At 64.2% G+C, this 45881-nt stretch carries 46 protein-coding genes; 21 read left to right on the plus strand and 25 right to left on the minus strand.

Annotated features, from left to right (window positions below; translation table 11 throughout):
* Nucleotides 1-401: 401 nt before the first annotated feature.
* Genes IAE38_RS17810 through IAE38_RS17825 form a run of 4 tightly spaced genes read right to left on the minus strand, consistent with a single transcriptional unit; the run spans nucleotide 402 to nucleotide 5160 of the window.
* Nucleotides 402-1256 carry an efflux RND transporter periplasmic adaptor subunit gene (locus tag IAE38_RS17810; protein WP_201218479.1) on the minus strand — a complete coding sequence of 285 codons (855 nt, stop codon included), beginning with the start codon at nucleotides 1254-1256 and terminating at the stop codon, nucleotides 402-404.
* A gap of 10 nt (nucleotides 1257-1266) precedes the next feature.
* The gene (locus tag IAE38_RS17815) at nucleotides 1267-1467 is read right to left on the minus strand and encodes a DUF1656 domain-containing protein (protein ID WP_028633275.1); all 201 of its coding nucleotides are present in this window, start codon (nucleotides 1465-1467) and stop codon (nucleotides 1267-1269) included.
* Nucleotides 1457-3634, minus strand: a complete 2178-nt coding sequence (locus IAE38_RS17820; RefSeq protein WP_201218480.1) for an FUSC family protein — start codon at nucleotides 3632-3634, stop codon at nucleotides 1457-1459. The genes IAE38_RS17815 and IAE38_RS17820 overlap by 11 nt, the downstream gene beginning before the upstream one ends.
* Nucleotides 3631-5160 (minus strand): efflux transporter outer membrane subunit, encoded by a 1530-nt coding sequence (locus IAE38_RS17825; RefSeq protein ID WP_201218481.1) that lies wholly within the window; start codon nucleotides 5158-5160, stop codon nucleotides 3631-3633. The genes IAE38_RS17820 and IAE38_RS17825 overlap by 4 nt, the downstream gene beginning before the upstream one ends.
* Nucleotides 5161-5350: 190 nt before the next feature.
* Here IAE38_RS17825 and IAE38_RS17830 point away from each other — a divergent pair, with 190 nt between their 5' ends.
* Nucleotides 5351-6298 carry a LysR family transcriptional regulator gene (locus tag IAE38_RS17830; protein WP_060483060.1) on the plus strand — a complete coding sequence of 316 codons (948 nt, stop codon included), beginning with the start codon at nucleotides 5351-5353 and terminating at the stop codon, nucleotides 6296-6298.
* Nucleotides 6299-6410: 112 nt separating this feature from the next.
* A complete protein-coding gene (locus IAE38_RS17835) occupies nucleotides 6411-7385 on the plus strand; it encodes a 2-hydroxyacid dehydrogenase (RefSeq protein ID WP_201218483.1) in 975 nt (324 codons plus the stop codon).
* A 9-nt stretch (nucleotides 7386-7394) separates the two neighbouring features.
* Here IAE38_RS17835 and IAE38_RS17840 read toward each other — a convergent pair whose 3' ends face one another.
* Nucleotides 7395-8297, minus strand: coding sequence for a DMT family transporter (locus tag IAE38_RS17840; protein ID WP_201218484.1), 903 nt, complete (start codon nucleotides 8295-8297; stop codon nucleotides 7395-7397).
* Nucleotides 8298-8650: 353 nt separating this feature from the next.
* Between IAE38_RS17840 and IAE38_RS17845 the strand changes: the two genes are divergently transcribed.
* Complete coding sequence (locus IAE38_RS17845) at nucleotides 8651-9526, plus strand: helix-turn-helix domain-containing protein (protein WP_201218485.1); 876 nt, start codon at nucleotides 8651-8653, stop codon at nucleotides 9524-9526.
* A gap of 21 nt (nucleotides 9527-9547) precedes the next feature.
* Here the strand turns inward: IAE38_RS17845 and IAE38_RS17850 are convergent, their stop codons facing one another.
* The 6 genes from IAE38_RS17850 to IAE38_RS17875 form a co-directional block, all read right to left on the minus strand.
* Entirely contained in the window at nucleotides 9548-11938 is a 2391-nt protein-coding gene (locus IAE38_RS17850) for a TonB-dependent siderophore receptor (protein ID WP_201218486.1), read from the minus strand.
* Between the two features lie 113 nt (nucleotides 11939-12051).
* Nucleotides 12052-13038: a FecR family protein gene (locus tag IAE38_RS17855; RefSeq protein ID WP_201218488.1), complete on the minus strand. Its 987-nt coding sequence runs from the start codon at nucleotides 13036-13038 to the stop codon at nucleotides 12052-12054.
* Nucleotides 13035-13535 (minus strand): RNA polymerase sigma factor, encoded by a 501-nt coding sequence (locus IAE38_RS17860; protein WP_236404157.1) that lies wholly within the window; start codon nucleotides 13533-13535, stop codon nucleotides 13035-13037. Before IAE38_RS17860 ends, IAE38_RS17855 begins: the two co-directional genes overlap by 4 nt.
* A 79-nt stretch (nucleotides 13536-13614) precedes the next feature.
* Nucleotides 13615-13941 carry a DUF3325 domain-containing protein gene (locus IAE38_RS17865; RefSeq protein ID WP_028633285.1) on the minus strand — a complete coding sequence of 109 codons (327 nt, stop codon included), beginning with the start codon at nucleotides 13939-13941 and terminating at the stop codon, nucleotides 13615-13617.
* On the minus strand, nucleotides 13941-15518 hold the full coding sequence (locus tag IAE38_RS17870; RefSeq protein WP_201218489.1) for a PepSY-associated TM helix domain-containing protein: 1578 nt from the start codon (nucleotides 15516-15518) through the stop codon (nucleotides 13941-13943). The genes IAE38_RS17865 and IAE38_RS17870 overlap by 1 nt, the downstream gene beginning before the upstream one ends.
* Complete coding sequence (locus IAE38_RS17875; protein WP_201164607.1) at nucleotides 15515-15820, minus strand: DUF3649 domain-containing protein; 306 nt, start codon at nucleotides 15818-15820, stop codon at nucleotides 15515-15517. The genes IAE38_RS17870 and IAE38_RS17875 overlap by 4 nt, the downstream gene beginning before the upstream one ends.
* Before the next feature lie 174 nt (nucleotides 15821-15994).
* Between IAE38_RS17875 and IAE38_RS17880 the strand changes: the two genes are divergently transcribed.
* The 5 genes from IAE38_RS17880 to IAE38_RS17900 all read left to right on the plus strand — a co-directional run bounded on the left by IAE38_RS17880 (nucleotide 15995) and on the right by IAE38_RS17900 (nucleotide 20836).
* A complete protein-coding gene (locus IAE38_RS17880) occupies nucleotides 15995-16495 on the plus strand; it encodes a sigma-70 family RNA polymerase sigma factor (protein ID WP_028633288.1) in 501 nt (166 codons plus the stop codon).
* Nucleotides 16492-17418 carry a FecR domain-containing protein gene (locus tag IAE38_RS17885; protein WP_201164608.1) on the plus strand — a complete coding sequence of 309 codons (927 nt, stop codon included), beginning with the start codon at nucleotides 16492-16494 and terminating at the stop codon, nucleotides 17416-17418. The genes IAE38_RS17880 and IAE38_RS17885 overlap by 4 nt, the downstream gene beginning before the upstream one ends.
* Before the next feature lie 117 nt (nucleotides 17419-17535).
* The gene (fecA, locus tag IAE38_RS17890; RefSeq protein WP_201218490.1) at nucleotides 17536-19860 is read left to right on the plus strand and encodes a TonB-dependent Fe(3+) dicitrate receptor FecA; all 2325 of its coding nucleotides are present in this window, start codon (nucleotides 17536-17538) and stop codon (nucleotides 19858-19860) included.
* Between the two features lie 189 nt (nucleotides 19861-20049).
* A complete protein-coding gene (locus IAE38_RS17895) occupies nucleotides 20050-20397 on the plus strand; it encodes an HPF/RaiA family ribosome-associated protein (RefSeq protein WP_201164610.1) in 348 nt (115 codons plus the stop codon).
* 148 nt (nucleotides 20398-20545) lie between these two features.
* Nucleotides 20546-20836 (plus strand): DUF3509 domain-containing protein, encoded by a 291-nt coding sequence (locus IAE38_RS17900; protein WP_201218491.1) that lies wholly within the window; start codon nucleotides 20546-20548, stop codon nucleotides 20834-20836.
* Between the two features lie 3 nt (nucleotides 20837-20839).
* On the opposite strand, the gene IAE38_RS17905 is transcribed toward IAE38_RS17900, so the two are convergent.
* The gene (locus IAE38_RS17905; RefSeq protein ID WP_201218493.1) at nucleotides 20840-21310 is read right to left on the minus strand and encodes a phosphate-starvation-inducible protein PsiE; all 471 of its coding nucleotides are present in this window, start codon (nucleotides 21308-21310) and stop codon (nucleotides 20840-20842) included.
* Nucleotides 21311-21523: 213 nt separating this feature from the next.
* Between IAE38_RS17905 and IAE38_RS17910 the strand changes: the two genes are divergently transcribed.
* The gene (locus IAE38_RS17910; RefSeq protein WP_028633294.1) at nucleotides 21524-21787 is read left to right on the plus strand and encodes a YebG family protein; all 264 of its coding nucleotides are present in this window, start codon (nucleotides 21524-21526) and stop codon (nucleotides 21785-21787) included.
* A 42-nt stretch (nucleotides 21788-21829) separates the two neighbouring features.
* Here IAE38_RS17910 and IAE38_RS17915 read toward each other — a convergent pair whose 3' ends face one another.
* Complete coding sequence (locus IAE38_RS17915) at nucleotides 21830-22849, minus strand: Leu/Phe/Val dehydrogenase (protein WP_201218494.1); 1020 nt, start codon at nucleotides 22847-22849, stop codon at nucleotides 21830-21832.
* Between the two features lie 121 nt (nucleotides 22850-22970).
* Between IAE38_RS17915 and IAE38_RS17920 the strand changes: the two genes are divergently transcribed.
* A complete protein-coding gene (locus IAE38_RS17920) occupies nucleotides 22971-23777 on the plus strand; it encodes a transglutaminase family protein (protein ID WP_201218495.1) in 807 nt (268 codons plus the stop codon).
* On the opposite strand, the gene maiA is transcribed toward IAE38_RS17920, so the two are convergent.
* From maiA to hmgA, 3 genes are read right to left on the minus strand one after another with little or no spacing between them, the layout of a single operon-like run.
* Nucleotides 23774-24403: a maleylacetoacetate isomerase gene (maiA, locus tag IAE38_RS17925; RefSeq protein WP_201218496.1), complete on the minus strand. Its 630-nt coding sequence runs from the start codon at nucleotides 24401-24403 to the stop codon at nucleotides 23774-23776. The genes IAE38_RS17920 and maiA overlap by 4 nt on opposite strands.
* Nucleotides 24404-24414: 11 nt before the next feature.
* Complete coding sequence (gene fahA / locus IAE38_RS17930) at nucleotides 24415-25707, minus strand: fumarylacetoacetase (protein WP_201218498.1); 1293 nt, start codon at nucleotides 25705-25707, stop codon at nucleotides 24415-24417.
* A 2-nt stretch (nucleotides 25708-25709) separates the two neighbouring features.
* Nucleotides 25710-27011: a homogentisate 1,2-dioxygenase gene (hmgA, locus tag IAE38_RS17935; RefSeq protein WP_201218499.1), complete on the minus strand. Its 1302-nt coding sequence runs from the start codon at nucleotides 27009-27011 to the stop codon at nucleotides 25710-25712.
* 171 nt (nucleotides 27012-27182) lie between these two features.
* On the opposite strand from hmgA, the gene IAE38_RS17940 reads away from it, so the two are divergent.
* Complete coding sequence (locus tag IAE38_RS17940; protein WP_201218500.1) at nucleotides 27183-27965, plus strand: IclR family transcriptional regulator; 783 nt, start codon at nucleotides 27183-27185, stop codon at nucleotides 27963-27965.
* 235 nt (nucleotides 27966-28200) lie between these two features.
* Here the strand turns inward: IAE38_RS17940 and IAE38_RS17945 are convergent, their stop codons facing one another.
* From IAE38_RS17945 to IAE38_RS17955, 3 genes are all read right to left on the minus strand, one after another.
* Nucleotides 28201-29106: an alpha/beta fold hydrolase gene (locus IAE38_RS17945; RefSeq protein ID WP_201218501.1), complete on the minus strand. Its 906-nt coding sequence runs from the start codon at nucleotides 29104-29106 to the stop codon at nucleotides 28201-28203.
* 169 nt (nucleotides 29107-29275) lie between these two features.
* Nucleotides 29276-29962: an LrgB family protein gene (locus tag IAE38_RS17950; protein ID WP_201218502.1), complete on the minus strand. Its 687-nt coding sequence runs from the start codon at nucleotides 29960-29962 to the stop codon at nucleotides 29276-29278.
* Entirely contained in the window at nucleotides 29952-30338 is a 387-nt protein-coding gene (locus IAE38_RS17955) for a CidA/LrgA family protein (RefSeq protein WP_028633303.1), read from the minus strand. Before IAE38_RS17955 ends, IAE38_RS17950 begins: the two co-directional genes overlap by 11 nt.
* Before the next feature lie 99 nt (nucleotides 30339-30437).
* On the opposite strand from IAE38_RS17955, the gene IAE38_RS17960 reads away from it, so the two are divergent.
* A complete protein-coding gene (locus tag IAE38_RS17960; protein WP_201213902.1) occupies nucleotides 30438-31337 on the plus strand; it encodes a LysR family transcriptional regulator in 900 nt (299 codons plus the stop codon).
* Between the two features lie 15 nt (nucleotides 31338-31352).
* Here IAE38_RS17960 and IAE38_RS17965 read toward each other — a convergent pair whose 3' ends face one another.
* Nucleotides 31353-31808, minus strand: coding sequence for a flavodoxin (locus tag IAE38_RS17965; protein ID WP_201218503.1), 456 nt, complete (start codon nucleotides 31806-31808; stop codon nucleotides 31353-31355).
* Nucleotides 31809-32033: 225 nt separating this feature from the next.
* Here IAE38_RS17965 and IAE38_RS17970 point away from each other — a divergent pair, with 225 nt between their 5' ends.
* The 5 genes from IAE38_RS17970 (at nucleotide 32034) to IAE38_RS17990 (ending at nucleotide 34805) form a co-directional block, all read left to right on the plus strand.
* Nucleotides 32034-32651, plus strand: a complete 618-nt coding sequence (locus tag IAE38_RS17970) for a hypothetical protein (RefSeq protein ID WP_201164620.1) — start codon at nucleotides 32034-32036, stop codon at nucleotides 32649-32651.
* A gap of 169 nt (nucleotides 32652-32820) precedes the next feature.
* Nucleotides 32821-33393, plus strand: coding sequence for an antibiotic biosynthesis monooxygenase (locus IAE38_RS17975; protein WP_201218504.1), 573 nt, complete (start codon nucleotides 32821-32823; stop codon nucleotides 33391-33393).
* Nucleotides 33394-33426: 33 nt separating this feature from the next.
* Complete coding sequence (gene folM, locus IAE38_RS17980; protein ID WP_201218505.1) at nucleotides 33427-34164, plus strand: dihydromonapterin reductase; 738 nt, start codon at nucleotides 33427-33429, stop codon at nucleotides 34162-34164.
* A 10-nt stretch (nucleotides 34165-34174) separates the two neighbouring features.
* A complete protein-coding gene (locus IAE38_RS17985) occupies nucleotides 34175-34471 on the plus strand; it encodes a DUF1244 domain-containing protein (protein ID WP_201218506.1) in 297 nt (98 codons plus the stop codon).
* Entirely contained in the window at nucleotides 34464-34805 is a 342-nt protein-coding gene (locus IAE38_RS17990; RefSeq protein ID WP_201164623.1) for a HopJ type III effector protein, read from the plus strand. The genes IAE38_RS17985 and IAE38_RS17990 overlap by 8 nt, the downstream gene beginning before the upstream one ends.
* Before the next feature lie 72 nt (nucleotides 34806-34877).
* On the opposite strand, the gene fabV is transcribed toward IAE38_RS17990, so the two are convergent.
* Nucleotides 34878-36089, minus strand: a complete 1212-nt coding sequence (gene fabV / locus IAE38_RS17995) for an enoyl-ACP reductase FabV (RefSeq protein WP_201218507.1) — start codon at nucleotides 36087-36089, stop codon at nucleotides 34878-34880.
* Between the two features lie 285 nt (nucleotides 36090-36374).
* On the opposite strand from fabV, the gene IAE38_RS18000 reads away from it, so the two are divergent.
* Entirely contained in the window at nucleotides 36375-37556 is a 1182-nt protein-coding gene (locus IAE38_RS18000) for an acetyl-CoA C-acetyltransferase (protein WP_201218508.1), read from the plus strand.
* A gap of 3 nt (nucleotides 37557-37559) precedes the next feature.
* On the opposite strand, the gene IAE38_RS18005 is transcribed toward IAE38_RS18000, so the two are convergent.
* Nucleotides 37560-38393 (minus strand): 5-methyltetrahydropteroyltriglutamate--homocysteine methyltransferase, encoded by an 834-nt coding sequence (locus IAE38_RS18005; RefSeq protein ID WP_201218510.1) that lies wholly within the window; start codon nucleotides 38391-38393, stop codon nucleotides 37560-37562.
* A 247-nt stretch (nucleotides 38394-38640) separates the two neighbouring features.
* Here IAE38_RS18005 and IAE38_RS18010 point away from each other — a divergent pair, with 247 nt between their 5' ends.
* Nucleotides 38641-40125: a methylenetetrahydrofolate reductase C-terminal domain-containing protein gene (locus IAE38_RS18010; RefSeq protein ID WP_201218511.1), complete on the plus strand. Its 1485-nt coding sequence runs from the start codon at nucleotides 38641-38643 to the stop codon at nucleotides 40123-40125.
* On the opposite strand, the gene yjiA is transcribed toward IAE38_RS18010, so the two are convergent.
* The 3 genes from yjiA to IAE38_RS18025 form a co-directional block, all read right to left on the minus strand.
* Nucleotides 40085-41062 (minus strand): GTPase, encoded by a 978-nt coding sequence (yjiA, locus tag IAE38_RS18015; RefSeq protein ID WP_028633315.1) that lies wholly within the window; start codon nucleotides 41060-41062, stop codon nucleotides 40085-40087. The two genes, IAE38_RS18010 and yjiA, sit on opposite strands and share 41 nt — an antisense overlap.
* A gap of 84 nt (nucleotides 41063-41146) precedes the next feature.
* A complete protein-coding gene (locus IAE38_RS18020) occupies nucleotides 41147-41344 on the minus strand; it encodes a YbdD/YjiX family protein (RefSeq protein WP_003251633.1) in 198 nt (65 codons plus the stop codon).
* Nucleotides 41345-41357: 13 nt separating this feature from the next.
* On the minus strand, nucleotides 41358-43424 hold the full coding sequence (locus IAE38_RS18025) for a carbon starvation CstA family protein (protein ID WP_028633316.1): 2067 nt from the start codon (nucleotides 43422-43424) through the stop codon (nucleotides 41358-41360).
* Between the two features lie 164 nt (nucleotides 43425-43588).
* On the opposite strand from IAE38_RS18025, the gene IAE38_RS18030 reads away from it, so the two are divergent.
* Together IAE38_RS18030 and IAE38_RS18035 are read left to right on the plus strand one after the other, a co-directional pair.
* A complete protein-coding gene (locus IAE38_RS18030; protein ID WP_201164629.1) occupies nucleotides 43589-43951 on the plus strand; it encodes a PilZ domain-containing protein in 363 nt (120 codons plus the stop codon).
* A gap of 262 nt (nucleotides 43952-44213) precedes the next feature.
* Entirely contained in the window at nucleotides 44214-45731 is a 1518-nt protein-coding gene (locus IAE38_RS18035) for a nucleobase:cation symporter-2 family protein (RefSeq protein WP_060483037.1), read from the plus strand.
* Nucleotides 45732-45881: the final 150 nt, after the last annotated feature.

The raw sequence follows: 45881 nt of genomic DNA on the forward strand, positions 1-45881 counted from the left end.
AGCGCTGAGGCCCCAGGATGGGGCCTTCGGCGCGGTCCTCCCGGGAGCAAGTCCGTAGTGAGGGAACCCCGAAGCGCAGCGTAGGGGCCGGATGACGGGAGCGCAGCGTTTTTTGGTTACTTTTTGTCGCGTTTGACAAAAAGTGACTCGCCGTAAGGGCGAAAAGGTGAGTAAGCGTCACCATCGTATATGGACTATGCTTGCCATGAAAACCCACGAACAGCAAACAACTTCAAACTTCAAACTTCAAGAACGTGGCCGGATACACCGAGCAGACATTCTTTACGCAAGTGGCGCTTAATCACCTTCCCGCCGTAAGAGCAAAAAGGTGAATAAGCGTCCCCATCGCAAATGGACTATACGCACTATCAAAACCCACCCAGAGATGGCGATCAACAACACTACAGCGGCGTCACCACCACCGTACACGTAGTCCCCGCCGCCAACAAAAAACCCTCCGGCACACGATCAATATGAATCCGCACCGGCACCCGCTGCGCCAACCGCACCCAGTTGAACGTCGGGTTCACATCAGCCACCAACTCACGGCTCTGCGGGTTGTCCCGGTCATAGATACCCCGGGCAATACTCTCCACATGCCCCTCCAACCGCGCCCCGCTCATCATCTGCAACTCCGCCGGGTCCCCCACTTTCACATGCGGCAACTTGGTTTCCTCGAAAAACCCATACACCCAGAACGAGTGTTCATCCACCACCGCCATCACCGCCTCCCCCGTACGCGCATAATCCCCCCTGTGCACATTCAGGTTGGTCACATAACCATCCACCGTCGCCACGATCTGCGTACGCTTGAGGTTCAGCTCCGCTGCCGCCAACTGCGCCTGGGCATGCTGGTAATCGGCCAGCGCCGAACTGGCGATGTTGCTCGCATCGTCGCGGCTTTCCTTGGAGATGACCAGGTTGTCCATGTCCGCACGGCGCCTGGCGTTGACCTTGCGCATCTCCCACGTCGCTTTGCGCGAGGCCACCAGCGCCTTGGCCTGGTCGACCGCCACCTGGTAATGCGCCGGGTCGATCTGGATCAGCACATCGCCCTTCTTCACCCGCTGGTTATCCTTGACCGGCACGTCCACCACATACCCCGGCACATCGGCAGCGACGTTGATGATGTCGGCACGCACACGGCCATCCCGGGTCCAGGGCGTGGTCATGTAGTGCAGCCACAGCTGGCGACCGATCACCACCGCAGCAGTCAGCACCAACAGAGTGGCGACCAGGCTGAAGAACTTTTTCATTGAAGGTTTCTCACCAATAGAGCGACAGCGCCAAGGCGCCGAACAGGCAGACGAACAGGCTCAGGCGCAACAGCGCCGGGTGCCAGAAGAAACGGTAGCCATCGTGGCTGGCGATGAACCGGTCCAGGCCCCAGGCCAAGCCCAGCGCAAACAGGAACATCAGTGTCAGGGTGGGCATATAGACGCCATGGAAGGCAATTTCACGGGGCATGGTGCACACCTTTGTCCGGGGCCAGCGGTGACAGGGGGTCGAGCAGAGACGAGCGAATGAAGTGCAGGTAGCTTTGCGCACGGCGCAGCACCGAGGTGTCGAAGTGCCGGGCGAAGGGCTCATCGGTGGCCTGCACCCGCGAAATGGCATGGTCGACCGCCACCAGGGCCCGCTCATGGTTGCTGGCATTGGGCTGCAGGAACAGCCTTGCCAGCGCCCGCCCCATCACCCGGATCGCCTGGCGCCACGGCTGCGATTCGGCATAGGCCGGGTGCACCGGCGCGCGGTCCTGCTCCTTGCGCAGCTCGATGACCGCATGGCCGATTTCCAGCACGGTGAACATCCAGCCCATCAACTGGCTCTGCACCTGCGGCTTGCCGGCAGCAAGGCCGTAGGCCTGGTGCAACAGGTCGCGGGTGCGGCTTTCGAAGGCCGTGCCGATGCCGCGCAGCCGGCCGCTGATGGCGAACAGCACTTGCTCGCGCAGTGCCTGCTCCAGGCGGCTCCACAGCCAGAGGCTGTTGGGCGGCAGGATGATCGCCCCGGCGGCGGCGCACACGAACATGCCGATAACCATGGCGATGTAGTCGTTGATGAAGCTGTACGGGTCATACACCGTCAGGTTGTTGGGCACCGAACCGATGGCGAAGAACACCAGCAGGCCGATACCGTAGCCAGCGTAGGCCGGGCGCGACGACAGAAACGCCCCCAGCACGAACACCGGCGCCAATACCATGCACAGCAACGGGAAGCCGTCGATCCAGGGGAACACGAAAAAGGTTTCGAAGAAGCCCACCACCGCGCCGATGGCCGTGCCGCAGGCCATCTGGAAGGACAGCCGCTTGGGGTTGGGCGATGCCGCAGAAAGGCCCACCGTGACCGTGGCGATCAAGGTCATCATGGCCCCACTGGGCCAGTCGCTCAGCAACCAGTAGCTGCCCAGCAGCAACAGCACCGCCGATGCCCGCAGCCCGGCGGCCAGCGACACCAGCCAACTGGTCTGCGCCACGTAAGGCTCGTCCCACTGCTCGCGCTCGTGCTTGTGCACGGCCAGCGACGCATGGGTTTCGGCGTAGCTGTACATCTCGTCGACGAAGCGGTACAGCAGCTCGAACGCGGTGTGGAAATCCAGCAGGTCGGCTTCACCGGGGTCGGTGGCCAGGTACTCGGCGCGCAGGCTGCGTACCTGGGCCTGCAGGCCCTCTCGGTAGGCCCCCAGCTCCAGGGTCAGGCGCAGCGCATCGGCGTCGGTCAGGGCGCGGTTCACATAAGGCTGCAGCAACTCAACCAAGGTCTGCAGGCCGGGCTCGATGGCGCCGACAATTTGCGACGGCCCCCGGGCACGCAGGCGTTCGATCAGGCGATGCAGGGCGTTGAAGCGCGTGGTGATGGCCATGAACTCGCTGTTCATGCGCACCAGGCGGCCACTGCGCCGGCGCATGTGGGGGTCCTCGAAAGCGGTGACGTTACGCAGGCTCTCCAGGCCTACCGCCTCGGCAACGAAACGCACGTTGCTGCTTTCAAAACGGTCGCGCTGGCTGTCGCCCCGCAACGCCTCGACCACTACAGCGGCGAACACGCCAAAACGCTGGTAGAGGGCGTTGCGCATGGCGGCGCTGGCGGACTGTGGCAGCACCGCAGCACTCACGAATGTGGACACCAGGATGCCGAGGGCAATTTCCAGCACCCGCCACATGGCCGCCATGAAGGCTTGGTCCGGGTGCTGCAGCACTGGCAGGCCGATCATGGCGGCGGTGTAGCCGGCCAGCACGAACCCGTAAGCCTGGAAGGTGCGATAGCGCATGGCACCTGCTGAGCACAGGCCCACCCACAGCGCCAGGCTGGGCAGGAACAGCTCGGTGTTCTGCGGGAAGATGGCCATCAGCGTCACCATCATGGCAGAACCTGCCAGGGTGCCCAGCACCCGATAGAAGCTCTTGGCGAACACATGCCCGCTTTGCGGCTGCATGACGATGAACACGGTGATCATGGCCGTGCGCGGCTGCGGCAGTTCCAGGCGCATGGCCAGCCACAGGGTGATGAAGGCCGCCGCCAGCACCTTGAAGATGTACACCCAGGTGACGCCGTCCGTACGCACCCAGGCAAAAAAGCCTCGTCGCCACTCCAGGCGTTGCAGCCAGCGCAGGGGCAAGCTGGCAGCGCTCATTCTGCGCGGCCCCTTCTGGGGTTGAGGATCGCCAGGGTGGCGGGGGTTTTCGGCGCCGCCTGGCGCTGTTCGTCGGGCACATCCCTACCGGCCTGCAGGCCACCGCCCAGGGCGGTAACCAGGTCGGCATGGGCAACCAGGCGCGCGGCCTGCACCTGCTGCTGCACCTGCTGCTGGCGGAACAGCAACGTCTGCGCGTTGAGTACGTTCAGGTAGTCGGTGAGGCCGCGTTTGAACGCTACCGTGGCGATGTCGTAGGTTTTCTGCGCAGCCGCCACCGACTCGGCCGCGAAGTGCGCCTGCGCCTCCATCGACTCGCGGCGGATCAGCTGGTCGGAGACACCCTTGAGCGCATCGACCACGTTCTGGTTATAGCGCGCCACGGCCATGTCGTAGCCCGCCGAAGCGGCACCCAGTTGCGCGCGCAAGCGGCCACCGTCGAACACCGGCAAAGTGACGGCGGGGCCAACGGTGTAGTTGAACTTGCGCCCGGTGAGGAACGCCAGCGCGCCACCACCGGTGGCCATGAAGCCCAGGCTGCCCACCAGGTCGACGTTGGGGAAGAAGCCGGCGTGGGCCACATCGATGCCGCGCGCCTGCGCAGCCACCTGCCAGCGGCTGGCAACCACATCAGGCCGCTGGCCGACCAGTTCGGCGGGCAGCGTCGAGGGCAGCTTCAAGGGTGCAGCCAGTGCCAGGCTGGGGCGCTGCAACTGGGCGCCCTCCCCCGGCCCCTTGCCCGCCAGGGCAGCCAGCTGGTTGCGTGCCAGGGCAATGGCTTCGTCGAGGCTGTCGAGCTGGCGATGGGTTTCCGGCAACGGCGCTTCGGCCTGGCTGACCTCGAAGTGGGTGCCGATACCGGCATCCAGGCGGCGTTGGGCCAGGGCCAGAATCTGCTGTTGCTGGGCAAGCTCGGCCTTGACGATGTCACGCTGGGCAAAGTGCAGGCTCAACTGGATGTAGGCGCGCACCACATTGTGCTGCAATTCCAGCTGCGCCTGGCGGGCCTCGGCCACGCTCACGTGCACCTGGTCCACCGCCTGCTCGCTGGTGTTGCGCTCCCGCCCCCACAGGTCCAGGGCATAGCTCAGGCCAAGGGCCGCCTGGTTGTCCCAGGTGTTGGCACCCGACAATGCGCCAGGCCCGTAGAATTGATCTTCGGGCCAGTTGTGGCGCTTGAGTGCAGCCTGGCCATTGCCTTGCAGTTGCTCTGCCGACTCGGCGATGCCGGCCATGGCCCGGGCCTGGCGCACTCGCGCCGCCGCCATGGCCAGGCTTGGGCTGCCGGCCAGGGCCAGGGCGATCCAGTGGTCCAGTTGCGGGTCAGCATAGGCATGCCACCATTGCTGGTCGGGCCAGTGGGCGTCGCTGGCGGCTTGCTGTATGGCCTCATCCGTGCTGAGGGTGTTGGCTTGCAGCGTCTTGGTTTGCGGGGCGATGCCCCAGGTTCCGATACAGCCACTCAAACAGAGGGCAAGGGCACAGGCACTGAACGCATGGAGCGTTCTGTTGAGGCGACGCGGCACAGCTGCGGTATCCCGAGGAAAAGGTGGAGGGGCCGCGCAATTCTAGGGGGCCGCCGCACTGGCGATAAGCGCTGTTTCCTGCGAATCTTTGTTACCAAAACAGCGATAATCCGCCTTTGGTCGTAGGCAATTTTCATCTCTTGCGCATGACTTCGTGACACAATTTTGTCCTCTACATCGAGAGTGACCCATGGACACCCTGCAAAACATGCGTGCGTTCAGTTGCGTTGCCCAGCTTGGCAGTTTCACTGCCGCAGCGGGCCAGCTGGATACCACCACCGCGAACGTGTCGCGGGCGGTTTCCAACCTGGAGGCCCACCTGCAAACCCGGCTGCTCAACCGCACCACCCGCCGCATTGCGCTGACCGAAGCCGGCAAGCGCTACCTGATGCGCTGCGAACAGATTCTGGCCTACGTGGAAGAGGCCGAGGCCGAGGCCAGTGACGCCCACGCCCGCCCGGCCGGGCAACTGAAAGTGCATTCGATGACCGGGGTGGGCCAGCACTTCGTGGTAGACGCCATCGCGCGCTATCGCGAGTCGCACCCGGACGTCACCTTCGACCTGACCATGGCCAACCGGGTACCCGACCTGCTCGACGAGGGCTATGACGTGTCCATCGTGCTGGCCACGGAGCTGCCGGACTCTGGCTTCGTGTCGCAACGGCTGGGCATCACCTACAGCATCGTGTGCGCCTCACCCGGGTACATCGCCCGCCACGGCGTGCCGCAAAAGCCCGCGGACCTGCTCAGGCACGCCTGCCTGCGCATGGTCAGCCCGGTAATCCCGCTGGAGAAATGGCTGTTCGACGGCCCGGAGGGCCAGGAGATGGTCAACGTCACCAGTTCGCCGTTCATGGTCAACACCGCCGACGCCATGCGCACGGCCATCCGCAGCGGCATGGGCGTGGGGGTGCTGCCGATCTACTCGGCCATCGAAGGCCTGCGCAACGGCAGCCTGGTGCGCATCCTGCCGGAGTACCGCCTGCAGGAACTGAACCTGTACGCCATCTACCCCTCTCGCCAATACCTGGACGCCAAGATCAAGACCTGGGTGGAATACCTGCGCAACTCCCTACCCGAAATCCTCGCCGCCCACGAAGCCGACCTGAAAACCCACCAGGTCATGATCGCCAACTAAAGGCCGCCTGGCGGCCCTCTCCAACCCAATCACGCTTCACCTTGCCGCTTCCAACTTGCAGCTTGCAGCTTGCAGCTTGTAGCTTGTAGCTTTCCGTCCGAAGGGTGTTTCGATGAAAAAGACTGTCCTGGCCTTCAGCCGCATCACGCCAGCAATGGCCGAGCGCCTGCAGCATGACTTTAACGTGATCGTGCCCAACCCCAAGCTCGGCGACATCAGTGCCCAGTTCAACGAAGCGCTGCCTGAAGCCCATGGCCTGATCGGTGTGGGCCGCAAGCTGGGGCCGGCGCAGCTGGAGGGCGCAGGCAAGCTGGAGGTGGTGTCCAGTGTGTCGGTGGGCTACGACAACTACGACCTGGACTATTTCAACGAGCGCGGCATTGCCCTGACCAACACCCCGGATGTATTGACCGAGAGCACCGCCGACCTGGGGTTCTCGCTGGTCATGGGCTGTGCCCGGCGCACCGCTGAACTGGACGCCTGGACCAAGGCCGGCAACTGGCAGGCAACCGTGGGGCCAGCGCAGTTCGGCAGCGACGTGCACGGCAAGACCCTGGGCATCGTCGGCCTGGGCAACATCGGTGCCGCCATTGCCCGCCGCGGCCGGTTCGGTTTCAACATGCAGGTGATCTACGCAGGCAACAGCCGCAAGAGCGCGCTGGAACAAGAACTGGGCGCGCAGTTGCGCAGACTGGAACAGTTGCTGGCCGAAGCCGATTTTGTCTGCATCGTGGTGCCGTTGTCCGATGCCACCCGCAAGCTGATCGGCGCACGGGAACTGCAGCTGATGAAGCCCAGCGCGTTCCTGATCAACATCGCCCGTGGGCCGGTGGTGGACGAGGCGGCGCTGGTCGAGGCACTGCAAAACGGCACCATTCGCGGCGCCGGGCTGGATGTGTACGAGAAGGAGCCGCTGGCCGACTCGCCGCTGTTCAAACTGCCCAATGCCCTGACCTTGCCGCACATTGGCTCGGCCACGGCAGAAACCCGCGAAGCCATGGCCAACCGCGCCATCGACAACCTGCGGGCTGCCCTGCTGGGCGAGCGCCCCCAAGACCTGGTGAACCCGCAGGTGTGGAAAGGCTGACCGGCCGTTCTATACCGACCTCGGCACGCCCGGGGCCACCCTGGCCCTGGGCTTGCGAAACACCAGCACATTGCCTGCCATCACCGCCAACAGGCCCAGCAGCGCGGGCGGCGTCCACTGATACCCCTCCACCGCTGCCGACACATTCAGCGCCACCAAGGGGAACAGCACCGTGCAATAGGCCGCACGTTCCGGCCCCATGCGCCCGACCAGCGTGAGGTAGGCCGTAAAGGCGATCACCGAACCCGGCACCACCAGGTACAGCAACGAACCGATGTACCGCGTGCTCCAGTCCAGGGTGAACGGCACGCCGGCCAGCACGCAGAACACCGCCAGCATCCCGGCCCCGTACATCATGCCCCAGGCATTGGTGGTCATCGGCTTGAGCCCGGCCTTCTGCTGCATGCTCGACAACAGGTTGCCTGCCGAGAAGCACAGGGTGCCCAGCAGGGCCAGGCCCAGGCCGTACAGGGTTTCACGGCTGGCGGCATGGTGCGAGAGCTCCGGCCAGAACAACAGCCCCAGGCCGGCCAACCCCAACGCCCCACCGCCGAGCACATTGGCAGCGATCTTCTGCCCGAAGAACAAGCGGGCGTTGAGCGCGTTCCACAGCGTGGCAGTGGAAAACACCACCGCGATGAGGCCGCTGGCGATCCATTGGCTGGCGCTAAGAAAACAGATGAAGTTGACGCAGAACAGGCACACGCCCTGGGCCAGGCAAAGCCGGTGACCACGGCGGTTCATGGCTTGCAGCTTGCGGGTGAGCAACAGCACGGCGAACAGGATCAGCCCGGCGAGGGCAAAGCGGTAGACGATGGATACCGGGATGGCGACCACGCCCAATTGAAGTTTCAGCGCGATCCAGGTGGTGCCCCAGATCAGGACGGTGAGCAGGTAGAGTGACAGGTTCATCAGGGGCCTCAGGCGGTGGGGATCAATTCGGGGACCGCATTGCGCTGCCTTGCACGAGATCTCAAAGTGGCCGCAATCACTGTGGGGCAACTGTGTTCCACCCAATCTCAAAGTTGACGCAATCACTGTGGGAGCGGCTTCAGCCGCGAACACCGGCAAAGCCGGTGCCATACACTGCGCTGCCCGCTTCGCGGGTAAACCCGCTCCCACAGAAGGCGAGAGCAGGGTTATCTCCCAGATGCGAGTTTCATCCGGATAGCCCATTGCGGCTTGCATAAACTTGCGCATTTGTTGCGCAGGTAGCTGTAAGCCTGCCCCAGGCTCAGTAGGATGGCTGGCAAGAGGAATTGCCCATGACCCCACTCGACCAGCTGCACGTGTTCAATGCCATGCATGCCTCGCCCAATGCCCGGCTGGAACTCAGCGCGCACCTGGGTGACGGCTTGGCGGCTGCGCTGTGGCACAACCGCGACGACGCTCGCGACTACCAGGCGCCCAGCCATCACACCTTGTCGTGCTACATCGACGATGGCACCGGCACCTTCCGCCGCCAGCGCCCGGCAGACAAAGGCGCACCGGACAAGCTGTGCATACTCCCGGCCGGGCATGAGTCAAACTGGGTGATCAATGGCACCATTCGTGTCGCCCACCTGTATGTGAGCGAGGCGCAGTACGCCCTGGGCTGCGTGCGCCTGCTCGACCGTGAACCGCGTGAGCTGCAGTTGCAGGAGGCCACCTTCACGGACGACCCGCAGCAGGCCCGGCGGTTTCGCCAGCTCATACAGCTGGGTTGGGACGAACCTGCAGAACGCCTGCTGGCCAGCAGCCTTGCACACGGAGTGGTGGACCACGCCCTGCTCAGCCAGGTGGGGGTGCGTGATGGGTTGCGGCTTAAAGGGGGGCTGGCGCCGAACCTGCGGCGCCAGCTGATCGACTACATCGAGGCGCACCTGGCCCAGCCCCTCACCCTGGGCGAGCTGGCCGTGCGCTGCAACCTGTCCGAATACCATTTCGCGCGCATGTTCCGCACCAGTTTCGGGCTCCCCCCGCACCAGTACCTGCTGGCCCGCCGGCTGCAACGGGCTTGCCAGCTGCTGCGCCTGGGCGACACGCCACTGGGCGACGTGGCCATGGCCTGCGGCTTTGCCAGCGCCAGCCACTTCACCAACCGCTTTCGCCAGGCGCTGGGGGCGACACCTGGCGAATACCGGCGGGCGTTCAGCCGCTGAACCGAGGCGGGCAAGCGCGCCTTAGAACTCCAGCGTGCTGGACAGGCTGACCTGCCGGGCATCGCCGAGGGCGACGAAGTACTGGTTAACCGCCGAGCTGTAGTACACCTTGTCGAACAGGTTCTTCACGTTCAGTTGCAGGCGCACCTTGTGCTCGTCCAGTCTGGTTTCGTAGCTGGCAAAGGCATCGGCCACGGTGTAGGACGGCAGGTCAAAGGTGTTGGTGGCGTTGCCCGGGCGCTCGCCAACATACCGCGCCCCCGCGCCCACCCGCAGGTTGTCGCCACCGAACAGGTTGCCGAAGTCGTACACCGCCGACAGCGAAGCCCCATGCCGGGCCACGTTCTGCAAGCGGTTACCTTCCAGGGCCGGGTCTTTTGTCACCTTGGCGTCGGTGAAGGCGTAGCTGCCGATCAGGCTCCACCGCTCGCTCAACTGGCCGGTTAGGTCGAGCTCGACGCCACGCGAACTGACTTCGCCGGCATTGCTGTACACCGTCTCGCGGGTGGTGGAGTCGAAGTTGGACACCAGCACGTTGCGCTTGGTGATATCGAACAGCGCCAGGGTGCCGGTGATGCGGCCAGGCACATCGAGCTTGGCGCCCAGTTCCCAGGACTTGCCCTCTTCCGGCGCGATTGCTGAGTCCAGCACCACATTGCCGGCCAGCGGCGCGATGGTGGAATTGGGCTTGAACGACTCGCTGTAGCTGCCATAGAACGACAGCTGTTCGTCCACCTTGTAGACGATACCGGCGTGGGGCACCCAGGTCTGGCCGCTGATATCGGTGTTGGCCTTGAACGGGCGGCCGCGACCGGCGTACTGGTCGTACTGCTGGAAGCGCCCACCCGCCACCAGGATCCAGTGGTCGTCCAGGTGCAGCGCGTCCTGCAGGAATACCGCGTCGGTGCGCAGCTTGTCGGTCTGGTCGCTGTCGCTGGCGCGCACAGTGGTGCCCTCCACTTCACGCCCATACACCGGGTTCAGGTAGCTGAACGACGACTTGGGGGTCTGGCGGATCAGGTCGGCCCGGTAGATCTTGCGGTCTTCGTGATCCACGCCGAACAGCAGGTCATGCTGCATGCCGGCCAGTTGCACATTGCCGGCCAGGCTAAGGGTCACGAACTGGTCGCGGCTCATGGCGCCCTGGGTACCGTCGATGCTGCGGGTGAGCGTGCCATTGCGCGTGTTGATGCCGGTGACGCGCACCTGGCTGGCGTCGTAGGTTTCGCGGTTGAAGCTGTAGCCCAGGTGCAGCTTCCAGTCGTCGGCGAGCTGGTGGTCCACCTCCAGCCGGTACAGGTCCGAGCGCCCCTGCATGTCATTGAAGGGCTCATCCAGGCGCCGGGTGGCCGGGATGTTCAGCGGGTGCCCATCATTGCCGAAGGCCGTGCCGCGGTCGAACGGCGAGAGAAACTCCCGGTGTTCGTAGGCCAGCACTACCTGGGTGTCCTCGCCCAACCAGGCCAGCGAAGGCGCTATCAAGGTTTCCCGGTGCACGCCGTAGTTGCGCCAGTAGTCTTCGTCTTCATGATCGGCGATCAGGCGGTAGGCGAAGTTGCTGTCACCCAGTGCACCGGTGCTGTCGAAGCCACCGCCACTGCCATTTTTGCCGCTGCCATAGCTGGAACCGCGCACGGTCAGGGCGTTGTACTGCTCCAGTTGCGGCCGTTTGCTGACCACGTTGATCACCCCACCCGGGTCCTGGATGCCATACAGCAGCGAGGCCGGGCCTTTGAGCACTTCCACCCGCTCGGTGCTGGCATTGAGGGCGCGGCCCTGCACCACCGGCATGCCGTCGCGCATGATCGAGCCGTCGCGGTTGTCGCCAAAGCCGCGCTTCATCACGGTGTCTGCCGTACCGCCGAAGTTGTTGCCCTGGGTGATGCCGCTGACATTGGCCAGGGCATCGTCCAGGTTGCGCGGCGCCTGGTCGCGGATGACCTGCGCCGGCACCACGTTGATGGCCTGGGGGATGTCCTGGCTGGGCCCCTGCCCGCGCATGATCGATGCGGTGGCCGGTGGCTGGTAGCTGGTGCTGTCCAGTTGCGAAGTGACGGTGGTGGCCTGCAGGCTGAGGGCACCGGAGGTGTCCGCCGCTTCCACGGTAAGCGTGCGTGCGTCCACGCGGCGCCATGCCAGGCCGGCGCTGCCGAGCAACTGCTGCAGCGCCTGCTCGGCACTGAACCGGCCTTGCAAGGCCGGTGCCTGTACCGCCGGCAATGCCAGGGTGTAGAGCACGCTTTGGCCGGTGGTGCGGCTGAACGCGTTGAGGGCCTGGGCCAGCGGCTGCGCTGGTTGGGCAAAGGTATAGGCCTGCGACTGCTCGGCGGCGCTGGCCACGGGGGCGACAGTGAGCGGCGGCAGCACGGCAAGGCCAAGCCAGAGGGGAACGCAACGCGAGGTGAACTTCATGAACGCTGACCTGTGAGAGGGTAATCACTGCGAATGAATCGCACTTCCACTCATTACACGGATGCGGCGAGCGATTACCTCACCCCACACACAAAAGTTTTTTGCGCAGCCGGCTACGGGCGGACCAGGGTCAGGCGCCCGAGCACCGTGTGCCGCTCGAAGCCCACCACCTTGCCGAGGGAGTCCAGCGCCAGCATCGGCTCGGCAACCGGGAAGCTGCCACTGACCAGCCGTTGCCCCAGGGCATCGTCGAGCAGCAGGATTCGCCCGGGGTAATAGCGCCTCAGGTCGTCCAGCACCTGCGCCAGCGGCGCCTGGGAGTAGTTCAGCCAGCCCTCGCGCCAAGCCAGGCGGTTGTCGCTGTTGACCATGACGGTATTGCCGACCTGGCCAGAGGCGTACATCACCTGCTGGTTGGCCGTGAGCTCACGGCCCGCGGCGCCTTGGGCCGGGCTTACCGCCACCCGACCACTGCGTACCGTCACCTGCGCCCCCGCACCCTGGTCGCGCACCTCGAACTGGGTACCCAGCACGCGCACCTGCCCCCCTGCGGCGTCGACCAAAAACGGCTCGCCGGTGTGTGTCACCTGGAAGAACGCAGCGCCATGCAGCAACCGCACCCGGCGCTGACCTTGGGCAAACTGCACAGCGATCGCACTGTGGGCATCCAGGGTCACCTGGGACTGGTCGGGCAAGGTGACCTGCCGCACCTGCCCGGCGCTGCTGTAGTCGGCCTGCAAATCCTGAATCCAGTAGCCCGGCTGCCAGCCCCCGGCCATGCCCAACGCCAGCACCAGGCATGCCGCAGCGGCCAGCCCGGCCACCCGACGCCCCCAGGGCCGCCGGGGCACAGGCCGGGCCATGGCATCGAGGTAGCCTTGCAGGGCGTGCTGGTCTTCAGCGGCCAGGGCGGCGGCAACAGGCCCACTGTTGTGCCAGGCCGACTGGGCCTGGGCATAGGCTGCAGGGTGCTGGGGGTCTGCCAGCAGCCAGCGCCTGAACGCGGCGCCGTGGGCCTGCGCAGGCTGCTCGTTGATGCGGCCCAGCCACTGCGAGGCGGCCTGGAACTGCGCGTCGGTGATCGGCGGTAGACGGCTCATCGGTGGGCGCTCCCTGGCCGGCGTGGAGTGGACGCGGGCTCGGCAACACTGGCCTTGCACGCTTGCAGGGCGCGCATCATATGCTTTTCCACGGCGCTCTGGGACAGTTGCATGGCGCTGGCGATCTCGCCGTACTTGCAACCATGCACGCGGTTGAGCAGGAAGATCTGCCGAGTGCGTTCGGGCAGCGCCCGCAGGGCGGCCTCGATGCGTTGCAGGTCGTGGGCCACTTCCAGGGCCTGTTCGGGGGTTTGGCCCGGGCTGTGCTCATCGGCAGGCAACGCGCCTTCCGCTGCACGCTCGCGGCTGCCTTCACTGCGCAGGTGGTCGATGGCCAGGTTGCCGGCGCAGCGCAGCAGGTAGGTATCGAGCGCTTCTACCTTGACTTCGGGCCGCCCCCAGAAGCGCAGGAACAACTCCTGGACCAGGTCTGACGCCGTGGCCCGGCAGCCCACCCGGCGGCTGACCAAGGCTTCCATGCGTGCCCGCTGGGCCATGAAAACCTGGGTGAAGCGCACCCGGCTGCCGAGGGTGTCGGCAACGGGTTGTACCTCATCTTCAGGCTGGGCCACGGCATCAAACGGCGAACAGGGCCAATAACGGCCCCATCAGCACACTGACAGCGGCCAGTTTCAGCAGCAGGCGGGGCTGATACGGCAAGACAAACACCCACAAGGTCACGCCCGCCATGATCACCGCCGCCCACTCCACCAAGCCGTAGGCCCAGCCACGCAGGTGCACGCTGAGCACCAGCGACAGCACCAGCAGCAACCAGCCGGCCACCTGCAGGGCCTTCAGTTGCCCGGGGCGCGGCTTGCGCCCCAGCAGGTCGCTGAAGTGTTTTTCCATGGCCAGGCACAGGGCTGCGAAGCCGGCGAAGGCGATCAGTGCATTGCCCAGCATCAGCTTGCCTCCGCAGGTTCGGTGGCCGCATTGCGCGCAGCGCGTGGGGTACGCTTGGCTGCCACCTTGGGGGTGCGCAGCATCTTGCTGGCCAGCCAGGCCAGGAACACACCACTGGCCAGTGCCGTGAGGTCGAACCCGGCCATGGTCCAGTCACCGGTCTGCAGCGAGTTCCCCAGCCCACGGTCGGTGGTAAGGGCGTTAAGCAGGGGCAGCAAAGCGAAGGCCAATGCCCCCAGCGCCAGTTGCTCGGCCCAGGCCCGTCGGCCGCTGCGCAGCACGGCATGCACCAGCGACAGGCCCCAGCTGATGAAGAACACGTTGACCTCCCAATCCCCCCGGCCCTCGAGCGTGGCTGGCAGCAAGCGGTTGGCCCAGAAGAAACTGGCCACAGCCAGCAGCAGGCCACTCATGCTGGCGATGTTGAGCACCTCCACTAGCCGTAATTCCATGGGTAAGTGCGGGCTTTTGGCGTGCTTGAGCTGGCGCTTGCCCAGCCACATCACCAAGCCGGTGCCGATCACTGCCGTGCCGGCCAGGCCGAAGAAGAAGTACAGCCAGCGCAGCCACGGGCCGGCGAAGTTGCCCATGTGCAGCCCGGCAAAGCTGAACGCTGTCATCATCGCCCCGCTCTCAGGCTTGCCCTGGCCCAGCAGCGCGCCACTGGCACCGTCGAAGGTCCAGTTGGCGCTGCGCCGGTAGGCGACATGGTCAGCTGCCGATTGGGATAAGGTGACCCGGGCATTACGGTCGCCCGGGTTTTCCACGCGAATGTTGCCCACCCGTGTGCCCGGCTGCAGCGCCTGCACCTGGGCGTACAGGGCAGGCAGCGGGGTGAGCGGCGCGGCTACCTGGGCGGCGGCCGGCGTTTCATCGCCACCGAACAGGTCATTGAAGTACTTTTCGGTGTCGTTGCCGTAGTGGGCCGTGATGCCCGCTGGCATCACCAGGTACATGAACAGCACCAGGCTGCTGTAGCTGATCATCAGGTGGAACGGCAGCACCAGCACGCCAATGGCGTTATGCCCGTCCAACCACGAGCGCTGGCCTTTGCCTGGGCGGAAGGTGAAGAACTCCTTGAAGATCTTCTTGTGGGTAATGATGCCGGTGACCAGGCCCAACAGCATGATCAGGGCGCAGAAGGTCGACAGCCAGCGGCCAAACGGGTGCGGCATCTGCAACTGGAAATGGAAGCGGTAGAAGAACTCGCCACCCCGGCTGTCGCGTGCCTCGACGGGCTGGCCCGTCTGGGTATCGAGGGTCTTGCTGACGAAGCCGCGCCGCCCGCCGTTGGGGTCGCGGTAGCCCACACTCAGGGCCGCTTCGCGGTCGCTGGGCATGCGGATGAACCAGGTGCTCGACTGTGCGGCATTTGCCTGCAGGTAACGCTGGGCCATGTCCAGGGCCCGGGCGGGTTCCACGGCATGGCTGCGGATTTCTGGCTGGGTCCAGTGTGTGATTTCGTCTTTGAAATACGTGAGGGTGCCGGTGAGGAAGATGGCAAACAGCAGCCAGCCGAACAGCAGGCCTGTCCAGGTGTGCAACCATGCCATGGCCTGGCGGAAACCTTCTTTCATGGGGTTTTCATCCCGTAGGCAATGGCGCTCAGCACACCCATCAATACACCCGGCGCCAGCACCCCCAACCAGGCTTGCGACGCCGTGCGGCAGGCGAAGCACCAGATGAAGGCCAGCACGTAGAACACAAACGACAGCATCAGCCCGACCAGCGTGGCATCGACCGCGGCGAGGGGTGCCAGCAAGGCGATACAAACGCTGGCCACGGATGCCAACGCATAACCCCCGAGCAGCGCAGCCAGGCTGCGGGAAGCCACGGCCAGGCGGTAGCTGAGCGTGATGCCGGCGGTTTTGCGGGTCATGGCGAGGGTCCGGGTGTTAGCGGGTGAGCAATAATAATGATTTGAATTCTCATAAGCAAAGCTCGTTTGTCGGCCCTCGCCGGCCGCTGTGCACGGCAACGGATTGCACCGCTGCCGCGGCACAAATATAATGCGAACAATTATTACTACCAGTTGCGCCATCGGCGCCGAGGTATGCCGGTGCCAAGCGCGCTCACATCCACCGTCGAAGGCCTGTACAACGCCCACCACAGCTGGCTCACCGCCTGGTTGCGCCGCCGCCTGGGCTGCCCGCACAGCGCCGCCGACCTGGCGCAGGACACCTATGTGCGGCTGCTGCAGGCGCGTGAAGCACCGCAACTGGCCGAGCCACGGGCATTCCTCACTACCGTGGCCAAGCGGGTATTGTGCAACCACTACCGCCGCCAGGAACTCGAACGTGCTTACCTGCAGGCACTGGCGCAGGTGCCTGAAGCGGTAGCGCCGAGCGAAGAGCACAAGGCGATCATTTTCGACACCCTGCTTGAGCTCGACCGCCTGCTGGACGGCCTGGCGCCGCTGGTGCGGCAGGCATTCCTGCTGGCGCAGGTCGATGGCCTGGGCCAGGGCGAGATCGCCCGCAAACTGGGCATTTCCCTGGCCACGGTCAAACGCTACCTGAGCAAAGCGGCGATGCGCTGCTACTTTGCCCTGTGAACCCGACATTCTCACGGCAGGTAGCCGAACAGGCCGTGCACTGGTTGGTGGAATCCCAGGGCGACGCGTTCGACCACTCGCAGCAGCGGGCACTGGAGTGCTGGTTGCTGGCAGACGTGGAACATCAGCGGGCCTGGGCACATATCCAGCGGGTCAACCAGCGCATGCGTAGCGTTGCGGCCCCGGTGCTGCACGCCACCCTGCAGGCGCCGCCTTCGCCCGCCAGGCGCCGAGCCATGAAAGCCCTGCTGCTGGCGGCGCTGGCCAGCGCTACTGGCCTGGGCCTGCAGCAGCACAACCCGTTGCCGGGCCTGATGGCGGACTACCGCAGCCCGGTGGGCCAACGCCGGCGCCTGCCGCTGGCCGATGGCAGTGTTTTGCAGCTCAATACCGGCAGCGCTGCCGATGTGCAGATCGACCTGCAGCAGCGACGGGTGCGGCTGCTGGAGGGCGAGCTGGCGTTGCAGGTGGCCAGGCAGGCGCGGCCATTGCTGTTGCGTACCGCTGAAGGCGACCTTCGCCTGGACAGCGGGCGCTACAACGTGCGCCAGTTCAAAGGCTACAGCCAGGTGGCCGTGTTCGATGGCGTGGCGGATGCCGACGGCCAGCGGCTGGTGGCCGGGCAACAGGCGCGCTTCAGTGGCGCCTGGCACGGGCAGGCCGTGCTCGACCGCAATGTCGGGGCATGGGTGGAAGGCATGCTGGTTGCCTCGCAGATGCGCCTGGCAGACTTCCTTGCTGAGCTGGGGCGCTATCGCCATGGCCAACTGGGCTGTAGTGACCGGGTTGCAGACCTGCGCCTGTCGGGCAGTTACCCGTTGAATGACAGCGAGCGCATCCTCGACATGCTCGAGGTGGCGCTGCCTGTGCGGGTGCGCCGGTTTACCCGCTACTGGGTCAAAGTGGAGCCTGCCCTCGGCTGAAGCCGGTCGTGCCCTGTTGGCTGCACAGCAGCCGCAAAAAAATCCCCCATGCAGTGAGCCATTTTCCCAACCTCGCGTGACAGACATGGCAACTCCACTCTTTTCAGGACCCGCCCCATGCTGCTGCGCCCTCGCCCGCTCGTTCACGCCATGCTGTTGGCCACCACCCTTGGCCTGGCCGTACCCGCCGCACAGGCTAAAAACCGTAGCTACCACATAGCTCCCGGTGCACTCGAAGAAGCCCTCAACCAGTTCGGCCGCGAGAGTGGCGCGCTGATCTCGTTTGGCTCGCACGTGACCGCTGGCCTGCGCACGCAAGGCCTGCAAGGCGAGTACGACATGCGCCAGGGGCTCGACGCGCTGCTGCGCGGCAGCGGCCTGCACGCCCACCAGGAGGCCGACAACGCCTTCAGCCTGCAACCGGTCGCCGCCACCACCGCCAACGCACCCCTGGAGCTGGGCGCTTCGACAGTGGTGGGTGACTGGCTGGCCGATGCCCGCCAGGACAATGTGTTCGAACACGCAGGCGCCCGGGATGTGGTACGCCGCGAGGACTTCGAACGCAGCGGCGCCACCACGGCCCGTGAGGTGCTCAACCGTATGCCCGGCGTGAACGCACCGGACAACAACGGCACTGGCAGCCACGACCTGGCACTGAACTTCGGCATCCGCGGCCTGAACCCACGCCTGGCGTCGCGCTCGACCGTGCTGATGGACGGCATCCCGGTGCCCTTCGCGCCCTATGGCCAGCCGCAACTGTCGCTCGCGCCGTTGAGCATGGGCAACATGGACGCCGTGGACGTGGTACGCGGTGGCGGGGCCGTACGCTATGGCCCGCAGAACGTCGGGGGCATCGTCAACTTCGTTACCCGCGCGATCCCAGAGCAGGCCACGTTCAAGGCGGCCATGCAGAACCAGATCAGCCCGTCGTCCAGCCACGACGGCTTCAAGAACACGGCCAACCTGCTGGTCGGTGGCACCAACGACAACGGCCTGGGCGGTGCCCTGCTGTACTCCGGCACCCGGGGTGGCGACTGGCGTGAACACAGCGACACGCAGATTGACGACCTGATCGTCAAAGGCAAACTGCAACTGGATGAAGCCAACAGCCTTCACGCCATGGCGCAGTATTACGAAGGCGAGGCCGACATGCCCGGCGGCCTGAGCAAGGCAGCCTTCGACGCCGACCCTTACCAGTCGACGCGCCTGAAAGACCGCTTCTGGGGGCGTCGCACCCTGGTCAACGCGGGGTATGACTACAAGCAGGACGACCGCCAGTTCAGCATCAACAGCTTCTTTACCAACACCCTGCGCAGCGGCTACCTGGACCAAGGCAATTTCGTTTCGCTGTCGCCTCGCGAGTACTGGGTGCGCGGTATCGAAACGCGTTTTTCCCAGGGCCTGGCGCTGGGCGACAGCTGGCATGAACTGGGCATCGGCTACCGCTACGTGAACGAGGCCGGCCACGAGCTGCGCTACCGCGAACCGGTAAACGGCAGGCTGCCTAGCACCGCCAGCCGCAACGACCGCGACACCCGTGGCAGCACCGAGGCCCACGCCCTGTACCTGGACGACCGTATCGACATCGGCCGCTGGACCATCACCCCGGGCATCCGCTACGAAATGATCGATTCGGCCCAGAACAACAACCTCAGCGGCCAACGCTACCAAGGCAGCTACAACACCGCCTTGCCAGCGCTGAACGTGATGTACCACCTGACCGACGCCTGGAACCTGTACGCCAACACCGAAGGCTCGTTCGGCAGCGTGCAGTACAGCCAGATGCCGAACCGGGTCAACAGTGGCGAGGTCAAGCCAGAGAAAGCCCGCACCTGGGAGGTGGGTACCCGCTACGACAGCGGCGACCTGCAGGCTGAGATCGGCGCGTTCCTGATCAATTTCGACAACCAGTACGAAAGCAACCAGACCAATGATTCGGTGATCGCCCGTGGTGAAACCCGTCACCAGGGTATCGAAACCAGCGTCCGCTATGCCCTTGACGGCCTGAGCCCGGCGCTGACCGGCTTCGACGTGCATGCCAGCTACGCTTTCGTCGACGCCACCATTCGCGAAGACGGGCCGAACAAGGGCAACCAGGTGCCTTTCTCGTCCCGGCACAAAGGCAACCTGGGCGTGGGCTACACCCAGGGGCCCTGGCAGCTGAACCTGGACGGCAGCTTCCAGAGCGCGCAGTACGCCGACAACGCCAACACCGGCCCTGAGAGCGCCGACGGCAGCACCGGCCGCATCCCAGGTTACGGGGTGGTGAGCACCCGCGCCGGCTACGATTTTGGCGCGCAGCTGGCCAACCTCAAGGTGGCCGTGGGGGTGAAAAACCTGTTCAACCGCGAGTACTACACGCGCTCGTATGACGACAACAACAAGGGCAAGTACGTGGGCGAACCCCGCACCTTGTATGTACAGACGTCGGTTGAATTCTGAAGCCAGACGGGGGAACGGTGAGGCCAAGTGGATGGCAGCAGCATACTTTGCAACAAGAAATTTATTTTGCCAAAGGGCTTGAATTCGTCATCCAGTTGCCTGACCTTAGAGTCAAGAGGCGCAAAAATTCCAGGGGTCTCAAGGACCTAGGCGCGCCTCCATGCGAGCAAGCTGAATAAGGATTGAATCATGCAAATCCAGGTCAACAGCAGCAACCATTTCGAAAGCAACGCCCGGCTCGACCAGTGGGTACGCAGCACACTGCAAACCTCGCTGGAACGTTACGAAGAAGACCTCACCCGTATCGAGGTCCACCTGCGCGACGAGAACGGCGCCAAGCCCGGACCGCATGACAAACGCTGCCAGATGGAGGCTCGCCCCAAAGGCCACCAGCCGATTTCCGTGACCCACACCGCCACGTCGGTCGACCAGGCAGTCGACGGCGCAGCCACCAAGCTCAGCCACGCCCTGGAACATTTCTACGGCAAACTGCGCAGCAAGCGCGGCACACTGGAGCTAGCCGACCCGGAAGCCTGATGGTGTGAATGTAAGGGGGGCCACCCGATGGCCCCCTTACAACCTGATGACATCGCATTGTGTTTTTACAGGTACCGATAAACGGTCCTGAACCCGTCCCCTTCCCCGCCAGTCAATTTCTGCATTGTCCCGTTGCAGAAGCACGCCCATGACCAACCCATTTGCCAGCATCAACGACGCATTCAGCCCGCAGTTCCGGGTCAACCTGAGCATCGAGGCGCTTGATGGCAGCATCATGCTGACCCTGTCCGACGACTCGGGCGTGGCGGCCAAGCGGCTGATCAGCAAGGCACAGCGCAACGACCCGGTGCGTCTGCAGCGCGTCATCGACAGTATTCGCCTGGGCCTGGCCATCGACCGCAGCCAGAACCCGATGCAGGTGTTGGCCGCACTGACCCGCGACGGGGCTGCACAACAGCGCCAAGTGGTTGCCAACTGAGGGCTACTTGCCCTCCTCCACACTGCGGCCATTGGCATCCAGCACCTTGGTGGACGGGTAGCGGTACGACGCGTAGCGCACCACCAGGATGGAAAACGCCAGCAACAAAATGCCCCCGCACAGGTACAGCAGCCCCGCATCCGGCGCCTTGTGGTGCGACACGTCGCCGATCAGCAAGCGGGTGAGCGCGGTGATGGCTACGTAGAGCAGAAAGCGAATGGGCATGTGGTTGGTCTTGAAATAGATCCCCACCATAGCCCCAAGCTCCAGGTAGATGAACAGCAGCAGGATGTCATCGACACTGATGCCGCCCTTGCCCAGCATGTCCAGAAAGGTCACCACGGCGGCATAAGCCGTGATCGCACCAATGCCGAACAGGGCCAGGTAATGGAATGCCTCCACGCACAGGTTGCCCAGCGAGTCGGCCGAACCATGCAGGCCCTTGCGCAGTTTTTCTGCCCATTTGATGTTCACGATGTTCCATTCCCCGATACGTCTTGAAGGATGATGCGCCACCGGTGTGACGCTTGTGCCATGCAGTTAAAGGGCCAGGCCCCTGCCTTGGAAGGCGGCTGATTGCCGCAGGGCACGCCTGGGGCGCCTGTGAAGAACGGGCTTGCGCGATGCAAGCAATGCCATTACTGTATATAGATACAGTAAACCAGCATAAAGGCATAGAGGTGATGAATGGCCGTCGAAGTGGTGTACCGCAGCAGCCGCGACCCGGAGCGCTTGTTCATGGATAAGGCCGAAGCAGACCGTCACGACAAGATGCTCGAACTGGCGGAGCGCCTGGCCGAGGTGCTGCACAAGGCCGTGCCGTCGCTGACAGAACAGCAGGTGGAAGAAGCCGGCATCTACATGGCGAAAAACCGTGACGTATTCGCCCGTGCTTTCAAGAGCCAGCCTGATGCACTGGCAGAACTGCTCGAAGGCAGCGCCGCCGAATAAGCCAGGCTGCGCCCTGCATTGCGGGGGCAGGCCAACACGCCGTCAGGTATACAGCAAACGCTCCGCCAGCGTTTGCGCAACCCGTGCCGGCGAGCGCTTTTCGGCTTGGGCATGGCCGAACACTTCGGTGAGGCGTGCAGGTATGCGCGCAATATGCGCAGCAATAGCCGCGCTGTTCTCGCCTGCATGGGTGAGGGCCACATGGATCAGCCCCCCGGCATTGATGACATAATCTGGCGCGTACAGGATGCCGCGGGCTTCAAGCTGGTCAGCCACCTGCAGGTTGGTCAGCTGATTGTTTGCCGCACCCGCCACCGCCGCGCACCGCAGTTGCATCACGCTGTGCCCGTTCAGCACCGGCCCCACCGCGCAGGGGGCGAAGATGTCGCACGGGGTGCTGGCCAATGCATCATGGGCCACAGGGTGCGCATCAAGCTGCTCCACCGCCAGGCGCACACGGCCCGGGTCCAGGTCGCTCACCAGCAGTTCGGCACCTGCAGCATGCAGCTGTTCCGCCAGGGCATAGCCCACATTGCCCAACCCCTGTATCGCCACGCGCAGCCCTTCGAGGTTGTAGCTGCCCAGCCGTGCATAGGAGGTGGCCCGGAGCCCGGCAAATACGCCGAGCGCTGCGTGGGGCGACGGGTCGCCATAGGCGGTGGTGCTGGTGACGTGGGGGGTGCCTTGGGCGATGCAGTCCATGTCGAGTGTGGACGTGCCACTGTCCACGGCAACCACGAAGCGCCCCTGCAAGGTATCGATGAAGCGGCCAAGCGCCTGGAACAAGGCGGCGCGGTTTTCCACGTGGAGGTTGCGCATGACCACCGCCTTGCCGCCCCCCAGGGGGAGCCCTGCCAGCGCGGCCTTGTAGCTCATGCCCTGGGCCAGGGCGATGGCGTCGGTCATGGCACTTTCATCATCGGCATAGGGCAGGTAGCGGCAACCGCCCATGGCAGGGCCCAGCCGCTCGTTGTGGATGGCGACCACGGCTTTGAGGCCCGTCTGTGGGTCATTGAACAGGTGCAGTGACTGGGTACGGGTGCTTTGCATCAGCGCGAACATCGGCCTGGCCCCCATGAAGTGCTGCAGTCAGTATAGGCACCTGCAGCGCACCCGCCCGCTCACCGGACCACTGGACTAAACCCCCAGTGCGGCCAATACTCAAGCGTGTGTGGAGAAGCCCATGAAGCCACGTCAAGCCTGCCTGGCCTGCCTCGACCGCCAACCGGTCGCCCTGCTGGAAGCCGCCCTGTGGATTGCCGCCGAGCATGACCTCGGCGTCGAGCCGGGCGCTGGCCTGGCCACAGTGCAGGGCCTGCAATTTGAAATCAGCAGCCATTTGCCGATGCTGCCCGTCAACGAACTGGCCCAGCCCTTGTTGCGTCAGCTCGCTGCCCTTGGCTTCCAGCAGGATGAGTACCTGCCGCTGCGCCCCCATGCCGCCCTGATGAACCAGGTACTGCAGCGCCGCAGGGGCCAACCCCTTACTTTGGCCCTGCTTGCCCTGGAGCTTGCGCAGCGCTTGTCCATTCCGCTGGAAGGGGTGAGCTTCCCTGGCCATTTTCTGCTGCGGGTGCCTGGCGCCGATCACCTGCTCGACCCCTGCGGCGGCAGACGCCTATACCCTAACGACTGCCGTGAGCTGTTGATACGCCAATACGGCCCCGGCGTGACGCTGTCGGGTGAGCACCTGTTGGTGGCGAGCCCGATGCAGATGCTGCAACGCCTGTCACGCAACCTGCGGCAACTGCACGCCAGCAACGATGCTCCACTGGCGGCGTTGATCGATGCCGAGCGGGTGATGCAAATGGGGCCGGTGCAGGTGGGCGATTACCTTGCCCGGGCCAATTTGTATCAGGTACTCGATTGCCCGCAAGCCGAACGCTTCGATCTTGAACGGGCCATGCTGCTGACCGAGGACCCTGTTCAGCAATTGACGCTCAGCAAACGCCTGGCTCAGTTACCCAGCGGCAAGCGCTCCATCCACTAGACAGGGGCATCAGGCTGGCGCGACGGGTGTGCCTGCTGAAATGCCGGATGCTGCCCGGCCAGCGCAGCCACCCGACGGATACGCGGATAGGGCGCGAGGTCAACAGCAAAGCGTTCGGCCGCATAAAGCTGCGGAATCAGGTATACATCCGCCATGCCCGGTGCGGCCCCGAAGCAGAAGCCGCGGTCACTGATCAGTTGCTCGACGGCAGCCAGGCCCTGAGTGACCCAATGCCCAACCCACTGGCTGACCTGTACCTCCCCTTGCCCGGCCTCGCGCAGCCGGTTGAGCACAGCAACGTTGTGCAGCGGATGAACATCGCAGCCGATGATTGCGGCCACCCCACGCACCCTGGCGCGCGCCGCAGCATCAGCCGGGAGCAACGCGGGATCCGGGTAGGCTTCCTCCAGGTATTCGATGATTGCAGGCGACTGCACCAGCAGTTCACCCTGATCGGTGCGCAGCGCCGGCACCCGCCCCTGCGGGTTGAGCGCAAGATACCCGGCGCCCCGCTGCTGGCCCTGCAACAGGTTGACCGGCACCGCCTGCCAGCCCAGCCCCTTGAGCCCCAGCGCGATGCGTACCCGGTAGGACGAGGTGGAACGGTAGTAGGTATACAGCTCCATGCCTCTGCCCCTCAGTTGGCTGCGACAACCGTGCCGCGGCATTCGCCGAAACCGATACTGGCTGAACCCTCGCGCCGGCAGCGCGCACGCAGGATGATCTCGTCACCGTCCTCAAGGAACGTGCGGACCTCACCGTTGGCCAGCTCCACCGCCTGTTTGCCACCTTCGGTGATTTCCAGAAGGCTGCCGTACGAACCTGCCGTCGGCCCCGACAGCGTGCCCGAACCAAACAGGTCGCCCGGCTGCAACTGGCAACCGTTCACGCTGTGATGGGCCACCAGCTGCGCGGCTGTCCAGTACATGCTGCGGGTATTGCTCAGGGTCAGGCGATGAGGGGCCTGGCCTTCGTTGCGCATGCGCTCGGTGAGCAGCAGCACTTCCAGCTCGATGTCGAATGCACCGGCAGCCTGGTCCTGGGCGCCGAGCAGATACGGCAGCGGTTGCGGGTCACCTTGCGGGCGGGCGGGCTGTGCGCAGCGGAACGGCTCCAGCGCTTCGGCCGTTACCACCCAAGGCGAAATGCTGGTGACAAAGCTCTTGGACAGGAACGGCCCCAGCGGCTGGTACTCCCAGGCCTGGATATCCCGTGCCGACCAGTCGTTGAGCAGGCACAGGCCGGCGATGTGTTCCCCCGCCTCGTCGATGGGGATCGCCTGGCCGATGTCATTGCCCTGGCCAATCCAGATGCCCAGCTCCAGTTCGTAATCCAGCCGTGCGCAGGGGCCGAAACGGGGTTCGCTGTGCCCGGCGGGCAGCGTCTGGCCCTTGGGCCGGCGCACGTCGGTGCCAGACGGGCGAATGGTGGAGGCGCGGCCGTGGTAACCGATGGGCACGTACTTGTAGTTGGGCAGCAGCGGGCTGTCGGGGCGGAACAGCTTGCCCACATTGGTGGCATGTTCGATGCCCACGTAGAAGTCGGTGTAATCGCCGATTTGCGCTGGCACGTGCAGCTGGCACTCATTGGCAGGATAAAGCGCCGGCTTCAACGCTGCCTGGTGCTCGCTGTGCTCGCCCAGCAGTTCCAGCAGGCGACCGCGCAAGGCCACCCGCGCGTTGCGGCCCAGTGCAAAGAAGGCATTCAGGGCACCACCCGCCGTCGCCTCGGCGGCAGCCTTGGCCTCGCCATGGAAAAGGCCCGCGGCAAGTACCGCTTGCAGGTCCAGGATGGCATCGCCGATGGCTACGCCGCAGCGCCTCGCCTCACCCGCCCGGCTGAAAATGCCCAGCGGCAGGTTCTGCAACGGGAAGTCTGCATGCCCGTTGGCATGTTCGACCCAGCTGCGGGCCATGACGGTGTGGTTCATGCTTATCTCCGGTTCGGGTTGAACGTGCTGGGCAAGGTGGCCCAGCAACTGTCGTAGTCGGCCTGCAACTGTGGGGATGCCAAGGCCTGCTGACTCGGGCGCAGCACCTGGCTGGTCTCGAACATGAAGGCCATGGTGCTGTCGATCTTGTGCGGCGCCAGGTCGGCAGCGATGGCCTTGCTGCACGTGTCGGCATCCGGGCCATGGGCGCTCATCACCCCATGCAGCGAAGCCCCCCCGGGCAGGAAACCCTCGGCCTTGGCATCGTAGGCACCGGCGATCAGGCCCATGAATTCATTCATCAGGTTGCGGTGGAACCACGGTGGCCGGAAGGTGTTTTCGGCCACCATCCAGCGCGGCGGGAAGATCACGAAGTCCATGTTGGCCAAGCCGTGCACGCTGCTCGGCGAGGTGAGCACAGTGAAGATGGACGGGTCGGGGTGGTCGAAGCTGACCGTGCCCAGGGTGTTGAAGCGGCGCAGGTCATATTTGTAAGGGACGTTGCTGCCATGCCAGGCCACCACGTCCAGCGGGGAATGCTGAAGCTCGCAAGCCCAGTGCTCGCCCAGAAACTTCTGCACCAGTTGCACCGGCCCCTCCAGCGCTTCGTAATGCGCCACCGGGGTGAGGAAGTCCCGGGGGTTGGCCAGGCCATTGCTGCCAATTGGCCCAAGGTCGGGCAGGCGCAGGGGCGCCCCATGGTTTTCGGCAATGTAGCCCCGGGCCTGGCCGTCCAGCAGTTCCACCCGAAACTTCATGCCCCGGGGGATCACTGCAATCTCCAGCGGCTCTACCTCCATCACGCCCAGCTCGGTGGCGATGCGCAGGCGGCCCTGCTCGGGCACCAGCAACAGCTCGCCGTCCGCATTGAAGAACACGCGCTGCATCGAACGGTTGGCACGGTAGACGTGCACGCTCACACCCGCCGGGTTGTCGGCAGGCGCATTGGCCACCATTGGCAGCCAGCCTTCGATGAAGTCAGTCGGCTCTGCGGGGATAGGCTGCGGGTTCCAGCGCAGGCGGTTGGGGGTGACAGCCCCCCGTGGCGTGGCCAGTGGCTGACGGGCCAGGCGCTCGAAGCGAGGGTGCAGCGCCGAAGGGCGAATGCGGTACAGCCAGGTACGGCGCAGCTCGCTGCGGGCCATGGTGAAGGCGGTACCCGACAGCAGCTCGGCATACAGCCCATAGGGGGCCTTTTGCGGGGAGTTCTGCCCCACCGGCAGGGCACCCGGCAGCGCTTCGCTGGCGAACTCGTTGCCAAAGCCACTCAAGTAGTGAAGGTCGGGTGACAGCTCGCGGTCCATCGGTGCCTCCGGGCTCTGGCAGAGCCTGTTCGGGCAGTTGCCGGCAGGGCCGTGGGGCCACCAGCAGGTCTGCCTTGTTATTATCGTAATCAGATTACGGATAACGTAATTTGCCCCGTGCCTGGCGTCAAGCTATAAAGGCCCGACTGAAGACTGCAGAAGACGACACCCATGGCCCGTGCCAGCACCTCCACCGACAATGGCAAGCAGAAAGTCCGCTCGGCGGAGGTGGGTACCGACATCCTCAAAGCCCTGGCGCAGCTGTCCCCTTCCACGTCGTTGTCACGCCTCGCCGAACATGTGCAGATGCCCGCGAGCAAGGTGCACCGGTACCTGCAGGCCTTGATTGCCAGTGGCTTCGCCGAGCAGGATGCCGCCACCAACCACTACGGCCTGGGCCGTGAAGCCCTGCGTGTGGGCCTGGCGGCGCTGGGCAGCATCGACGTGCTGAAGATCGCCGCCCTGCCGCTGTCGCAGCTGCGCGACACGCTGAACGAGAGCTGCTTCATTGCGGTATGGGGCAACCAGGGCGCCACCGTGGTCAGCATCGAACCGGCGGTGCGGGCGGTTACCGTGGTCACGCAGATCGGCTCGGTGCTGCCGTTGCTTACTTCGTCCACCGGGCTGGTATTCGCTGCCCACCTTCCCCAACGCGAAACGGCCGAATTGCTTGAACGAGAGCTTGCAACCCTGCAGCAGGGCGCCGAGCACTATCACGGGTTGCTGGCGGGGATCCGTGAGCGGGGCCTGCACCACGTGCACGGTTTGCTGATGCCAGGGGTGGATGCCTTGTCTGCCCCGGTATTCAACGCCATGGGGCAGATTGCAGCGGTGATGACGGTGGTGGGGCCTACCTCGATGTTCCATGCCGACGAGCACGGGCCAGCCGCCCGGCAGTTGCTGGCGGCCGCACGCGAGGTGAGCTGGCGCATGGGGCATGCCACTGAAGCCTGAGGGCCGGCTGCACTGTTGCCCCTGATGTAAAGGTGAATGTCACAAGTAGCTATTTTTCTCAGCAGATCAAGTGCTTATTCTTGAACCACTGGCCGGCCTGATGGGCTTTCCCCCCGCTTTTCAGGCATGCCGGAACGACGTTGATTTTGAAGCTCCTTGATCTGACGTCTCGATTGACCGCTGCGGTTTGCAGCGGTTTTTTTTGCCTGTTCACAGGCTGCGAGCACGCATCGCCCTACGACCATGCCACCTGTTGCAGGGTGCAGCGGGCTATCTGCTCGCGAAAAGCAAGGTAATGGCGCAGCACCTGCACCGGCGCCTCGTTATGAGGGTAATGGCCTATACCTTGAAGCAGCACCACGTCGGCATCGGGTACCAGCTGCCGGTAGCGTTCCGCCATATGGGCGCCACACAGCGGGTCTGCCGCACCATTGATGAGGCGCAGCGGTACGTTGGCACCCTGCAGCGCATGCACCCAGCGATCACGGTACGCCCTGGCCTCTGGTACATAATTCGCCAGCTTGTGCAGAATGCGCGTACCCCGGTTGGCCGCCACCAGGCTCCACATATCATCCAGGGCACTCTCGCTGGGGTGGGTGCAGGGGCCGTATACCCGCGTCATGTTGCGCACCAGGTCATCACGCCCGAATGAGCGCGCCACCAGCCAGCCCACCCGGCTCAGTAGCAGTTTCTGCAACAGCAACAGCCGCGCATGCTCCGGGAAAAGCCCGCTGTTGAGGAATACGCAGCTGGCAATGTTGGCACGCTGCTCGCGGTGCCGGGCCAGCAGTTCCTGGGCGACACTGCCGCCGTAGTCGTGGGCCAGCAGGTGCACAGGCTGCGCCACGTGCAGATGGTCGAGCAGCGCCTGTTGCAGGTCAGCCTGGTGCTTCAGGGTGTAGGCGTGGTCAACGGGTTTGGCCGAGTCGCCAAAACCCAGCATGTCGCAGGCAATCACCCGAAAGCGCTGCGACAATGGCCCCCACAGGTAGTGCCAGTCCCAACTGGCCGTGGGAAAACCGTGTAACAAAAGCAGGGGCGCTCCTTGCCCTGCGGTCCAGTAGCGGATGCTCTGGCCCCGGAAAGTGAAACTCTGTCCCCGGGTACGCCAGACGCACAATGGAATTTCGGCCATAGGCATCGGAAGGAACCCGGTTAGTCAACGTGATAGGGCAAGGCTGCGGTCATTGCATGTCACCTCGGCACTTACATGTGCTCTCTGATCGAGGCTGAGTCTAGCCAGCCGCCCTGCGCCTGGAACTTGCGTTGCCAGCCAGCTTGATGACTGAGCGAGTCAGTGGCACGAACGGTCAGAGCAACAGCACCAGCAAGGGCGCGGCGCACAGGTTCAACAGCCCGGTCAGCACCATCACCAGGCCGGCCACCGACCCCTCTTCGCTGCCCACTTCCTGCGCCCTGCTCACCCCTGCACCATGGGCCCCCACGCCGAACAGGGCTCCGCGGGCCAGCGGCGTGCGCAGGGGCAACCAGCGCAGCAGTACACCCCCGAACAGAGCACCGAGCACGCCGGTGAACATCACGAACACTGCGGTCAGCTCTGGCACACCGCCCAGGTCCTGCGCCAGGGGCATGGCGAACGGCGTAGTAATCGACCGCGGAACCAGCGACAGGCTGGTGGCAGTGTCCAGTGCCAGCAGATGAGCCAGCCCCCAAGAACTGGCAATGGAAGCACTGCTGCCCACCACCATGCCGATCAACAGTGCAGGCCAGTGCCGCGCCAGCAGGGCGCGCTGTTGCCAGATCGGTACGGCGAACGCCACGGTCACAGGGCCCAGCACACCCATCAGCCAATGGGTATTGCGGGCATATTCGGCATAGGCCGTATGCAAGGGGATGGCCACCGCCAGAAGCAGCACGGGCACCAGTATCAACGGCGACAACAGGTAGCGCCCGCTGCGCCGATACAGCCAGCGGCTGCCCAGGTACGCCAGCAAGGTGAGCAGCAGCCAGAACAGCGGCATCGGTTCAAGGCTCACGGTGCAGGCTCCAGCGGCAGACCCACTCAACGGTCAGGGCGGTCACCACCATGACCACCAAGGTACTCAGTGCGATCACCAGCAGGATGCGCCAGCCCTCGTCGCGCACCAAGGCGCCATAATCCAGCAGGCTCATCAAGGCAGGGATGAAAAACAGCAGCATCTCGGCCATCAGCCAGCCAGCGCCCAGTTGCAGCATGGCGGGCTTGAGCACGCCGCAGGCGAACAGCAGCAACAGCAGCGCCAGGCCCATGACGCCACCGGGTATAGGCCAGCCTAGCCACGCAGCCAGCTTGCCACCTAGCAGGAACAGGGCACCAATCACGGCCATTTCCGCCAGCAGGCGCAACGTCTTTTTCAGTAGAGCGGTATTCATGCTGTTAGTCCTCGACAGGCCTGCCATTGTAAAAACTGCCTCCCTAGGCCAAAAGCGAATTGTTAGACTTGACGCCATTCCATAATGGAATCGAGACAGATGGAATTCAAACAGCTGCGAAGCTTTATCGAAGTGGTGCGCTGCGGCGGATTTACCCATGCCGCCCAGGCGCTGCATATCAGCCAGTCTGCGGTCAGCAAGCAGGTTGCCCAGTTGGAACAGGATGTGGGCCAGCCGTTGCTGGAACGCCAGGCCTCGCAACTGCACCTGACCAGCGCCGGGCGCGTGGTGCTGGAGCGTGGCGAAGCCTTGCTGCGCCAGCGCCAGGCACTGCTGGACGAACTGGACGCGCTCAACCAGATGGGGCGTGGCGAGTTGCGCCTGGGCTTGCCGATGTTGGGCAGCGACGCCCTGTTCGCGGGCTTGTTCGCCGAATACCGGCGGCGCTACCCGAACATCGCCATTCAGTTGCTCGAGGGCGGCAGCCTTAGCGTCGAGCAGGCCGTGCGTGAGGGCGAACTGGAGCTGGGCGGCAGCCTTACCCCCAGCGACCAGGGGTTCGAGTATCAACCCTTCTGCAACGAGCCGCTGGACGCCCTGCTACCGGCCAGCCACGAGCTGGCCAGCCTTGAGAGTGTGACGTTGCGGCAACTGGCCGACACACCGTTTCTGCTGTACCAGCGCAGCTTCGTGCTCAACGACCGGCTGCTGAAGGCCTGCCAGCAACAAGGCTTCACGCCCAGGGAGGGTGGGCGTAGCGGCCAGGCGGACTTTCTCGCCGCCCTGGTAGCGGCAGGCCAGGGTGTGGTGCTGCTTCCCCGCGTGGTGGCCAGGGCGCTGGAGCGCCCTGGCGTGGTACGGGTGCCACTGTGTTCACCCTCAGACCTGCGCTGGGACATCGCCTTCATCTGGCGACGTGGGGCGCACCTGTCGCGGGCGGCACAGGCCTGGCTGGCCTTGTTGCGCGAATACCCCGCCCTGGTATCGGGCAACGGCTGATACGCACAAGGGCGATCAGGCCTTCAACGCGCCAGCGAGGTCGGCCAGCCAGGGTTCGGCATCGGTTTCGGGGGTTACGGTCTCGCTGGCATCCAGGCGCAACATCGGTTGCACCTCCTGCACGCCAAGCTCGGCAAACAGTTCGCGCATCTGCTCGCCGCCGCCGCAGTAGGTATCGCCATAACTGGAATCGCCCAGCGCTATCACCGCGCCCGGCAGCCCGCGCCACGCGGCTGGCAGGGTGTCGCGGATGCTGCTGTACAAGGGCATGAGGTTGTCCGGCAGCTCACCCATGCCGGTGGTGGAGGTCACGGCCAGCAGGGCGTCCGGGGCGAACGCCTGGATATCCTGCAAAGTGTTGCGGGCAGCGTACCAGGCCTGCAGGCCAGCAGCCTTCAACAGTGACTCGGCGTGACGGGCGACTTCTTCGGCGGTGCCGTACACCGACCCGGAAATAATGGCGACTTTCATCGGGGTGAGGATTCCGAAACTGAGTGAAAACGTAGGATACTAGCACCCGGCGCTGGCAAAAGGCCGCCTCTCATCCGGATGCTCCCCTGCACGTTGCACCTTCATACTCGATAGGCCGTGCGGTGGGTGAATAGCGCGTTCGTCCGAAACCTGGGCGCTATGGCTGAACCAATGCGTGTACAAGCAGTCAATCGGGTTGAAGAACCCTCACCTTCGAGTTTCATCATGCAAGAAGACGTGCTCTTGACTCAGGATGAACTGGATTATATTCAGGACGTCCAGCAGTCGCCGCAGTTCGCTGTGGTCGATGCCTTGCCCAGCCTGCTGGTCAATGGTGACAGCCGTGTCCAGAATTTGCTCACGCGCCTGGTGGCCGACGAGCAGGTGACCCTGCAAGCACACTTCAACAACCAGCAGATCAGCTTTCCGCTGCAGGTGATCGAAGACGAGTTTCATACCCTGCACCTGCAATTGGGGGCACCGGAAATCTACGAAGATGGCCCCAGGCTGCGCCCCTGGCGCCTTTCCCTGGACCACCCCATCGCCCTGCTGAATGCCGATGGGCAACCGAGCGGGCTGTGGGTGTGCGACATCTCCTTCAAAGGCGTGCTGGTGGAGTTGCGCGGCCTGCCGGAAGCCCCCGACCAGTTTGAACTTCAATTCGCCCCCGGCGACATCGAGCCCATCGAGTTGAAAGGCACGCAGCGGCGGCAGATAAACGGCACCAAAGCCGCTTACCACCTTGGCCGCAGTGCCGCTGAGGACATCGAGCGCTTGCGCGACTACATTCTCCAGGCCCACAGCCGCGTGCACCCGGAGCTGCATACGCAGCCAGCCGCCTGACCCCTGCGCAACCGATGATGCCAGCCGCCTGGCGGCCGATGCTTGCCAGCGCCGCCATATCAGCGATAATCCGCGCCCAATTCTTGCATGCATGCCTGTGTCGCCCACCACCCCGGTCGACATAGCCAGGGGCCAGCTACCCGCCAGCCCCGTTGTCTGGAGATACACGATGTCTACCCCACCCGTTACCCTGATGGTGTCGCGCCGCGCCGCTCACGGCCGCTACCAGGCGCTGCTGGCCTGGCTGCACGAAGGCGAACAACTGGCCACCGACTTCCCCGGCTACCTGGGCTCCGGCATCCTCGCACCGCCCAGCGATGGCGACGAATTCCAGATCATCTTCCGCTTCAGCGACGAGCCCACCCTCAATGCCTGGGAGCATTCCGCGTCGCGACGCGCCTGGCTGCAGCGCGGCAACGGTTTGTTCGAGCGCCCCAGAGAGACGCGCGTCAGCGGCCTGGACGACTGGTTCGGCACCAGCCTGGTGCGCAAACCGCCGCGCTGGAAACAGGCCGTGGCCATCTGGCTGGCGTTCTTCCCGGTGTCGCTGGCGTTCAACCTGGTGTTCGGCCACTGGCTGGCCAGCCTGGGCATCGTGCCGCGCATCTTCCTCAGCACCCTGGCCCTGACACCGCTGATGGTCTACGTGTTCATCCCCTTGTCGACGCACGTGCTGGCGGGCTGGTTGCACGCCTCCCCCACCCCTGACCGGCCCGCGCCCCAGGCCTCGCGCAGCCGCTGAGGCCAGTCCACGCACACGGCAGGCAGTTCGGGTATGCTGGGCGGCAACCAACGACAGACAAAGTTGACCGCCCCGAACATGAATAGCCCCATCCTCATTACCGGAGCCAGCCAGCGTGTCGGGCTGGCCCTGGCCGTGGAACTGGCGCAGGCCGGCCACCTGGTGGTCAGTGCCAGCCGCAGCATCCTGCCCCAGGCGGCCCACCCCAACATCGTGCAGTTCCAGGCCGACCTGTGCCAAGCAGCCGACCGCGAGGCGCTCATCCAGCACCTGCACAGCGAATACGACGGCCTGCGCGCCATCATTCACAATGCATCGCTTTGGCTCGACGATGGCCTGGAAAACCTCGAAACCATGTTCCGCCTGCACGTGGAGGCGCCCTACCACCTCAACCTGGCCCTGGGCGATTTACTGGCCAAGGTCGACAAGGCGGACATCATTCACGTCTGCGACGAAACCTCGTCGCGTGGCAGCAAGAGCCACATCGGCTATGCCGCCACCAAGGCCGCCCTGCAGAACATGGTGCTGTCGTTTGCTGAAAAGTACGCCCCCACGGTGCGCGTGAACGGTATCCTGCCCGGGCTGCTGATGCTCAAGGAAGGCGGCGATGACGACTACCGCCGGCAAACCCTGAAAAAAGCCCTGCTGGAATTCGAACCCGGTGCCGGCCCCTTGATCGAAACGGTCAAGTACCTGCTGGCCAGCCAGTACAGCACCGGCAGCCAGGTGGTCATCAACGGTGGCCGCCACCTGAAGAACCGCATGATCTGAGAGAAGCCCCATGACCCCACAGCAACAGCTCGAACTTGAAGCCGCCGCCTTCCGGCGCCTGGTCGAACACCTGCGCGCACGCACCGACGTGCAGAACATCGACCTGATGAACCTATCCGGTTTCTGCCGCAACTGCCTGTCCAAGTGGTACAAGGCCGCAGCCGATGAGCGCCAGGTTGACCTGAGCCTGGATGATGCCCGCGAGGTGGTGTACGGCATGCCCTACGCCGAATGGAAAACCCACTACCAGAAAGAAGCCAGCGCCGAACAACAGGCGGCGTTCGAACAAGGAAAACCCCGTGACTGACCTGAACACCCTGCGCACCCGCCTGGCCAGCGGCCAACACGCTTTCGCCGACACCCTGGCGTTTGTTGCCGAACACTATGACTACCAGCCCCAGGCATTCGACAACGGCGGCCTGCAGAGCGCAGCCGGGCAGAACGAAGGCTCGTGCAAGACGCTGGGCCTGGCACTGCTGGAAGGGTTGAGCGATCAGGAAGCCTTGCTGGCATTTGGCGAGCATTACCGCGACGTAGTGGCCACCCCAGAAGGTAGCGACCACGGCAACATCCGGGCACTGATCAAACATGGCCTGGCGGGCGTCACCTTTGCGGCGCAGCCCCTCACGCGCAAAGCGTGAAGCAGGCCGGCCCTGCCTTGGCGGCCTTCGCAGTGACTGTGCTGCGAGGGCGCCAAGGCGAGCCGAAGCGGGTTACAGCTCGATGCAGTCGAACTTCACATCGGTTGCCACGTCTTCGTCGTAGTTGACGTCAGCGCGCTCGAAGCCGAACAGGTTGAGGAACTGCTTCTTGTAACCGGCATAATCGGTCAGCTCGAACAGGTTCTCGGTGGTCACCTGTGGCCACATGGCTTTGCAGGCATCCTGCACATCGTCACGCAGTTCCCAGTCGTCCAGGCGCAGGCGCGCCTTTTCGTCCACCGCTGCCGGCGCACCGTCGGTGCGGTACAGGCGGTCGCGGAACATGCGGTCCAGTTGGTCCTGGGTGCCTTCGTGCACACCCTTCTCCTGCATGATCTTGAACACCATCGACAGGTACAGCGGCATGACCGGGATGGCCGAGCTTGCCTGGGTTACCACCGACTTGAGCACGGCCACGTTGGCGCCACCCTTGATTTCACCGGTCAGCTTCTGGTCCAGGCGCAGGGCGGTTGCGTCCAGGTCCTGCTTGGCCTGGCCAAGCGCACCGTGCCAGTAGATCGGCCAGGTGATCTCGGTGCCGATGTAGCTGAAGGCCACGGTGCGGGCGCCTTCGGCCAACACGTCGGCACCGGCCAGGGCATCGATCCACAGCTGCCAGTCCTGGCCACCCATGACGGTGACGGTATCAGCGATTTCCTGCTCGGTGGCCGGCTCGATGCTGGCCTCGATGATGGTGTCCTTGTTGGTGTCGATGGCGGTCGACTTGTACGGCTGGCCGATCGGCTTGAGCGCAGAACGCACCAGCTCGCCGGTCTGTGGCAGTTTGCGCACAGGCGAGGCCAGCGAATAGATGACCAGGTCAACCTTGCCTCCCATCTCGTTCTTGATCAGCTCGATGACCTTGGCCCGCGCTTCATCAGAGAAGGCGTCACCGTTGATCGACTTGCTGTACAGGCCGTCGGCCTTGGCAAACTTGTCGAAGGCAGCGGCGTTGTACCAGCCGGCGGTGCCTGGCTTGGTTTCGGTGCCTGGCTTTTCGAAGAACACACCGAGTGTGTCGGCCTTGAAGCCAAAGGCTGCGGTAATGCGCGCCGCCAGGCCGTAGCCGCTGGACGCACCGATTACCAGGACCTTCTTCGGACCATCCTCGCGCACGCCCAGCTTACGGGTGGCTTCGATCTGATCACGAACGTTGAGCTCGCAGCCCTTCGGGTGAGTCGTGGTGCAGATGAAACCGCGGACCTTGGGATGAATGATGGCCAATGTCTGTACCTCGTCAGGTTGATGCCGGGAAAGCGCCACACCATGGCGCTCTCGTTTAACAGAGGGTGAGACTCCCCCCGCAGATGATGCGGCACATATTAAGGGGTGAACGGGGCGATTCAAAACCCGAGGCGCACTGCTGGCGCGAAACCACGCTGGGCGCAAGCGCCGGGGGCCTGCGGATTGATTGGGTTTGGCTATCAATCCACAAGAAAATCAAACTTAACAAATGAGCCCAGGCAGACGATGCTGGGTGTTTAACGTACCCGCACGGAGAACAACAACATGAACGACGTGGTCATCGTTGCCGCAACCCGCACCGCCATCGGCAGTTTCCAGGGCGCACTGGCGGCCGTCCCTGCCGTGGACCTAGGCGCCGCCGTGATCAAGCGCCTGCTGGAGCAGACCGGGCTGGACCCTGCGCAGGTCGACGAGGTGATCCTGGGCCAGGTACTCACCGCGGGCGCAGGGCAGAACCCGGCGCGCCAGGCGGCGGTCAAGGCTGGCCTGCCCTACAGCGTGCCGGCACTGACCTTGAACAAGGTATGCGGGTCGGGCCTGAAGGCCTTGCACCTGGCCGCCCAGGCCATCCGCTGCGGTGACGCCGACGTGGTGGTTGCCGGTGGCCAGGAAAACATGAGCCTGGCGCCCTATGTGATGCCCTCGGCCCGCACAGGCCAGCGCATGGGGCATGGCCAACTGCTCGACAGCATGATCACCGATGGCTTGTGGGACGCCTTCAACGACTACCACATGGGCATCACGGCTGAGAACCTGGTGGAACGCTATGGCCTGAACCGCGAACAGCAGGACGCCTTTGCTGCAGAATCCCAGCGCAAGGCCGTGGCCGCCATCGAGGCGGGCCGCTTCGATGATGAAATCACCCCGATCGTGCTGCCGCAGAAAAAGGGCGACCCCACGGTATTCGCCCGTGACGAACAGCCTCGCGCGGGTACCACGGCCGAGTCGCTGGGCAAACTGCGCCCGGCCTTCAAGAAGGATGGCAGCGTCACGGCAGGTAATGCGTCCAGCCTGAATGATGGTGCCGCAGCGGTATTGCTGATGAGCGCAACCAAAGCCGAGGCGCTGGGCCTGCCGGTACTGGCCAGGGTGGCGGCTTACGCCAGCGCGGGGGTAGACCCGGCGATCATGGGTATCGGCCCGGTGTCGGCCACCCAGCGTTGCCTGGAAAAGGCTGGCTGGCAGCTGGCCGACCTGGACCTGATCGAAGCCAATGAGGCCTTCGCGGCCCAGGCGCTGGCGGTAGGCAAGGCGCTTGAATGGGATGCGACGCGGGTGAATGTGAATGGCGGTGCCATTGCCCTTGGCCACCCGATTGGCGCGTCCGGGTGCCGGGTACTGGTGACCTTGCTGCACGAGATGATCAAACGCGATGCCCGCAAAGGGCTGGCGACGCTGTGCATCGGCGGCGGCCAAGGGGTTGCCCTGGCCCTTGAACGCCGGTAGGCACTAGCGAGGTGTAGGGGTGGCAGACGTGTTCACCGCATGCACCAACGCCCCCACCTGCCGGCATTTGTGCACAGCCTGCTCCAGCGGGTTGTCCAGCAGCGAGCATGAGGGTGCCAGCCAGAGCCGCTCGCCCAGCCTGTCATGGGCATCGCGCAGCACATCCTGAAGCTGCGTCAGGTCGCCAGGTGATGCATGGCGGCCATCAACCAACCCCAGCGACAGCACCTTGTAGGCGGGCAGGCGGTCGAGCACGCTCAGGTACTGTTCGGGCGCCTGAACCAGGTCGATATGAAGCCCATCGACCGGCAGGTTCGCCGCCAGGCCCAGGTTGCCGCCCAAGGCACCGGAGCAGGTGGCAATCAGTTTTTTCAAGGGCGCCCGCTGGAGGATGTTGTAGACACGCTCGTAGGCGTTTTTCCAAGCCTGGGGCAGTTCAAGGGCAAGAATGGGCTCATCGATCTGCACCCATTCCACACCCAACACGGCAAGTTGGTTGAGGGCCTGGTCATATTCAGGCAGCAGGCTGTCGAGCCGTTCCAGCGAGTCGAAGCCGGTTTCCTCGCCCTGCCACAGCAGCGTCAAAGGGCCTACCAGCACCGGCTTGACCGCATGGCCCAGGGCGATGGCTTCTGTCACCTCCTGAAAAAGCGGTTCCAGATGCCCAGCGAGCACGGATGCCTGGGCGTCGACGACGTCAGGGCGCTGGTAGTACCAGGCGGTATCCCCGACGGGCAGCAGCTCGATACCGGCTTCTTTCTGCGCCTGCCAATGGCGGGCACGCAGTTCGCGATCGTCGCTGATGCGTGGGAAGCCCAGGTTGTGCGCCAGTGCCATGTCTTGCCCCTCGAGGTATCAAAAGAATGAGGGAATTGTCCGGGCAGGGGCTGTTTGAGACAAACTCATTAAATTTGAGATGAATCCAAAAAATGCTCATGATGGCCCCCGCAGTACAGATGGCACCGTCATGACCGGCGCAGGCAAAACCGGTGTCTCAAACAGATCACCGCCGTACGCAACCGGACATGACCGCGAGGTGCATCTGCCGCACAATGTCAGCCTGTTTAGTCAGGTGCCCGGCCCCATGAACGTGCTGAAAACCGCATTGCGCGAACAGCGCTTCGTCTGCGTGATGGAATTCGTCCCCAAGCCTTCGGCTGAACGTTTCGCGACCATGGACGCGATCCTGGCCCGCGGGCACCTGTGCGGCTGGCCGATGACCGTCGCTATCGGTGACCGGGTCGGCAGCCCTCTGGACATGTCCCCGCTCGACGCCCTGGCCTCGTTCAGCAACCCGGTACCGGCATTGCCGCACTTTTCCGGCAAGGACCGGGAGCGGCACCACCTGCTCGCCCAGTTGCAGCGCATGGACGCGGCCGGCCTGCATCAGTTGCTGGTACTGACGGGCGACCGCCTGCCTGGGCATGAGCCAGGCGAACGCCCGGTGCGTTACCTGGAGTCGGTCGCGGCGCTGCAAATCGCGCGTCAGGCGTACCCACACTGGTTACTGGGCGCCGCCCTCAACCCGTTCAAGTACTGTGAGGAAGAAGGCGCGGCGCAGTACTTCAAGGCCGAGAAAAAGCTCGCGGCAGGGGCCGACTTCTTCACGCTGCAACTGGGCTTCGATGCGGGCAAACACCAGGAGGCCATGCACTGGATGCGCCGCCAGCCTGCGCCCAAACCGCTACTGGCCTGCCTGATGGGCCTGACCCAAGGCCGGGCGAACATGCTCGATCACGTCGCCGGGGTTACCGTCACACCGTCCATGCGGCACATGCTCGAAGCCGAGGCGGCGCAATCCAAGGCCTTTGCCCAGGCCCGCAGCGTTGACCGGCTGGCCTTGCAGGTGATTGGCGTGAAGCTGATGGGCTATGCCGGGGTGCACCTGTCGGGCATTCACGAGATCAGCCAGTTGCTGGCGCTGGAGGCGCGGCTGGAGCACTGGCAGGCACAGATAACCGACATGGCGCAGTGGGCACCCGCCTGGCAGGCCAGTTGGCAAATGCCAGGCCTGCCTGCCGTCACGTTCCACCCGCCACAGGCCGCGTGGCGCCAGGGGGAGTCGCGGGTGACCGCCACCCTCACGCAGCAGGCGCGCTACCACCTGATGCACGGCATGCACTCACTGCTGTTCAGCCGCCGCAATGGCCTGAGCCAGGCTTTCGGCTGGGCGGTGCGCCAGCCGGTGTGGTCCACACGCCTGGGCGCTCAGGTGTTGCACACGGCAGAACGCGCGGTGAAGCGCCCGCTGCTGGGCTGCGACACCTGTGGCCGCTGCCGCCTTGAGGACACGCTGTATATCTGCCCGGAAACCTGCCCCAAGGGCCTGGCCAATGGCCCCTGCGGCGGCACGGCACTGAACCGCTGCGAATTCGGCGACCGCGAGTGCATCCACAGCGTGAAATACCGCACAGCCAAGGCCGTGCAGCAGACCGCGGTACTGGCCGAACGCCTGATCCCCTGTATCGAGGAGCACACCCGTCACCGCAGTTCATGGCCCCAGTGGTTCGGGGCCCCGGCCACGCGTGCTACGCCGCAGTCAGCGCCTCGAAGCCAGCCCGGATCGTAGCCTCGGGCAGGTCGTCGGCAATGAACACCATCACGCTCTCGCGGGCCTCGCCCTCGGCCCACTCGGCATCCCAGTCGAAGCCGTAGAGCTTGAGCACCCCCTGGAACACCAGCTTGCGTGGCTCCCCCGCGATGTTGAGCACCCCTTTGTAGCGCAGCAACTGCTTGCCATGGGTTTCCAGCAGGCCGTTCATGAAGTCGCTGAGGCGGTCGATGTCCAGCGCCGTATCGGTGCGCAGCACCAGGGTGGCGATACGGTCCGGCGTGGCCGGCTTGAGCACCGGGCGCAGGGCAGGCTTGAGGTTGGCGCCCAGGTCCGGGTTGAGGTTGAAGCCACGCACATCCAGCAGCTCGGCCAGGGAAATGCGGCCGTGCTCCACCACATGAATGGCCGCCCGCCCGTTGATGCGGCCAAGCCGCTCGCGCAGCGCCAGCACGGCGTCTGGCTCGACCAGGTCGGTTTTGCTCAACAGCAGGCGATCCGCAAAGCCGACCTGGGCCTGGGCGATGGCCTGGGTGAGGTGCAGTTCGGCATGGGCCGCGTCCACCAGCGTGATGATGCCGTCGAGGATGTAACGCTCACGCAATTCCTCGTCGACGAAAAAGGTTTGCGCAACCGGTGCCGGGTCGGCAAGGCCTGTGCACTCGATCACCAGGCGGTCGAACGCGATCTCACCGGCATCCAGCCGCTCCAGCAACAGGTACAGGGCACGGGTGAGGTCGCCATGGATGCTGCAGCAGACGCAGCCATTGGCCAGGGTCATCACCTGTACCGGCTGGTCACCGAGCAGCTGGCTGTCAATGCCGGCCTCGCTGAATTCGTTTTCGATGACCGCAAGCTTCAGGCCGTGTTCGGCCTTGAGCATGTGCTTGAGCAAGGTCGTCTTGCCAGCGCCAAGGAAGCCGGTGAGGACGGTGACGGGAATGGGCGTCTGCACGCAGAAAATCTCCTGAGCGGAAAAACAAAGGGCCTCATCGCCGGCAAGCCGACGATGAGGCCAGTACAGGTCAACGCCTGGGGTTCAACAGCATTTGGGCCCGGACTTGCCTCCGTAACGGGCCTCCTGGCGTTCACGGAAGAACGCCTCGTAGCTCATCACCGGCTTGTCGGGGTGCGTCTTCTGCATGTGTTCGACATAGTTGTCGTAGTCGGGCATGCCGACCATCAGGCGGGCTGCCTGCCCCAGGTATTTCCCCAGTCGACCCAGGTCGTTGAACATCGCAGCAGTCCTCTCAAGCGTCAGGCAAAGCCTGGAACGGGGTTTCCTTGTCGGTCCGTTCCTTGCGGCCCCAGGCGGCGTAACCCACCTTGATCGCGAAGAACAGAATGCTGAACACCACCACCAGGAACAGGATGGTCAGCCCGGCATTGGTGTAGGCGTTGTAGATCACGTGCTGCATTTGCCCGATGTCCTTGGCCGGGGCCAGTACCTGGCCGGCGTCCAGCGCGGTGCTGTACTTCTTGGCCAGGGCCAGGAAGCCCACAGCCGGGTTCGGGTCGAACAGCTTGATCAGGCCCGCAGCGGTGGTGCAGATCAGCAGCCACGCAGCCGGCAACAGGGTGACCCAGATATAGCGCTGGCGCTTCATCTTGATCAGCACCACGGTGCCGAGCATCAGGGCAATACCGGCCAGCATCTGGTTGGAGATACCGAACAGCGGCCACAGCGTGTTGATACCGCCCAGTGGGTCGATCACGCCCTGGTACAGCAGGTAGCCCCACATCGCCACGCAACCTGCGGTAGCCAACAGGTTTGCACCCCACGATTCGGTGCGCTTGAGCGCCGGCACGAAGCTGCCCAGCAGGTCCTGCAGCATGAAGCGCCCGGCGCGAGTACCGGCATCCACTGCGGTAAGGATGAACAGCGCCTCAAACAAAATGGCGAAGTGGTACCAGAACGCCATGGTGTTTTCGCCCGGCAACACCTGGTGCAGAATTTGCGCAATACCCACCGCCAGCGTTGGCGCACCGCCGGCACGGGCCAGGATGGTGTGTTCGCCAATGTCACGGGCGACGGCTTCCAGGTGTTCCGGCGTAATCAGGAAGCCCCAGCTGCTGACCGTCTGCGCCACCGAAACCGCGTCGGCACCTACCACGGCGGCCGGGCTGTTCATGGCGAAATACACGCCCGGCTCGATCACCGAGGCCGCGACCATGGCCATGATCGCCACGAACGATTCCATCAGCATGCCGCCGTAGCCGATGTAGCGTGCGTTGGTTTCGTTATCCAGCAGCTTGGGCGTGGTGCCCGAGGAGATCAGCGCATGGAAGCCCGAAACCGCACCACAGGCGATGGTGATGAACAGGAACGGGAACAGGGTGCCCTTCCACACCGGGCCCGTGCCGTCGGTGAACTGGGTCAGGGCCGGCATCTTCAGCTCGGGCGCAATGATCAGGATGCCGATGGCAAGCCCGACGATGGTGCCGATCTTGAGGAAGGTGGACAGGTAGTCACGCGGTGCCAGTACCAGCCACACCGGCAGCACGGCAGCAACGAAGCCGTAGCCCACCAGCATCCAGGTGATCTGCACGCCGGTGAAGGTGAACGCCGGGCCCCATACCGGGTCGGCGGCAATCTGCCCGCCAAGCCAGATGGACAGCAGCAGCAGGACCACGCCGATAATGGAGATCTCGCCAATGCGGCCCGGGCGGATGTAGCGCATGTAAATGCCCATGAACATCGCGATCGGGATGGTCGCCATTACCGTGAACATGCCCCAGGGGCTTTCTGCCAGGGCTTTGACCACGATCAGCGCCAGCACTGCCAGGATGATGATCATGATCAGGAAGCAGCCGAACAGGGCGATGGTGCCTGGGATACGGCCCATTTCTTCGCGGACCATGTCGCCCAGCGAGCGGCCATTACGGCGGGTGGACATGAACAGGACCATGAAGTCCTGCACGGCACCGGCCAGCACTACGCCGGCAATCAGCCACAGGGTACCGGGCAGGTAGCCCATCTGCGCGGCCAGTACCGGGCCGACCAGGGGGCCTGCGCCCGCGATGGCGGCAAAGTGGTGGCCGAACAGGATGTGTTTGTTGGTGGGGACGTAGTCCAGGCCATCGTTGTTGAGCACCGCCGGTGTGGCACGGCGCGGGTCGAGTTGCATCACCTTGGTGGCGATGAACAGGCTGTAGTAGCGATAGGCAACCAGGTAGATGGCCACTGCCGCGACCACGATCCACAAGGCGTTGATCGCCTCGCCGCGACGCAGGGCGACCACGCCCAGTGCGCAGGCTCCCAGGACTGCCAGCGCCAGCCACGGTAGGTGGCGTAGCAGGCTATTATTGTTGTTCATGGTTTGATTCCAGCTGGTGGATTGGAAAGACCGCCCATCGAGTCTAGGGCGAGTCATCGCGCATTGCCACACTTGCTTGGGAATAGAGCCTTTCCGAAAGGATTGCGCACTAAGCCGACCAGGCAGAATTCATTCGACTCCGGATGTCATGCGAGGCCTGCATCATGAGCAACCACCCTGAACGCCGCCGCTTCCTGCGTATCGATTTCGATGCGCCCACTGAACTGTGCCAGGGCCAACAGCGCTGGCCAGCCACCCTGCTGGACTTGTCACTCAAAGGCCTGCTGGTGCAGCGGCCTGCCAACTGGAGCGCCGACCTCACCCAGGATTTCGACGCCATCATCCACCTGGGCCCCGAGGAGCGGGTGCACATGCAAGTGGAGCTGCGCCATGAAGAGCCAGATCGGCTGGGCTTTATCTGCCTGTACATCGACCTCGACTCGATGAGCCACCTGCACCGTCTTGTGGAATTGAACCTGGCCGACGGCACCGAAATGATGCGCGAACTGCGACAACTGATCGAATAATGAAATCTCTTAGCTAGCTAACATCCCCCTCAAGCTGACTTTCCTGTCCGTCTAGACAGCTTTGGCTGCGGTTGGGCTGTATTTGTACACACCCCTCTAGGCCCGCATTCAGCGTATTGGTACGGCTCCTGCATTGGGTTCCAAGCGCTTTGCAGGCACCTGCCCGCGCGCTTGGATCTAAATATTGTATACAATTTGTGTGGCAATCCATGGATTGAAATGTCTACAGTAGCCACACAACAATAAACAGAGAGCCTGCTCAATGACCACGTCCCCTAGCACGTCTCCCACCCCGCGTCCGGAGGACGAAAACCTCGGCCTGGGTGCGAACCTGGCCTATGGGCTGCAGCATGTTCTGACCATGTACGGGGGCATCGTCGCGGTGCCGCTGATCCTAGGCCAGGCAGCAGGCCTCAACCCTGCAGAGATCGGCATGCTGATCGCCGCCTCTCTGTTTGCCGGTGGCCTGGCGACCCTGCTGCAAACCCTTGGGCTGCCGTTTTTCGGCTGCCAGTTGCCGCTGGTGCAGGGGGTGTCGTTTGCCGGCGTGGCGACCATGGGCGCCATTCTCAGCAGCGAGGGCGGCGGTGGCCTGCCCGGTGTGCTGGGCGCGGTGATGGCGGCCTCGCTGATCGGCTTTCTGATTACCCCGGTGTTCTCGCGCATCACCAAGTTTTTCCCGCCACTGGTGACGGGCATTGTCATCACCACCATCGGCCTGACCCTGATGCCAGTGGCCGCGCGCTGGGTGATGGGCGGCAACAGCGCCTCGCCAGAATTCGGCAGCGTGGCCAATATCGGCCTGGCCGCCCTGACCTTCGCCATTGTGCTGCTGCTGAGCAAGCTGGGCAGCGCGACCATTTCGCGGTTGTCGATATTGCTGGCGATGGTAGTGGGCACGTTGATTGCCTGGGCCTTGGGCATGGCCGACTTCGGCAAGGTTACCGAAGGCCCGGTGTTCGCCTTCCCTACCCCGTTTCACTTCGGCATGCCTGAATTCCACGTCGCCGCCATCCTGTCGATGTGCATCGTGATCATGGTGACCCTGGTGGAAACCTCGGCGGACATTCTGGCCGTGGGTGAAATCATCGACACCAAGGTCGACTCCAAGCGCCTGGGCAACGGCCTGCGTGCCGACATGGCATCAAGCATCCTGGCGCCAATCTTTGGCTCATTCACCCAGAGCGCCTTCGCCCAGAACGTTGGCCTGGTGGCGGTGACAGGCGTGCGCAGCCGCTACGTGGTGGCCACCGGCGGTGTGATTCTGGTGGTGCTTGGCCTGCTGCCAATCATGGGGCGGGTGATTGCCGCCGTGCCCACGCCGGTACTGGGTGGTGCGGGTATCGTGCTGTTCGGCACCGTGGCCGCCAGTGGCATCCGTACGCTGTCGAAGGTCAGCTACAAGAACAATGTGAACCTGATCATCGTTGCTGCATCACTGGGCTTCGGCATGATCCCGATCGCGGCACCCACGTTCTATCACCACTTCCCCAACTGGTTCGAAACCATCTTCCACTCCGGCATCAGCTCGGCGGCGATCATGGCCATTTTGCTGAACCTGATCTTCAACCACTTCACCACGGGCAACTCGGACCAGCAGTCGGTGTTCGCCGCCGCTTACGAGCGCACCATCGAGTATTCGGACATTTCTGCGCTGCGTGATGGCGACTACTTCAAGGACGGCAAGCTGTTCGACGCCGAGGGCAATGAAGTGCCGATGCGGGTGGTGGATGAACACGGCAACGAGGCGGTTAAGCGGGCAGCGGTGGCCGAGCACTAACGCCAGGTGGGCGCTTGCTAGCGATTGAAGCCTGCGCGGGCTTTGGCTTAGATCGTGTGATGGCGGCCAGGTGTATGACGTGGTTTGTGCGGTGGTGCACAGACCGAGCGCCGCCCGCGCGGCGCATCGCGAGCTGCGCTCGCTCCTACG

Source organism: Pseudomonas sp. S32 (assembly GCF_016648095.1).
Taxonomy (GTDB): domain Bacteria; phylum Pseudomonadota; class Gammaproteobacteria; order Pseudomonadales; family Pseudomonadaceae; genus Aquipseudomonas; species Aquipseudomonas parafulva.

What these genes read in the sequence shown, in the direction of transcription:
- IAE38_RS17985 (WP_201218506.1), top strand. Translation starts at nt 34,175, where the DNA reads ATGACCCCACAGCAACAGCTCGAACTTGAAGCCGCCGCCTTCCGGCGC.
- IAE38_RS17810 (WP_201218479.1), bottom strand. Translation starts at nt 1,256, where the DNA reads ATGAAAAAGTTCTTCAGCCTGGTCGCCACTCTGTTGGTGCTGACTGCT.
- fahA (WP_201218498.1), bottom strand. Translation starts at nt 25,707, where the DNA reads ATGAACCACACCGTCATGGCCCGCAGCTGGGTCGAACATGCCAACGGG.
- IAE38_RS17915 (WP_201218494.1), bottom strand. Translation starts at nt 22,849, where the DNA reads ATGTTCGCGCTGATGCAAAGCACCCGTACCCAGTCACTGCACCTGTTC.
- IAE38_RS17870 (WP_201218489.1), bottom strand. Translation starts at nt 15,518, where the DNA reads ATGAAAGAAGGTTTCCGCCAGGCCATGGCATGGTTGCACACCTGGACA.
- IAE38_RS17960 (WP_201213902.1), top strand. Translation starts at nt 30,438, where the DNA reads ATGGAATTCAAACAGCTGCGAAGCTTTATCGAAGTGGTGCGCTGCGGC.
- IAE38_RS18005 (WP_201218510.1), bottom strand. Translation starts at nt 38,393, where the DNA reads ATGGCACTGGCGCACAACCTGGGCTTCCCACGCATCAGCGACGATCGC.
- folM (WP_201218505.1), top strand. Translation starts at nt 33,427, where the DNA reads ATGCTGGGCGGCAACCAACGACAGACAAAGTTGACCGCCCCGAACATG.
- IAE38_RS17855 (WP_201218488.1), bottom strand. Translation starts at nt 13,038, where the DNA reads ATGAGCCGTCTACCGCCGATCACCGACGCGCAGTTCCAGGCCGCCTCG.
- IAE38_RS17965 (WP_201218503.1), bottom strand. Translation starts at nt 31,808, where the DNA reads ATGAAAGTCGCCATTATTTCCGGGTCGGTGTACGGCACCGCCGAAGAA.
- IAE38_RS18025 (WP_028633316.1), bottom strand. Translation starts at nt 43,424, where the DNA reads ATGAACAACAATAATAGCCTGCTACGCCACCTACCGTGGCTGGCGCTG.
- IAE38_RS17875 (WP_201164607.1), bottom strand. Translation starts at nt 15,820, where the DNA reads ATGACCCGCAAAACCGCCGGCATCACGCTCAGCTACCGCCTGGCCGTG.
- maiA (WP_201218496.1), bottom strand. Translation starts at nt 24,403, where the DNA reads ATGGAGCTGTATACCTACTACCGTTCCACCTCGTCCTACCGGGTACGC.
- IAE38_RS17955 (WP_028633303.1), bottom strand. Translation starts at nt 30,338, where the DNA reads ATGAATACCGCTCTACTGAAAAAGACGTTGCGCCTGCTGGCGGAAATG.
- IAE38_RS18030 (WP_201164629.1), top strand. Translation starts at nt 43,589, where the DNA reads ATGAGCAACCACCCTGAACGCCGCCGCTTCCTGCGTATCGATTTCGAT.
- IAE38_RS17940 (WP_201218500.1), top strand. Translation starts at nt 27,183, where the DNA reads ATGGCCCGTGCCAGCACCTCCACCGACAATGGCAAGCAGAAAGTCCGC.
- IAE38_RS17945 (WP_201218501.1), bottom strand. Translation starts at nt 29,106, where the DNA reads ATGCCTATGGCCGAAATTCCATTGTGCGTCTGGCGTACCCGGGGACAG.
- fecA (WP_201218490.1), top strand. Translation starts at nt 17,536, where the DNA reads ATGCTGCTGCGCCCTCGCCCGCTCGTTCACGCCATGCTGTTGGCCACC.
- IAE38_RS17865 (WP_028633285.1), bottom strand. Translation starts at nt 13,941, where the DNA reads ATGCTGGGCAATGCACTGATCGCCTTCGCCGGCTTCGCAGCCCTGTGC.
- IAE38_RS17850 (WP_201218486.1), bottom strand. Translation starts at nt 11,938, where the DNA reads ATGAAGTTCACCTCGCGTTGCGTTCCCCTCTGGCTTGGCCTTGCCGTG.
- IAE38_RS17820 (WP_201218480.1), bottom strand. Translation starts at nt 3,634, where the DNA reads ATGAGCGCTGCCAGCTTGCCCCTGCGCTGGCTGCAACGCCTGGAGTGG.
- IAE38_RS17880 (WP_028633288.1), top strand. Translation starts at nt 15,995, where the DNA reads ATGCCGGTGCCAAGCGCGCTCACATCCACCGTCGAAGGCCTGTACAAC.
- IAE38_RS18010 (WP_201218511.1), top strand. Translation starts at nt 38,641, where the DNA reads ATGAACGTGCTGAAAACCGCATTGCGCGAACAGCGCTTCGTCTGCGTG.
- IAE38_RS17840 (WP_201218484.1), bottom strand. Translation starts at nt 8,297, where the DNA reads ATGAACCTGTCACTCTACCTGCTCACCGTCCTGATCTGGGGCACCACC.
- IAE38_RS17830 (WP_060483060.1), top strand. Translation starts at nt 5,351, where the DNA reads ATGGACACCCTGCAAAACATGCGTGCGTTCAGTTGCGTTGCCCAGCTT.
- IAE38_RS17895 (WP_201164610.1), top strand. Translation starts at nt 20,050, where the DNA reads ATGCAAATCCAGGTCAACAGCAGCAACCATTTCGAAAGCAACGCCCGG.
- IAE38_RS17920 (WP_201218495.1), top strand. Translation starts at nt 22,971, where the DNA reads ATGAAGCCACGTCAAGCCTGCCTGGCCTGCCTCGACCGCCAACCGGTC.
- IAE38_RS17845 (WP_201218485.1), top strand. Translation starts at nt 8,651, where the DNA reads ATGACCCCACTCGACCAGCTGCACGTGTTCAATGCCATGCATGCCTCG.
- IAE38_RS18020 (WP_003251633.1), bottom strand. Translation starts at nt 41,344, where the DNA reads ATGTTCAACGACCTGGGTCGACTGGGGAAATACCTGGGGCAGGCAGCC.
- IAE38_RS17975 (WP_201218504.1), top strand. Translation starts at nt 32,821, where the DNA reads ATGTCTACCCCACCCGTTACCCTGATGGTGTCGCGCCGCGCCGCTCAC.
- IAE38_RS18000 (WP_201218508.1), top strand. Translation starts at nt 36,375, where the DNA reads ATGAACGACGTGGTCATCGTTGCCGCAACCCGCACCGCCATCGGCAGT.
- IAE38_RS17815 (WP_028633275.1), bottom strand. Translation starts at nt 1,467, where the DNA reads ATGCCCCGTGAAATTGCCTTCCATGGCGTCTATATGCCCACCCTGACA.
- IAE38_RS17860 (WP_236404157.1), bottom strand. Translation starts at nt 13,535, where the DNA reads ATGGCCCAGCGGGCACGCATGGAAGCCTTGGTCAGCCGCCGGGTGGGC.
- IAE38_RS18035 (WP_060483037.1), top strand. Translation starts at nt 44,214, where the DNA reads ATGACCACGTCCCCTAGCACGTCTCCCACCCCGCGTCCGGAGGACGAA.
- IAE38_RS17835 (WP_201218483.1), top strand. Translation starts at nt 6,411, where the DNA reads ATGAAAAAGACTGTCCTGGCCTTCAGCCGCATCACGCCAGCAATGGCC.
- hmgA (WP_201218499.1), bottom strand. Translation starts at nt 27,011, where the DNA reads ATGGACCGCGAGCTGTCACCCGACCTTCACTACTTGAGTGGCTTTGGC.
- IAE38_RS17970 (WP_201164620.1), top strand. Translation starts at nt 32,034, where the DNA reads ATGCAAGAAGACGTGCTCTTGACTCAGGATGAACTGGATTATATTCAG.
- IAE38_RS17900 (WP_201218491.1), top strand. Translation starts at nt 20,546, where the DNA reads ATGACCAACCCATTTGCCAGCATCAACGACGCATTCAGCCCGCAGTTC.
- IAE38_RS17910 (WP_028633294.1), top strand. Translation starts at nt 21,524, where the DNA reads ATGGCCGTCGAAGTGGTGTACCGCAGCAGCCGCGACCCGGAGCGCTTG.